This is a genomic window from Pseudomonas sp. 9Ag (assembly GCF_902506445.1).
GTDB lineage: Bacteria > Pseudomonadota > Gammaproteobacteria > Pseudomonadales > Pseudomonadaceae > Stutzerimonas > Stutzerimonas stutzeri_AB.
In genome coordinates, this window is record NZ_LR733836.1 from 4023139 (window position 1) to 4078799 (window position 55661).

The 55661-nt window shown below is 62.3% G+C and carries 58 protein-coding genes (2 of these 58 only partly in view); 30 read left to right on the top strand and 28 right to left on the bottom strand.

All coding sequences use genetic code 11. The features are described from left to right. Positions 1 to 677 carry the 5' end (the start) of a glycolate oxidase subunit GlcD gene (gene glcD / locus ALTERO38_RS18350; protein WP_148923944.1) on the bottom strand. The gene continues 823 nt to the left of window position 1, outside the view, so the window shows 677 of its 1500 coding nt (coding positions 1-677); its start codon is at positions 675 to 677; its stop codon lies off the left edge, out of view. Positions 678 to 913: 236 nt separating this feature from the next. On the opposite strand from glcD, the gene glcC reads away from it, so the two are divergent. The 8 genes from glcC (at position 914) to ALTERO38_RS18390 (ending at position 8466) form a co-directional block, all read left to right on the top strand. Further along, complete coding sequence (gene glcC, locus ALTERO38_RS18355; protein ID WP_102837768.1) at positions 914 to 1681, top strand: transcriptional regulator GlcC; 768 nt, start codon at positions 914 to 916, stop codon at positions 1679 to 1681. 266 nt (positions 1682 to 1947) lie between these two features. Continuing rightward, positions 1948 to 2169 (top strand): hypothetical protein, encoded by a 222-nt coding sequence (locus tag ALTERO38_RS18360; protein WP_102837769.1) that lies wholly within the window; start codon positions 1948 to 1950, stop codon positions 2167 to 2169. A gap of 150 nt (positions 2170 to 2319) precedes the next feature. Then, the gene (locus ALTERO38_RS18365) at positions 2320 to 3057 is read left to right on the top strand and encodes a hypothetical protein (protein ID WP_159969253.1); all 738 of its coding nucleotides are present in this window, start codon (positions 2320 to 2322) and stop codon (positions 3055 to 3057) included. 248 nt (positions 3058 to 3305) lie between these two features. After that, positions 3306 to 3845 (top strand): chorismate lyase, encoded by a 540-nt coding sequence (locus tag ALTERO38_RS18370; protein ID WP_159969254.1) that lies wholly within the window; start codon positions 3306 to 3308, stop codon positions 3843 to 3845. Positions 3846 to 3895: 50 nt separating this feature from the next. Next, positions 3896 to 4792, top strand: coding sequence for a 4-hydroxybenzoate octaprenyltransferase (gene ubiA, locus ALTERO38_RS18375; protein ID WP_159969255.1), 897 nt, complete (start codon positions 3896 to 3898; stop codon positions 4790 to 4792). Positions 4793 to 4952: 160 nt separating this feature from the next. Beyond that, positions 4953 to 5642 carry a phosphate regulon transcriptional regulator PhoB gene (gene phoB, locus ALTERO38_RS18380; protein ID WP_159969256.1) on the top strand — a complete coding sequence of 230 codons (690 nt, stop codon included), beginning with the start codon at positions 4953 to 4955 and terminating at the stop codon, positions 5640 to 5642. A gap of 80 nt (positions 5643 to 5722) precedes the next feature. Then, positions 5723 to 7024 (top strand): phosphate regulon sensor histidine kinase PhoR, encoded by a 1302-nt coding sequence (gene phoR, locus ALTERO38_RS18385; protein ID WP_159969257.1) that lies wholly within the window; start codon positions 5723 to 5725, stop codon positions 7022 to 7024. Between the two features lie 98 nt (positions 7025 to 7122). Further along, positions 7123 to 8466, top strand: a complete 1344-nt coding sequence (locus ALTERO38_RS18390; RefSeq protein WP_159969258.1) for a hemolysin family protein — start codon at positions 7123 to 7125, stop codon at positions 8464 to 8466. 81 nt (positions 8467 to 8547) lie between these two features. On the opposite strand, the gene ALTERO38_RS18395 is transcribed toward ALTERO38_RS18390, so the two are convergent. Together ALTERO38_RS18395 and ALTERO38_RS18400 are read right to left on the bottom strand one after the other, a co-directional pair. Next, complete coding sequence (locus ALTERO38_RS18395) at positions 8548 to 9444, bottom strand: peptidoglycan DD-metalloendopeptidase family protein (protein ID WP_102837776.1); 897 nt, start codon at positions 9442 to 9444, stop codon at positions 8548 to 8550. A 163-nt stretch (positions 9445 to 9607) separates the two neighbouring features. After that, complete coding sequence (locus tag ALTERO38_RS18400; protein WP_102837834.1) at positions 9608 to 10522, bottom strand: response regulator; 915 nt, start codon at positions 10520 to 10522, stop codon at positions 9608 to 9610. Between the two features lie 184 nt (positions 10523 to 10706). Here ALTERO38_RS18400 and ALTERO38_RS18405 point away from each other — a divergent pair, with 184 nt between their 5' ends. Continuing rightward, positions 10707 to 11501, top strand: coding sequence for a universal stress protein (locus ALTERO38_RS18405; protein ID WP_159969259.1), 795 nt, complete (start codon positions 10707 to 10709; stop codon positions 11499 to 11501). Between the two features lie 166 nt (positions 11502 to 11667). Here the strand turns inward: ALTERO38_RS18405 and ALTERO38_RS18410 are convergent, their stop codons facing one another. After that, positions 11668 to 12441, bottom strand: a complete 774-nt coding sequence (locus ALTERO38_RS18410; protein WP_159969260.1) for a ParA family protein — start codon at positions 12439 to 12441, stop codon at positions 11668 to 11670. 139 nt (positions 12442 to 12580) lie between these two features. Here ALTERO38_RS18410 and ALTERO38_RS18415 point away from each other — a divergent pair, with 139 nt between their 5' ends. After that, positions 12581 to 13645, top strand: coding sequence for a transporter substrate-binding domain-containing protein (locus tag ALTERO38_RS18415; RefSeq protein WP_256663918.1), 1065 nt, complete (start codon positions 12581 to 12583; stop codon positions 13643 to 13645). Positions 13646 to 13657: 12 nt separating this feature from the next. Here the strand turns inward: ALTERO38_RS18415 and ALTERO38_RS18420 are convergent, their stop codons facing one another. The 3 genes from ALTERO38_RS18420 to ALTERO38_RS18430 form a co-directional block, all read right to left on the bottom strand. After that, on the bottom strand, positions 13658 to 14452 hold the full coding sequence (locus ALTERO38_RS18420) for a thymidylate synthase (protein WP_159969261.1): 795 nt from the start codon (positions 14450 to 14452) through the stop codon (positions 13658 to 13660). A 108-nt stretch (positions 14453 to 14560) separates the two neighbouring features. Beyond that, entirely contained in the window at positions 14561 to 15361 is an 801-nt protein-coding gene (gene lgt, locus ALTERO38_RS18425) for a prolipoprotein diacylglyceryl transferase (protein ID WP_159969262.1), read from the bottom strand. A gap of 11 nt (positions 15362 to 15372) precedes the next feature. Beyond that, positions 15373 to 16155 (bottom strand): sulfite exporter TauE/SafE family protein, encoded by a 783-nt coding sequence (locus ALTERO38_RS18430; RefSeq protein WP_159969263.1) that lies wholly within the window; start codon positions 16153 to 16155, stop codon positions 15373 to 15375. 159 nt (positions 16156 to 16314) lie between these two features. Here ALTERO38_RS18430 and ALTERO38_RS18435 point away from each other — a divergent pair, with 159 nt between their 5' ends. Next, positions 16315 to 17094 (top strand): NRDE family protein, encoded by a 780-nt coding sequence (locus ALTERO38_RS18435; protein WP_159969264.1) that lies wholly within the window; start codon positions 16315 to 16317, stop codon positions 17092 to 17094. Here ALTERO38_RS18435 and ptsP read toward each other — a convergent pair. After that, complete coding sequence (gene ptsP, locus ALTERO38_RS18440) at positions 17091 to 19364, bottom strand: phosphoenolpyruvate--protein phosphotransferase (RefSeq protein WP_159969265.1); 2274 nt, start codon at positions 19362 to 19364, stop codon at positions 17091 to 17093. The two genes, ALTERO38_RS18435 and ptsP, sit on opposite strands and share 4 nt — an antisense overlap. Positions 19365 to 19383: 19 nt before the next feature. Next, on the bottom strand, positions 19384 to 19863 hold the full coding sequence (locus ALTERO38_RS18445; protein ID WP_102837835.1) for an RNA pyrophosphohydrolase: 480 nt from the start codon (positions 19861 to 19863) through the stop codon (positions 19384 to 19386). Positions 19864 to 20042: 179 nt separating this feature from the next. On the opposite strand from ALTERO38_RS18445, the gene ALTERO38_RS18450 reads away from it, so the two are divergent. Continuing rightward, positions 20043 to 20696 (top strand): HAD family phosphatase, encoded by a 654-nt coding sequence (locus tag ALTERO38_RS18450; protein ID WP_159969266.1) that lies wholly within the window; start codon positions 20043 to 20045, stop codon positions 20694 to 20696. Positions 20697 to 20704: 8 nt separating this feature from the next. On the opposite strand, the gene ALTERO38_RS18455 is transcribed toward ALTERO38_RS18450, so the two are convergent. After that, positions 20705 to 21145 (bottom strand): DUF2269 family protein, encoded by a 441-nt coding sequence (locus ALTERO38_RS18455; RefSeq protein WP_102837786.1) that lies wholly within the window; start codon positions 21143 to 21145, stop codon positions 20705 to 20707. 21 nt (positions 21146 to 21166) lie between these two features. Continuing rightward, complete coding sequence (gene ilvA, locus ALTERO38_RS18460; protein WP_148923958.1) at positions 21167 to 22681, bottom strand: threonine ammonia-lyase, biosynthetic; 1515 nt, start codon at positions 22679 to 22681, stop codon at positions 21167 to 21169. A 173-nt stretch (positions 22682 to 22854) separates the two neighbouring features. Between ilvA and rpiA the strand changes: the two genes are divergently transcribed. Beyond that, a complete protein-coding gene (rpiA, locus tag ALTERO38_RS18465; protein WP_159969267.1) occupies positions 22855 to 23526 on the top strand; it encodes a ribose-5-phosphate isomerase RpiA in 672 nt (223 codons plus the stop codon). A gap of 121 nt (positions 23527 to 23647) precedes the next feature. On the opposite strand, the gene ALTERO38_RS18470 is transcribed toward rpiA, so the two are convergent. The 3 genes from ALTERO38_RS18470 to ALTERO38_RS18480 form a co-directional block, all read right to left on the bottom strand. Continuing rightward, a complete protein-coding gene (locus ALTERO38_RS18470; RefSeq protein ID WP_159969268.1) occupies positions 23648 to 24559 on the bottom strand; it encodes an SdiA-regulated domain-containing protein in 912 nt (303 codons plus the stop codon). A 102-nt stretch (positions 24560 to 24661) separates the two neighbouring features. Next, positions 24662 to 25327 (bottom strand): fumarylacetoacetate hydrolase family protein, encoded by a 666-nt coding sequence (locus ALTERO38_RS18475; protein WP_159969269.1) that lies wholly within the window; start codon positions 25325 to 25327, stop codon positions 24662 to 24664. A gap of 17 nt (positions 25328 to 25344) precedes the next feature. Then, a complete protein-coding gene (locus ALTERO38_RS18480; protein WP_159969733.1) occupies positions 25345 to 26739 on the bottom strand; it encodes an FAD-binding oxidoreductase in 1395 nt (464 codons plus the stop codon). Positions 26740 to 26936: 197 nt separating this feature from the next. Here ALTERO38_RS18480 and serA point away from each other — a divergent pair, with 197 nt between their 5' ends. Beyond that, the gene (serA, locus tag ALTERO38_RS18485; RefSeq protein WP_102837837.1) at positions 26937 to 28166 is read left to right on the top strand and encodes a phosphoglycerate dehydrogenase; all 1230 of its coding nucleotides are present in this window, start codon (positions 26937 to 26939) and stop codon (positions 28164 to 28166) included. A gap of 85 nt (positions 28167 to 28251) precedes the next feature. On the opposite strand, the gene ALTERO38_RS18490 is transcribed toward serA, so the two are convergent. Together ALTERO38_RS18490 and ALTERO38_RS18495 are read right to left on the bottom strand one after the other, a co-directional pair. Further along, a complete protein-coding gene (locus ALTERO38_RS18490; protein ID WP_159969270.1) occupies positions 28252 to 28533 on the bottom strand; it encodes a hypothetical protein in 282 nt (93 codons plus the stop codon). Between the two features lie 114 nt (positions 28534 to 28647). After that, complete coding sequence (locus tag ALTERO38_RS18495; protein ID WP_159969271.1) at positions 28648 to 28977, bottom strand: hypothetical protein; 330 nt, start codon at positions 28975 to 28977, stop codon at positions 28648 to 28650. A gap of 731 nt (positions 28978 to 29708) precedes the next feature. On the opposite strand from ALTERO38_RS18495, the gene ALTERO38_RS18500 reads away from it, so the two are divergent. The 5 genes from ALTERO38_RS18500 (at position 29709) to csgH (ending at position 32683) form a co-directional block, all read left to right on the top strand. Beyond that, complete coding sequence (locus ALTERO38_RS18500) at positions 29709 to 30293, top strand: response regulator transcription factor (protein ID WP_102837838.1); 585 nt, start codon at positions 29709 to 29711, stop codon at positions 30291 to 30293. Next, positions 30281 to 30691: a CsgE family curli-type amyloid fiber assembly protein gene (locus ALTERO38_RS18505; RefSeq protein ID WP_102837793.1), complete on the top strand. Its 411-nt coding sequence runs from the start codon at positions 30281 to 30283 to the stop codon at positions 30689 to 30691. The genes ALTERO38_RS18500 and ALTERO38_RS18505 overlap by 13 nt, the downstream gene beginning before the upstream one ends. Before the next feature lie 116 nt (positions 30692 to 30807). Next, the gene (locus ALTERO38_RS18510) at positions 30808 to 31293 is read left to right on the top strand and encodes a curli production assembly protein CsgB (RefSeq protein WP_159969272.1); all 486 of its coding nucleotides are present in this window, start codon (positions 30808 to 30810) and stop codon (positions 31291 to 31293) included. Between the two features lie 15 nt (positions 31294 to 31308). Continuing rightward, on the top strand, positions 31309 to 32235 hold the full coding sequence (locus ALTERO38_RS18515) for a hypothetical protein (protein ID WP_159969273.1): 927 nt from the start codon (positions 31309 to 31311) through the stop codon (positions 32233 to 32235). Positions 32236 to 32257: 22 nt separating this feature from the next. Further along, positions 32258 to 32683: a curli-like amyloid fiber formation chaperone CsgH gene (gene csgH / locus ALTERO38_RS18520; RefSeq protein WP_178114607.1), complete on the top strand. Its 426-nt coding sequence runs from the start codon at positions 32258 to 32260 to the stop codon at positions 32681 to 32683. Here csgH and ALTERO38_RS18525 read toward each other — a convergent pair. Then, the gene (locus ALTERO38_RS18525; protein WP_159969274.1) at positions 32669 to 33820 is read right to left on the bottom strand and encodes an acyltransferase; all 1152 of its coding nucleotides are present in this window, start codon (positions 33818 to 33820) and stop codon (positions 32669 to 32671) included. The genes csgH and ALTERO38_RS18525 overlap by 15 nt on opposite strands. 340 nt (positions 33821 to 34160) lie before the next feature. Here ALTERO38_RS18525 and ALTERO38_RS18530 point away from each other — a divergent pair, with 340 nt between their 5' ends. The 8 genes from ALTERO38_RS18530 to ALTERO38_RS21875 all read left to right on the top strand — a co-directional run bounded on the left by ALTERO38_RS18530 (position 34161) and on the right by ALTERO38_RS21875 (position 41843). Further along, positions 34161 to 35171, top strand: coding sequence for an SDR family oxidoreductase (locus ALTERO38_RS18530; RefSeq protein ID WP_159969275.1), 1011 nt, complete (start codon positions 34161 to 34163; stop codon positions 35169 to 35171). 147 nt (positions 35172 to 35318) lie between these two features. Next, positions 35319 to 35924, top strand: a complete 606-nt coding sequence (locus ALTERO38_RS18535) for an outer membrane protein (RefSeq protein ID WP_159969276.1) — start codon at positions 35319 to 35321, stop codon at positions 35922 to 35924. 81 nt (positions 35925 to 36005) lie between these two features. Then, positions 36006 to 36683: a response regulator gene (locus tag ALTERO38_RS18540; RefSeq protein WP_102837799.1), complete on the top strand. Its 678-nt coding sequence runs from the start codon at positions 36006 to 36008 to the stop codon at positions 36681 to 36683. Beyond that, positions 36680 to 38077 carry an ATP-binding protein gene (locus ALTERO38_RS18545; RefSeq protein ID WP_159969277.1) on the top strand — a complete coding sequence of 466 codons (1398 nt, stop codon included), beginning with the start codon at positions 36680 to 36682 and terminating at the stop codon, positions 38075 to 38077. The genes ALTERO38_RS18540 and ALTERO38_RS18545 overlap by 4 nt, the downstream gene beginning before the upstream one ends. An 85-nt stretch (positions 38078 to 38162) precedes the next feature. Then, the gene (locus ALTERO38_RS18550; RefSeq protein WP_159969278.1) at positions 38163 to 38606 is read left to right on the top strand and encodes a ketosteroid isomerase-related protein; all 444 of its coding nucleotides are present in this window, start codon (positions 38163 to 38165) and stop codon (positions 38604 to 38606) included. 103 nt (positions 38607 to 38709) lie between these two features. Next, on the top strand, positions 38710 to 39363 hold the full coding sequence (locus tag ALTERO38_RS18555; RefSeq protein ID WP_148923969.1) for a DUF2238 domain-containing protein: 654 nt from the start codon (positions 38710 to 38712) through the stop codon (positions 39361 to 39363). 176 nt (positions 39364 to 39539) lie between these two features. Beyond that, positions 39540 to 39893 (top strand): hypothetical protein, encoded by a 354-nt coding sequence (locus ALTERO38_RS18560; RefSeq protein ID WP_159969279.1) that lies wholly within the window; start codon positions 39540 to 39542, stop codon positions 39891 to 39893. Between the two features lie 1245 nt (positions 39894 to 41138). Beyond that, the gene (locus tag ALTERO38_RS21875; protein WP_372239430.1) at positions 41139 to 41843 is read left to right on the top strand and encodes a methyl-accepting chemotaxis protein; all 705 of its coding nucleotides are present in this window, start codon (positions 41139 to 41141) and stop codon (positions 41841 to 41843) included. 97 nt (positions 41844 to 41940) lie between these two features. Here ALTERO38_RS21875 and ALTERO38_RS18570 read toward each other — a convergent pair whose 3' ends face one another. The 11 genes from ALTERO38_RS18570 to ALTERO38_RS18620 form a co-directional block, all read right to left on the bottom strand. Continuing rightward, a complete protein-coding gene (locus ALTERO38_RS18570; RefSeq protein WP_159969281.1) occupies positions 41941 to 43596 on the bottom strand; it encodes a complex I subunit 5 family protein in 1656 nt (551 codons plus the stop codon). Next, positions 43593 to 45089: a complex I subunit 5 family protein gene (locus tag ALTERO38_RS18575; protein WP_159969282.1), complete on the bottom strand. Its 1497-nt coding sequence runs from the start codon at positions 45087 to 45089 to the stop codon at positions 43593 to 43595. The genes ALTERO38_RS18570 and ALTERO38_RS18575 overlap by 4 nt, the downstream gene beginning before the upstream one ends. Then, positions 45086 to 46510: a complex I subunit 5 family protein gene (locus ALTERO38_RS18580; RefSeq protein WP_148923973.1), complete on the bottom strand. Its 1425-nt coding sequence runs from the start codon at positions 46508 to 46510 to the stop codon at positions 45086 to 45088. The genes ALTERO38_RS18575 and ALTERO38_RS18580 overlap by 4 nt, the downstream gene beginning before the upstream one ends. Next, a complete protein-coding gene (locus ALTERO38_RS18585; protein ID WP_148923974.1) occupies positions 46507 to 46812 on the bottom strand; it encodes an NADH-quinone oxidoreductase subunit K in 306 nt (101 codons plus the stop codon). The genes ALTERO38_RS18580 and ALTERO38_RS18585 overlap by 4 nt, the downstream gene beginning before the upstream one ends. Continuing rightward, positions 46809 to 47720 (bottom strand): hydrogenase subunit MbhD domain-containing protein, encoded by a 912-nt coding sequence (locus ALTERO38_RS18590; protein WP_159969283.1) that lies wholly within the window; start codon positions 47718 to 47720, stop codon positions 46809 to 46811. Before ALTERO38_RS18590 ends, ALTERO38_RS18585 begins: the two co-directional genes overlap by 4 nt. Then, positions 47713 to 48009 (bottom strand): monovalent cation/H(+) antiporter subunit G, encoded by a 297-nt coding sequence (locus ALTERO38_RS18595; protein ID WP_102837810.1) that lies wholly within the window; start codon positions 48007 to 48009, stop codon positions 47713 to 47715. Before ALTERO38_RS18595 ends, ALTERO38_RS18590 begins: the two co-directional genes overlap by 8 nt. Continuing rightward, the gene (locus ALTERO38_RS18600) at positions 48002 to 48253 is read right to left on the bottom strand and encodes a monovalent cation/H+ antiporter complex subunit F (protein ID WP_102837811.1); all 252 of its coding nucleotides are present in this window, start codon (positions 48251 to 48253) and stop codon (positions 48002 to 48004) included. The genes ALTERO38_RS18595 and ALTERO38_RS18600 overlap by 8 nt, the downstream gene beginning before the upstream one ends. Then, entirely contained in the window at positions 48253 to 48744 is a 492-nt protein-coding gene (locus ALTERO38_RS18605; RefSeq protein ID WP_159969284.1) for a Na+/H+ antiporter subunit E, read from the bottom strand. The genes ALTERO38_RS18600 and ALTERO38_RS18605 overlap by 1 nt, the downstream gene beginning before the upstream one ends. Positions 48745 to 48847: 103 nt before the next feature. Beyond that, entirely contained in the window at positions 48848 to 51247 is a 2400-nt protein-coding gene (locus tag ALTERO38_RS18610; protein WP_159969285.1) for a glycoside hydrolase family 65 protein, read from the bottom strand. Continuing rightward, positions 51240 to 52199: a PfkB family carbohydrate kinase gene (locus ALTERO38_RS18615; RefSeq protein ID WP_159969286.1), complete on the bottom strand. Its 960-nt coding sequence runs from the start codon at positions 52197 to 52199 to the stop codon at positions 51240 to 51242. Before ALTERO38_RS18615 ends, ALTERO38_RS18610 begins: the two co-directional genes overlap by 8 nt. Before the next feature lie 82 nt (positions 52200 to 52281). Next, the gene (locus ALTERO38_RS18620) at positions 52282 to 52428 is read right to left on the bottom strand and encodes a hypothetical protein (RefSeq protein ID WP_159969287.1); all 147 of its coding nucleotides are present in this window, start codon (positions 52426 to 52428) and stop codon (positions 52282 to 52284) included. A 260-nt stretch (positions 52429 to 52688) separates the two neighbouring features. On the opposite strand from ALTERO38_RS18620, the gene ALTERO38_RS18625 reads away from it, so the two are divergent. The 3 genes from ALTERO38_RS18625 to ALTERO38_RS18635 all read left to right on the top strand — a co-directional run. Further along, complete coding sequence (locus ALTERO38_RS18625) at positions 52689 to 53264, top strand: antibiotic biosynthesis monooxygenase (protein WP_159969288.1); 576 nt, start codon at positions 52689 to 52691, stop codon at positions 53262 to 53264. A 213-nt stretch (positions 53265 to 53477) separates the two neighbouring features. After that, a complete protein-coding gene (locus ALTERO38_RS18630) occupies positions 53478 to 54557 on the top strand; it encodes a PotD/PotF family extracellular solute-binding protein (RefSeq protein WP_372239431.1) in 1080 nt (359 codons plus the stop codon). Next, positions 54544 to 55661, top strand: partial view of a bifunctional diguanylate cyclase/phosphodiesterase gene (locus tag ALTERO38_RS18635; protein ID WP_159969290.1) — the 5' portion only. Its footprint extends 1255 nt past the window's final position; the window shows 1118 of its 2373 coding nt (coding positions 1-1118); the start codon lies at positions 54544 to 54546; the stop codon falls past the right edge of the window. The genes ALTERO38_RS18630 and ALTERO38_RS18635 overlap by 14 nt, the downstream gene beginning before the upstream one ends.

Here is a 55661-nt window from a genome sequence, read left to right on the forward strand (position 1 = left end):
TTGACCGTCACTTCAGTGACGATGCCAAGCATCCCTTCGGAGCCGGTGAACAGCGCCAGCAGGTCGAAGCCCGGCGAATCCAGCGCGTCGGAGCCGAGCACCATGCGCTCGCCCTCAACGGTGAGAATGTCCACCTTCAGCAGGTTATGCACGGTCAGGCCGTATTTCAGGCAGTGCACGCCGCCGGCGTTCTCCGCGACGTTGCCGCCAATGGAACAGGCAATCTGCGAAGACGGATCGGGGGCGTAATACAGCTCATAGGGCGCCGCTGCCTGGGAGATCGCCAGGTTGCGCACGCCGGGCTGGACGCGGGCGAAGCGACCGGCCGGGTCGACCTTGAGAATCTTGTTGAAGCGTGCCATGACCAGCAGGATGCCCTGCTCCAGCGGCAGCGCGCCGCCGGAAAGTCCAGTGCCGGCGCCACGCGCCACCACCGGCACGCCACGCTTGTGGGCAATCTTTAGCAGGGTTTCGACCTGCTCCACGCGCTCGGGCAGTACCACCAGCATCGGCGTGGTGCGGTAGGCCGACAGGCCATCGCACTCGTAGGGCTTGAGGTCTTCACCGCGATGGAGGATGTCCATGCCGGGCAGTTGCGCCTGCAGTTCGGCCAGCAGCGCCGCCTTGTCGACCTTGGGCAGCTCACCGTCGACACGTTCGTCGTAGAGGATATTCATGGCAGTCAGGCTCTTCTTTCGTTCACCGTCAGCACGGCCAGCTGCGGTGGTTTGACGCATCATTAGCCCGACAGCCCCTCATCGTCTATCTCGAAAACCACTGGTCCTACCAGTTTCTTTCAGAAACCTTTCAACCGAGACCGCCAGTAGCCCCGTATAACAAGGGCTGATGCATCTACCGGGCTCGGTGAGATAGACTCCCGCCAAACTGGTCCTACCAGTTACGGAGGCGAAACATGTTGATCGAGAATACGGAACGTCGCCAGCTGGCGGACGTGGTGGCCGAGCGTATCGAGCGGCTTATCGTCGACGGTGTGCTCAAGGTGGGCCAAACGCTGCCGTCGGAACGTCGCCTGTGCGAAAAACTCGGCATTTCGCGCTCGGCCCTGCGCGAAGGGCTGCGCGTACTGCGCGGTCGCGGCATTATCGAAACGTCCCAGGGGCGCGGCTCTCAGGTCGCCAAGCTGTCCGGCGAACAGGACGCCAGCCCGCTGATGCACCTGTTCAATTCGCAGCCGCGCACCCTGTACGATCTGCTCGAAGTCCGAGCCCTGCTCGAAGGCGAATCGGCGCGACTGGCCGCGCTGCGCGGCACCGATGCCGACTTCGTTCTGCTGCGTCGCCGCTATGAAGAGATGCTCGCCGCGCACACCGCCGAGGAGGCCGATCCGCGCGAGCATGCGCGCCTCGACCACGCCTTTCACCTGGCGGTCAGCGAGGCCTCGCATAACCCGGTCCTGGTGCACACCCTGCAGTCGTTGACCGACCTGATGCTCTCCACCGTGTTTGCCTCGGTGAACAACCTCTATCACCGGCCGATGCAGAAGCGGCAGATCGATCGCCAGCACTCTCGCCTGTTCCACGCCATCACCGAGCGCCTGCCCGATCAGGCCCAGCGCGCGGCGCGCGATCACATCCACAGCATTCGCGACAACCTCAAGGAGATCGAGCAGGAGGAGCAGCGGCTGGTGCGCGCGACCATGCGCCTGGAGGGATGGGCGTAATCGCTGCTCTCCAACAACGTAGAGGATCAGTACCCCTTCTCGATCCGTCTGGCATGGCTGTTTGCGTCATGCCTCGCCGCCTGACAGCCGGCAACCCAGATAGACCGCTCTGTCAGCCGGTCGAGCCAAACCGAACAATTCGCTGAACTGTAAAAGCCACACCCTGTCGACTTTAGTAAGCGCGGACGAACCGTTGCCACGGCGGCGCATAGGCGTTGCTGTCTTGGGGAACCCGCGTCATTGCTAGCCATTCGGAGGACGTTTGCATGAACAAATCAACCAAATTAGCCGTCGGCGGCAGTCTCTTGGCACTCATGCTGGGCGTAGGCGGTTGCACCATCGAAAAGGAAGAGTCCGGCCAGTTGCCCGACGTTGATGTTCAAGGCGGCAACATGCCCGAGTATGACGTCAAAGATGCGGACGTGGATGTCGGAATCAAGGAGCGGTCCGTGCCGCTTCCAAATGTCGACGTCGAAACCGAGCGCTAGCACCTGAAGCCCCGGGCTTAGCGCCCTTACAAAGGAGGAACAGTGCGAAACAGTCACTGCTTGTCTCGCCAGCCGCAGCAATCAGGCGCGCTGAGGGCCACACCGTGATTGCCCAGCAGAACCCCGACCACTACCTGTGAGGAACGAACAATGAACGCATTGAACAAGAAGCCACTAGCACTCGCCACTGCCCTGATGGCCGCCAGCCTGGCGCTGCCCGCCGCCGCTCAAGAGACGCAAAAGAGCATGCAGACTCAGCAGGCAGGCGCCTCCATTCGAGTTGGCCATAATGTCGTTGATGCCGTTGACGATGTGCGCGAAAACGTTGCCGACCTGATCGGTTCGCTGCGCCATTCCGGTGTCTCCATGGGCGTAGCCAACTGGCAGCAGAGCGATTCCCAGCTGGACAAGATGGAGCAAAAGCTCAATCAGCAGATGGAGCATCGCCTGGACGAGAAAGCCGAGCGTACTGACGACGATTGGTCGACCTGGATCACCGGCGATGACTACAAGGTCAGCGTGACCCAGCAGGTCAACGAGCTCGCCAGCAATCTCGATGAAGTGGCCAAAATGCTTGGCGGGGCGAAAAGCCAGAAAATGCAGGAAATCGACAGCGCCGACGTGGCGAATCAGGTCGATGACTTGCAGGAAACCGTCGAGGATCTTGTTCAGGCGCTGGAACGTATGGATGGCATGAGCGTCAACAAGCCTAACCTTCAGAAAGCTCAGCAGCGTCTGGACGTGATGGAGAAGGAACTGGATCGCCAGACCGAGATGGCTGAAGAAGAGTGGCGCCCATACGCCATGGGTGATCAGTTCACGCCAGGCGTTCAGAAAAACATCACCGAGCTTGCGCAAATACTGCGGAGCCTGTTCCAGCAGAGCTAACCCAGTCCCAAGGACTCGGTTCGCACCAGACCCCGCCTGCGGCACAGGCCGCAAGGCGGGGCTCGCGCCGCCCGTGAACTGCGACATGCGCTCAACCGCGACACTGCAAATAACAGCGTATTTTTTCGCTGCCCCCCTCATCTCACCGCGTTAAGCGCTGGCCGTCTCAAGGCAAACCCTACGCCTTGACGCCGCTTGACAGCCCCCATGCTAGACTCGCCGCTTCTCTCTGCTGCCCGTTATCGCCCGTGCCCGATTCTCAAGCCTGGCTGCCTGCCGACCATCTTTCCGCCCCGCCCGCCCCTGAGCTGCACGACTGGCTTTACGTCGACCGGGGATCGCTCACCCATCGCCTGACCGACCTCGCCAACGGTGCGTTCAGCGTCGAACCGCTGAATGAAGGTTGGCAGGTCATGCGCGCCGATGAGTGCGCCGCATTGGACGTGGCTGAGGGCAGTGAGGGCTGGGTGCGCGAGGTCTACCTGCGCGGCCACCACGAGCCCTGGGTATTCGCCCGCAGTGTCGCCGGCCGCCACGCGCTGGAACGATCCGGGCTGGACCTGCCACACCTGGGCAGCCGCTCACTCGGCGAACTGCTGTTCAGTGATCCGGCGTTCAGCCGCGGACCGCTGCAAGCCCGCCGCTATCCGACCGCCTGGTTGCCGCAGGATGTGCGCCAGTCCCAGCTGTGGGCGCGCCGGTCCTGTTTCAGTCAGGGCGATCTGCGTGTGCTGGTCGCTGAAGTGTTTCTGCCGGCCCTGTGGCAGGCCGCACGGATCGCGACCTGAACCCGGCACACACTGCCCCGCAACCGCCCTCACCGATCGGAGCCCAGCTGATGTATCAAAAGCTTCTGCAATCGAGCAATCGCCTTCATCCGCGCGCCTGGGACTTTATCCAGCTGATGCGACTGGATCGCCCGATTGGTACCTATCTGCTGCTGTGGCCCACGCTCTGGGCGCTGTGGATCGCTGGCGAGGGCTCGCCCAGCGCGAAGAACGTCGCGATCTTCGTACTCGGCGTCATCCTCATGCGCGCCGCCGGATGCGTGATCAATGACTTCGCCGACCGCAATCTGGACGGACACGTCAGCCGCACCAAGGGCCGTCCGCTGGCGACGGGCAGGGTCACCTCGAAGGAAGCCTGGATCCTGTTTGCCGTTCTCGTCGCACTGAGTTTCGGCCTGGTTCTGCTGACCAATACAGCGACCATCTTCCTGTCTTTCGGCGCGCTCGGTGTCGCGTCGCTCTACCCCTTCATGAAGCGCTACACCTACTACCCGCAGGTCGTGCTCGGCGCAGCCTTTTCCTGGGGCATGCTGATGGCCTTTACGGCTGAGCGAGGCGAGCTGCCGCCGGAAGCCTGGTTACTGTTCATCGCCAACGTGTTGTGGACAGTGGGCTACGACACCTACTACGCCATGGCCGACCGCGAGGACGACCTGAAGATCGGCATCAAATCCACCGCAATCCTCTTTGGCGAAGCTGATCGGGTCATCATTGCCACGCTGCAGGGCCTCGTCCTGTTCTGCCTGATCCTTGCCGGGCTACGCTTCGAGCTCGGGCAGTGGTTTCACCTCGGGCTGACCATCGCCGCGGCCTGTTTCGCCTGGGAGTTCTGGAAAACACGCTCGCGCAAGCCACAGGTCTGCTTCCAGGCTTTTCTGCACAACCATTGGGCGGGGCTGGCGATTCTTGTGGGGATCATGCTCGACTACGCGACGAGAGCGGCCTAGCCGCCGCAACACGCAGCCTGACCGAAGACCGCCCCCTCGAAACCATCTGCTAGAGCGGGTCGGGCACCAGCCCCTGTTGCAGCGAGTCACTTCCTGTCACATGGCTGCAACATTTCCGTTATCTAATGCCGAGCGACAATAAAACGGACCGAGAGCGGACATGAACGGCAAATGCATACTGATCGTCGATGACGAAGCGCCGATTCGGGAAATGATCGTGGTAGCGCTGGAGATGGCCGGCTACGAATGCCTTGAAGCGGAAAACGTCCAGCAGGCCCATGCGCTGATCATCGACCGCCAACCGGACCTGATCCTGCTCGACTGGATGCTGCCGGGTACCTCGGGCATCGAGCTGGCACGACGCCTCAAGCGCGACGAGATGACGGCCAACACACCGATCATCATGCTTACCGCCAAGGACGCCGAGGACAACAAGATCCAGGGCCTGGAAGTGGGCGCCGACGACTACATCACCAAGCCCTTTTCGCCACGTGAGCTGGTTGCGCGCCTTAAGGCCGTGCTGCGCCGCGCAGGCACCAGCGACAACGAAACGCCTATCGAGATCGGCGGTCTGCTGCTGGACCCCGTCAGCCACCGGGTAACCATCGACGGCACGCCCGCAGACATGGGCCCGACCGAGTACCGTCTGTTGCAGTTCTTCATGACCCACCAGGAACGTGCCTATACCCGCGGACAATTGCTCGACCAGGTCTGGGGCGGCAATGTGTACGTCGAGGAGCGCACCGTGGACGTGCATATCCGCCGCCTGCGCAAAGCATTGGGCGAGACCTATGAAAACCTGGTGCAAACCGTGCGTGGCACCGGATACCGTTTCTCCACCAAGAGCTGAACAAGCCGCAACCGCCGGGCATTCGCTGGCGTTGTAGATTCATTCTGGCCGGCCCCAAGCTGCCTCAAGGAGCGTTAGCGGTGAATCAAGACTGGCAAGGCGCCCTGGTGCGCCGCCTGCTGTTGATATTGGCTGGATGCCTGCTGGCGGGCCTGGTCACAGGCGAATATGCCTGGGCGCTGGTCATCGGCCTCACCGGCTACCTGGCCTGGACCCTGCGCCAGATCCGCCGTTTGCTGCTGTGGCTGAAGAGCGATCAGACCGACCAGCCGCCGCCAGACAGCCATGGCATCTGGGGCGAAATCTTCGACAACCTGTACCAGCTCCAGCGCCGCGACCTGCGTCTGCGCGCCCAGTTGCAGTCGGTGATCGACCGGGTACAGGGCTCAACCACTGCACTCAGGGATGCGGTGATCATGCTCGACAGCGACGGTAATCTGGAGTGGTGGAACCCTGCTGCCGAGCGCCTGCTGGGCCTGAAGAAGCCGCAGGATACCGGCCATCCGGTAACCAACCTGGTGCGCCACCCAAGCTTCAAGGAATACTTCGAAAAAGGACGCCACGAAGAGCCACTGGAGCTGTCCTCGCCCGTCAACGACAGGCTCTGGCTGCAGGTCACCATCACCCGCTACGGCAACAGCGAGCACCTGATGGTGGTGCGCGACATCACCCGGCTGCATCTGCTGGAACAAATGCGCAAGGACTTCGTGGCCAACGTATCCCACGAGCTGCGTACGCCGTTGACGGTGATCGCCGGCTATCTGGAAACGATGCTCGAACATACCGACGAAATGCCCGCCCGCTGGCCGCGTGCGCTGAACCAGATGAATCAGCAGGCCGGGCGCATGCAGCACCTGCTCAACGACCTGTTGCTGCTGGCCAAGCTGGAGGCAACCAATCCACCGACCAACTCACAGCCGGTAGCTGTCGCGACATTGCTGCAGTCGATCAAGGGCGACGCCCAGGCACTGTCGGCCGAGCGCAACCATCGAATATTGCTGGAAGCAGACCCAACCCTGCTGCTCAAAGGCAGCGAGAGCGAACTGCGCAGTGCCTTCTCCAACCTGGTGTTCAATGCCGTGAAATACACGCCAGACCATGGCGAAGTGCATATTCGCTGGTGGTGCAACGAACACGGCGCCCACCTGGCGGTGCAGGATTCCGGCATCGGCATCGAATCCAAGCATCTGCCGCGCCTGACCGAACGCTTCTACCGAGTCGATTCCAGTCGCGCCAGCAACACCGGCGGCACCGGCCTCGGCCTGGCGATCGTCAAGCACGTGTTGCTGCGCCATCAAGGCCGCCTGGACATCAACAGCACGCCCGGCAAGGGCAGCACCTTCACCTGCCACTTCCCGTTGAGCCAGGCCACGGTGCAGTGACCGCTGCGCGGCCGGCCGAAACCTGACGCCCAATGGCGCCTTGAAATAACCCCGGGCCGGCCCCATCCTTGGGCCGTCTTCGACTACCCGACACCCTAATGGACCCTTCCCCCGCTAGTTACGCCGCTTCATCCTATTTCGCCGACTTCGGCATGATTCTGTTTGCACTTTTCCTGGTCTTGCTCAATGGCTTCTTCGTGGCGGCCGAGTTCGCCATGGTCAAGCTGCGCGCGACCAAGGTCGAGGCCATCGCCAAGCAGCATGGCTGGCGCGGGCATATCCTGCGCAAAGTGCACAGTCAGCTGGATGCCTACCTCTCGGCCTGCCAGCTGGGAATTACCCTCGCCTCCCTGGGTCTCGGCTGGGTCGGTGAGCCGGCCTTTGCTCACTTGCTGGAGCCGGTCATGGCTGCCGTTGGCATCCAGTCCCCGGCGGTCGTGCATGGCATCGCCTTTTTCACGGCGTTTTTCATCATTTCCTATCTGCATATCGTCATCGGTGAGCTGGCGCCCAAGTCTTGGGCGATCCGCAAGCCCGAGCTGCTTTCGCTGTGGACGGCCGCACCGCTGTACTTGTTCTATTGGGCGATGTACCCCGCCATCTACCTGCTCAACGCCAGCGCCAACGCGATTCTTCGGGTAGCCGGCCAGGGTGAGCCCGGCAGTCATCATGAACACCACTACAGCCGCGAAGAGCTGAAGCTGATCCTGCATTCGAACCGTGCCCTGGACCCGGCCAACCAGGACATCAAAGTGCTCGCCTCGGCAGTCGAGATGAGTGAGTTGGAGGTGGCGGACTGGGCCAACTCCCGGGAGGACCTGGTTCAGCTGGAACACAGTGCCTCGCTGGCAGAAATCCTCGACGTGATCCGCCGCCATAAGTACAGCCGCTACCCTGTATATGACAGCGAGCAGGGTGACTACATCGGGCTGCTGCACATCAAGGACTTGCTGCTGGCGTTAGCCAGCGACGACCAGTTGGCCCAGCACTTCGTGCTCAGCGACATACTGCGACCCCTGGAACGGGTGCCGCGCTATCTGCCGCTCAACGTGCTGCTGGAACAATTCCGCCAAGGCGGAGCGCACTTCGTGCTGGTTGAAGAGGGCGACCATAAGGTAGTGGGCTTCCTGACCATGGAGGACGTGCTGGAAGTGCTGGTCGGCGACATTCAGGACGAGCATCGCAAGACCGAGCGCGGCATCCTCGCCTATCAGCCTGGCAAGTTGCTGGTGCGCGGCGACACGCCGCTGTTCAAGCTGGAGCGCCTTCTCGGTATCGACCTGGACCATATCGAGGCCGACACCTTGGCAGGGCTGATCTACGAAACCCTCAAGCGCGTCCCGGAAGAAAACGAGGAGTTGCTGGTCGACGATCTGCAGATCGTGGTCAAGAAGATGCGCGGCCCGAAGATCGTGTTGGCCAAGGTGTTGAAGCAGGAATAGGCCAGCTAGCTTTCAGCTGCGGTTCGAGCGCTAGCGTCGGGCTTTTGCTTTCGACCCATGACTAGGAGCTTGCAGCTACCCTTAGTCCCCACCAACCGCGAAATTCGGCAGGCTGTTGACTGGCTGGGCGAAATCGAAGGGGATCGACTCGACCGCCAGGCCGACGTTGCGCTGGACGACGAAATGCAGATGCGGGCCGGTGCTGTTGCCGGTATTGCCCGAGCGCGCCAGCAGGGAACCGGCTTCGATGCGCTGACCTTCGCCAACACTGACCGAGCCTTTCATCAGGTGCAGGTAGACGCCCATGGTGCCGTCATCATGCAGCACACGGACGAAGTTACCGGCCGGGTTGTTGCCTCGTCCGCTCTGGGCGTTCTCGATCTTGACCACCATTCCGCCCCGCGCCGCGATGATCGGCGTACCCTCGGGCATGGCGATGTCGGCGGCGTACCGACCTTTCGGGGTGAAGTGGCTGTACTTGCCGTTGGCGCCCTGAGTCAGGCGGAACGGGCCGCCGCGCCAGGGCAGCGGATACTTGTAGGGCTTGGGTAACAGGCGTGGATCGCCGAGCGCGTGGCGCAGCTTGGGGGTGTATTTCAGCGGCTTGGAAGGGTCGAGTGGGGCCAGGGTCGCCAGGCGGATCTGGCTGCGCGGCGGCAGCACCCAGCGGATTGGCTTGTCCGGTGCGCCGACGGCGTTCTGCACGCCCGTCAGTTTGAGCTCCACATCGACCGGGGCGAACAGGTCGTTGCGCACCACGAGGGTTTCGCCGCCGGCATGCTTGCGGGTTTCCAGCTTTACCTGGGTGTCGAGCTTCTCGACCATTCGATCACTGAAGGTGAACACGCGCGCACCCGGTGCAGCCTGGTCGCTGTAGGTGACCACGCCGTTGGCGTCGGTGTACTTGTAGATGGTGAGGGCCGAGGCAGGCATGGCCAGCCAGAACAACCCAAGAGCAAGAAAGGTGCGCCCCAACATAACGGCAGACTTCATGTGGTTATGTGTCAGAGGACGGCAGACTAACAGCGCAGCGGTGTAAGCGCGAGCCACCGACTGTCAGCCTGTGAAATGGTTCATCGCATCAATGGGTTTTTCGGACAGTCGGTCGCACTGCTCGCATTCTCAACCGCCTCGGCGGTCCTTAAGCGCCCGGCACGAAGTGACGCTGAGCGGTGCCCCGAGCGATCAGCCGGGACAGGTAATCGAGCTTTTGCGGATCGCGATCGACGAAGCGAAAGGTCAATTGCAGCCACTCACTGTCCGGCTTGGGTTCCAGCGCTGCGACCGCGTGCAGATAGCCATTGAGGCGCGCCACCTCCCCGCCTTCGCCCTGCTCCAGATCGAGCACTGCGCTCTCCAGCACCTGCGGTAGCGTCTCACCGCGCCTGACCACTAGCAGCCCCTCTTTAAGACTGAGGGCCTTGATGACGCACGCAAGCGTCCCGCTCGCCAGGCGCAGCTGGCCTTGGCCGCGACCGCCACTGGCTGCTGTTGGTTTGGCTGCGCCCGGCTGCACGAGCGGCGCGGCGAAACCGGGCGCCGGTGACACGGCCGCCGCAGCGGATGCCGGCTTGATGACTTCAGCCTTACCGCCCGTCAACGCAGCCAAGGAATCGTTAGCCATGCCGGTGTTGGTCGGCCGTGCTGGTGCGCTGGCAGCCAACGCACCGAGCTTGCCGGCCCTTCCAAGGGCCTTGCGGACCTTGGTGGTCAATTGTTCGTTGGAGAATGGCTTGCCGATGAAATCGGACACACCGGACTGGATCGCCTGCACCACGTTTTCCTTGTCGCCACGGCTGGTGACCATGATGAACGGGGTGGTTTTGAGCTTTTCCTGAGCGCGGCACCAGGTGAGCAGTTCAAGGCCGGACATTTCCGGCATTTCCCAATCGCAGAGGATCAGGTCGAAAGAATCGCGATCGAGCATCTGCTGGGCCTTACGCCCGTTCACAGCGTCCTCGATACGAATCCCCGGGAAGTGGCTACGCAACCCTTTCTTGATCAAATCCCGAATGAAGGGTGCGTCATCCACCACCAGCACACTGACCTTGCTCATCACTCGCTCCTGCATGAATGGCCGCCAGCATAGCGTCAGCAGCCCGATGAAAAAAGCGTTCCAGATCAAAGCGGCGGCCAGCCTCTTTTTTGTGCACACAAAGGACACCTGCTCCTGATCAGGACAACGCCTGGATCTGCCCGGCATACTGCAGCCATTTCGCTCAGCAAACCGCGAGGCCGCCATGGTTCAGCATATTCTTGTCGCCCACGATCTCAGCCCCGAGGCCGACCTAGCCTTGAGCCGCGCGGCGCAGTTGGCGCAGCAAACCGGAGCCCGACTGAGCGTGCTGCACGTTCTGACAGGCCAGCCGGACGCGAAGGAGCAGCAGCATGCACAGGTTTATCTGCACACAACGCTTGAACGCCACGGCCTTGCTCAGCTGCAGCCCTGGATCCGCGAGGGTCGCGCAGCCGAGGAAATTCTTACCCAAGCCGCTGGGCTGGAAATCGACTTGCTGATAATGGGCCGCCACCACCGGCAGTCGCCGCAAGGCTTCGCCGGCACCACGCTGGAGCAAGTCCTGCAGCGCTGCCCCGCGCCGCTACTGTTGGCGGTCACGCCGGCAGCCCCCTACTCACGCGCGCTGGCTGCGCTGGATTACTCCGGCTGCGCCAGTCGCGCACTGCAGTCGGCGTGGCAGCTGATGTCCGCCGGGAGTGCTCTCACCGCACTGAATATCTATGAGTCATCGGAAGTGCGCCCGCCGGAATCAGCCGAGCTGACGCTGCAGCACGAACTCTTCGATCAGCTTGTCGCGGATCTTCGCCGGAACTTGGCCGATACCGGTGCCCAGTTGCAGTCGAGCTTACGGTACGGTGAGCGCAACAATTGTCTAGACTCGGCCATTGCGGCGGTGCAACCACAACTCCTGGCACTGGGCAGCCACAGCCGTGGCACGATGAGCGAAGCGCTGCTCGGCAGCCTTACACGAGAGTATCTCGACCAGCCCCCCTGCGACGTGCTGATCGCTCACTGACGCCCGGGCGGGCCAATAGATTTTGCGAGCGGACAACTCTGACGGAACCGTCCCGCTGCGCGCTGCGGTTGCGCCTGCACAAAACCTTGCGACGTTTAGCGCTAAACAAGAGCGACGCGCCTTGGCCGCCGCATCGAGGCGCGAAAAAGCAGTCCGTGAATTTCGATCAGCCCGCGTTTTCCAGATATGCGTGCAACTCGACGAACTGCTGCGTCAGCTTGTGCCGTGGGTCGAGGTGGATCAGCGGCGTGCATACCTGATGCGACTCACGCATGCGCACCGAACTCATCAGGTGCACCGGTAGTACGGGTAGCCCCTCGGCCAGCAGTTCGTCGATCATCTGCTGCGGCAGGGCCGCGCGCGGCTGGAACTGGTTGACGACGATACCTTCGACTCGCAGCGCTTCATTGTGGTCTTCCTGCAGCTCCTCGATTTCCTCGAGCAGGCTGTACAGCGCCTGCCGGGAAAAGCTGTCGCAGTCGAACGGTATCAGGCAGCGGTCCGCAGCTATCAGGGCCGACAGGGTAAAGAAGTTCAGCGCCGGCGGCGTGTCCAGATAGATGCGCTCGTACTCTTCAGAGAGGCTTTCCAGCAGCTTTCGCAGCTTGTTGATCTTGTGCTTGGCTTCGAGCTTGGGCTGCAGATCGGCCAATTCGGCGGTGGCGGTAATCAGGTGCAGGTTTTCGAAGCGGGTTTCGGTGATCGGTGGGCGAGCCTTTTTCCCTGCGGGCCCTCCCGCCAGGATCTGCTTGAAGTAGTCGGCGATCCCCGTCGGCAATTCGTCGCCGGTCAGGCCGGTGAGGTAATGGCTGGAATTGGCCTGCGCGTCCAGGTCGATCAGCAGCGTGCGATAGCCTTGCGCTGCGCTGACTGCAGCCAGGTTGCAGGCAATGCTGGACTTGCCGACACCGCCCTTTTGATTGAATACGACCCGTCGCATGCTCCGTCCTCTGATCATGGTTTCACCGGAGTCTATACAACGCAGATGGCACTCTGGCGACTTTCCTGGACCGAAGGCGCCGCAGTGCTCCCGCCTAGCTTTGCTACCCTTGGCGCATAACGACAACGAGGAAAGTCATGTGCCGAGGTTTCTGATCGTTTTGCTGTTCGCCTTATTGAGTCAGCAGGCCACTGCCCAGTCACAAGGCGAGGTGTTGCGTGTGGGCATCACAGAGGTGCCGCCCTTCGTCATTCAGGAGGCCGATGGCCGCTGGAGCGGCATCAGTATCGATCTGTGGCAAGCCATCGCCGAGCAGGCCGGATATCGCTACGAATTGCAGCCCATGGCGTTCGATCAGCTGCTGCCAGGACTTCAGCAGGATCAGCTGGATGTGGTGGTCGGCGCGCTGACCATGACCGCCGAGCGCGAGGCGCTGGTGGATTTCACCCACCCGTTCTACCGCACGGGGCTGGCAATCGGCGTTCCGCCAGCCCAGCAGGGCAGTGGCTGGGGCGCCGTTCGAGCCCTGTTTTCCTGGCAATTCGCGAGCCTGGTGCTGGGCCTGGGCGCGTTACTGCTGCTGGTCGGCGCGCTGCTCTGGCTGTTCGAGCGCCGGCGCAACCGCGAGCAGTTCGGCGGCAGTTCGGTCGAGGGGCTAGGCAACAGCTTCTGGTGGGCAGCGGTCACCATGACCACCGTCGGCTATGGTGACAAGGCGCCGGTTACCCTCGGCGGTCGCCTGATCGCCATTGTCTGGATGTTCGCTGCATTGATCATGGTGTCGACCTTCACCGCGGCCGTGACCAGTACCTTGACGGTTGGCAGCCTGAAAAGCGGGCTGCAAGGGCCGGACGATCTGCGCGGCGCTCACGTAGCGACGGTAGACGGCACCGTCAGCTCCGACTATTTACAGCACCACCGCGTGCGCACCACCGCCTTTTCCGACCTCAGTCAGGCGATTCAAGCCGTGATCGATGGAGAGGCCGACGCTGTCGTCTACGACCAGCCGATCCTTCAGTACCGAAACACCGAGCGGCAGGGCGAGGACTTACGACTGCTGCCCGGCACCTTTGAAGATCAATCCTATGCCTTTGCCGTGCGCGCTGGCAGCCCGTACCGGGAGCGGCTGAGCCAGGCGATTCTGGATATCACCAACAGCCCCCGCTGGCCGGACATGCAGGCACGCTACCTGGGCGGGCAATAGAGCAAGGGCGTCTCAGACGGCAACCGGGGCCTTGATGTGTGGATGGGCTTCGTAGCCGACCAGTTCGAAGTCCTCGAAGCGGAAGGCGAACAGATCCTTTACCTCGGGGTTGAGCTTCATGGTCGGCAGCGGCAGCGGCTCGCGGGTCAACTGCAGGTCGGCCTGCTCCAGGTGATTGGCATAGAGGTGGCAATCACCGCCGCTCCAGATGAATTCACCGGGCTGCAGGTCGCACACCTGCGCCACCATCAGCGTCAGCAATGCGTAGCTGGCGATGTTGAAGGGCACTCCGAGGAAGATGTCAGCCGAGCGCTGGTAGAGCTGGCAGCTGAGCTTGCCGTCCGCCACATAGAACTGGAACAGCGCATGGCATGGCGGCAGCGCCATCTGATCGACCAGCGCCGGGTTCCAGGCTGACACCATCAGGCGCCGCGAATCCGGGTTTTTCTTGATCATCTCCACCAGCTTGCTGATCTGGTCGACCGACTCGCCGTTGGGCGCCGGCCAATTGCGCCACTGGTAGCCGTAGACCGGGCCGAGCTCACCGTTCTCGTCGGCCCACTCGTCCCAGATCCGCACCCCATTGTCCTGCAGGTACTTGATATTGGTATCGCCCTGCAGGAACCACAGCAGTTCGTGAATGATAGATTTCAGGTGGCACTTCTTGGTCGTCACCAGCGGGAAACCGTCCGCCAGGTCGAAGCGCATCTGATGACCAAATACGCTATAGGTGCCAGTGCCGGTGCGATCGCTCTTGAAGGTGCCGTGCTCGCGCACATGGCGCATCAGGTCGAGATACTGTTTCATCGATGGGCTCGAAGCGGGCGCCGGGGCGCGGTGAGAGAAATGCTGCAAATAGTAAAAGCCGACGTCCGGCTTGTCGCGCTCATGGCGACGAAGCCGGACGGTGTGCGATCAGGCGGCCGCCTTTACCGGCTCGTGACGGTAGCCCCAGGCAATCATGCCAAGACCGATTAGGATCATGGGGATGCACAGCACCTGCCCCATGGTCAGCCAGCCAAACGCCAGGTAACCGAGCTGGGCGTCGGGTACGCGAACGAATTCGACAATGAAGCGGAAGATGCCGTAGCACACGGCGAACAGGCCGGACACCGCCATGGTCGGCCGCGGTTTGCTCGAGTAGAGCCAGAGAATGACGAACAGGGCCACGCCTTCCAGGGCGAACTGGTAGAGCTGCGACGGGTGCCGCGCCAGCTGTTGCGGATCGGTCGGGAAGACCATCGCCCAAGGCACATCGGTCGCCTTGCCCCAGAGTTCGGCATTGATGAAATTACCGATGCGCCCGGCGCCCAGCCCAATGGGGACAAAGGGGGCAATGAAGTCCATCAGCTCGAAGAATTTCTTGCCGTTGCGCCGGGCGAATATCCAGGTGCACAGCAGTACGCCCAGCAGACCACCATGAAACGACATGCCACCCTTCCAGACCTGGAAGATCAGCGTCGGATCGCTGATATAGGACGCCAGATCGTAGAACAGTACGTAGCCCAGCCGACCGCCGACGATCACGCCCATGGCCACCCAGAACACCAGGTCGGAAAGCTTGTCCTTGTCCCAGGTGGGATCGAAACGGTGCAACCGACGCGATGCCAGCAGCCAGGCACCGCCGATGCCGAACAGGTACATCAGGCCATACCAGTGGATTTGCAGCGGGCCAAGCGACACGGCCACAGGGTCTATCTGCGGATAAGGCAGCATCCGGGTTTTCCTCAGATCAAGAAATTGATACCTACGCCCAACAACAGCAGCGCGAACAGGCGCCGCAGCATTGATGCGGACAATCGATGCGCCAGATTAGCGCCGACACGGGCAAAGAACATGCTGGTGATGGCGACGCCGACCAGCGCTGGCAAATAGACGTAGCCGACGCTCCAGTCAGGCAGATGCGCATCGTGCCAGCCAACAACCGCGAAGCTCAATGCACCGGCGATGGCAATCGGCAAACCGCAAGCTGCCGAGGTGCCCACTGCCTGCTGCATCGGTACGCTGCGCCAGCTGAGGAAGGGCACGGTCAACGAACCGCCGCCGATCCCGAAGATGGCCGATGCCCACCCTATTACTGCGCCTGCAGCGGCCAGCACTGGCCGGCCCGGTACACCGGCACTGGCCTTTGGCTGCAGTGAAAAACCCATCTGCACCGCCATGGCGATGGCGAACAAACCGATGATCTTCTGCAGCAGCGGGCCTTGAATCGACGCCGCCGTCAGGCTTCCCAGCGCCGCGCCGAACAGAATGCCAAGCGTCAGCCAGAGCACCACGGGCCACTGCACGGCGCCCTTGCGATGGTGCGTCAGAATCGAGTTCATCGAGGTAAAGACGATGGTTGCCAGCGAGGTGCCGACTGCCAGATGGGTAAGGATCTGTGGGTCGAAGCCCTGCGCTGTAAAGCTGAACACCAGCACCGGAACGATGATCAGGCCACCACCGACACCGAACAGCCCTGCCAGTACACCAGCGAATCCGCCCAGAAGCAGATAAAGCGCGAACTCCATCGAGCCACCTTGAAAAACAAAGCGGCATGTTAGCGGAAAAACGCTAGCGGGGCGGAACGCGGCAATCCTCTGAAACGTAACCAGCGTCCTGCCGATGTGGCGTGGGCGCTGCGTTTTCGTCTAGCCTCGACGCGTCCTTGCTACTGAGTCCGGTTTCTCATGTGCTTGATCGTATTCGCCTGGCGCCCCGGCCATGCACAGCCGTTGATCGTCGCCGCCAACCGTGACGAATTTCATGCGCGCCCCAGTCTGCCGCTGGGGCATTGGAACGACGCGCCGCAGGTCGTAGCCGGTCGCGACCTGCAGGCAGGCGGCACCTGGATGGGTGTAACCACGGATGGACGCTTCGCTGCGCTGACCAATATTCGTGCGCCCGGCGCCCCTCTTGGCGAGCGCTCGCGAGGCGAGCTGCCCGAAAGCTTCCTGCGGGGCGCGCAATCGCCGGCGCACTATCTGCAGGAGCTGACCCGCCGTCTCGGTCAGTATTCCGGCTTCAACCTACTGGTCGGGAATCTCACCGAGCTCTGGTATCTCAATTCAAAGGAAGCAACGCCCCGCGCTCTATCGCCAGGCGTGTACGGTCTGTCCAATGCCGCCCTGGATACGCCCTGGCCAAAGCTGCTGAGCACTCGATCGGCGATAGAGGCCTGCCTCGGTGCGCCGAAACGCGACCGGTTGCTTGAGATCATGAGCGACTCACGGCCCGCCGAGGATGCCGAACTGCCCACTACCGGCATCTCGCATGAGATGGAGAAGCTGCTGTCGAGCGCGTTCATTGCCAGTCCGGACTACGGCACCCGTGCCATCACCCTATTGGTCCGCCGCGCGGACGGTTCCATGAGCATGACCGAGCGCCGTTTCGACGCGAAGGGTGTGAGCGGTGAAACAGAGATAGACCTGCCGCCGACGACAACTGAGCCCGCAAAGGTGTCGGGTTAGATCGCGGCAGATGGATTAACCATGCGATCAAGACCGAGATTGCGCAGCGTCAGCTGCACGGTGGCGTGGATGACCTGCGGGCTGTCCATCTTCATCACCTTGGCCAACAGCTCATTTGCCGTAACCGAACTGATCTGACGCAGCATCCACTTCACCTTTGGTAGGTTGGTGGCGTTCATCGACAGGCTGTCGAAGCCCATCGCCAGCAGCAGGATGGCGGCACCGGGGTCGCCGGCCATCTCACCACAAATGCTGACCGGCTTGCCTTCCTCGTGGGCCTCGCGAACCACCCGTTGCAGCGCTTCGAGCACAGCCGGGTGCAGGTAATCGTACAGGTCAGCGACGCGCGGATTATTGCGGTCCACCGCCAGCAGATACTGAGTCAGGTCGTTGGAGCCTACCGAGAGGAAGTCGACCTGACGCGCCAGCTCGCGGGTCAGGTAGACAGCCGCTGGCACCTCGATCATGACGCCCACCGGCGGCATTTCGACGTCGGTGCCCTCATCGCGTACCTCGCCCCAGGCACGATGGATCAGGTGCAGTGCCTCTTCCAGCTCGCGGGTGCCAGAGATCATGGGCAGCAGAATGCGCAGGTTGTTCAGCCCGGCGCTGGCCTTGAGCATGGCGCGGGTCTGCAGCAGAAAGATTTCCGGATGATCAAGGGTGACGCGAATCCCGCGCCATCCAAGGAAGGGGTTTTCTTCCTTGATCGGGAAGTACGGCAGGCTTTTGTCGCCGCCAACGTCGAGGCTGCGCATGGTCACTGGCAGCGGGTGGAAGGCCTGCAGCTGTTCGCGGTAGATCGCCATCTGCTCCTTCTCGCTGGGGAAGCGCTCCTTGATCATGAAGGGCACTTCGGTGCGATACAGGCCCACGCCTTCGGCGCCGCGCTCCTGCGCGCGCACCACATCGGCGAGCAGACCGGTATTCACCCACAACGGGATGCGCAAACCATCGGTGGTCTCGCATGGCAGCTCGCGCAGCACGTCGAGCCCTTCGGACAGCTGCCGCTCCTGCTCGGCCAGAACCAGGTATTGCTCGCGCAGGACCTTGGCCGGGTTGGTGATGATCTCGCCACGGGTGCCGTCGATGATCAGCTCGATGCCATCGACCTTCGAATATGGCAGGTCAACCGCCCCCATCACCGTGGGAATTCCCATGGCCCGCGCCAGGATCGCCACGTGTGAGTTGCTAGAGCCGAGGACCGAAACCATGCCCATCAACTTGCCTTCAGGCACCTCGCCGAGCATCGCCGGGGACAGCTCCTCGCTGACCAGAATGGTGTTGTCCGGGTAGGTCAGGGTCTGCTGGCGGGCCTGCTGCAGGTAGCCGAGCAAACGTCGGCCGATGTCCTTGACGTCCGAGGCGCGCTCGCGCAGGTAGGCATCGTCCATCATTTCGAAACGGCCGACGTGGTCGCTGACGACCTGACGCAGCGCGCCTTGGGCCCATTGGCCCGTGCGGATAACCTTGGACACCTCGCCGCCGAGTGCGGAGTCATCCAGCATCATCAGATAGACGTCGAACAGCGCACGCTCTTCCTTGCGCATCTGGGTCGCTAGCTTTTCGGACAGCGCACGCATATCGGCTCGCACTGCTTCGAGCGCAGCCTCGAACAGCACCAGTTCAGCCGGGATGTCCTCAATCGTCTTGTCCGGCACCACATCGAGGTCAGCGGGTGGCAGAACGACGACAGCGGTACCCACTGCCGCGCCAGGCGCGCCGGGAATACCGATAAAGCGGGTTTCCTGGATGCCCTTGCCCTGCCGGCCGAGGCCGCGGATCGACCCGGTCGCCTCGGCATGAGCGATAACACCGGCGAGCTGTGCACTCATTGTTACGAGGAAGGCTTCTTCACCCTCGTCGAACAGGCGTTGTTCTCTCTGCTGGATGACCAGAACACCCATCACCCGCCGGTGGTGGATGATCGGTGCGCCGAGAAAGGAGGCGTAGCGTTCTTCGCCGGTTTCAGCGAAATAGCGATAGCGCGGATGCTCACACGCATGCTCCAGGTTGAGCGGTTCCTCGCGCGTGCCAACCAAACCGACCAGACCCTCATTCGGCGCCATGCTGACTTTGCCGATGGCCTTCTTGTTCAGGCCTTCGGTGGCCATCAGGACAAAACGCCCGGATTCGGGATCGAGCAGGTAGACCGAGCAGACGTGGCTGGCCATGGCCGCCCGAACTCTCAGCACGATAATGCCCAAGGCCGCCTTGAGGTCCTTGGCAGCGTTTACTTCCTGGACGATCTTGCGCAGCGTGCCGAGCATGCTCAGGGGCTTTCTCCCGTCAGTCCCGCGCCAGGAGGCGCGGAGCGAGTTCTTTTAAGGCGCGACGGTAAACCTCGCGCTTGAAGGTGACCACCTGCCCCAACGGGTACCAGTAACTGACCCAGCGCCAGCCGTCGAACTCGGGCTTGCCGGTCAGATCCATACGAACCCGGTCTTCGGCACCGGTAAGGCGCAGCAAGAACCATTTCTGCTTCTGACCGATACACAGCGGCTGACTATGAGTACGCACCAGCCGCTGAGGCAAGCGATAGCGCAGCCAGCCACGGGTGCAGGCGAGAATCTTGACGTCCTGCTCTTCCAGGCCGACCTCTTCGTTCAACTCGCGAAAGAGCGCCTCCTCCGGCGTCTCGCGCGGGTTGATTCCGCCTTGCGGAAACTGCCAGGCATCCTGATTAATCCGCCGGGCCCACAGCACTTGCCCGACATCATTGGTCAGGATGATGCCGACATTGGGGCGAAAACCATCGGAGTCGATCACGGCATACAACCTCGCAAACGCATATCGCGGCATTGTTCCACAAAAACGTGAAAAGCAGAAAGCGCGCATGGAAGCCATTGATCTACCGGCTCCGATCCTCGATCCGAACGCTCGCCGGCTGCCATCTATCGAGCGATACCGCTATGCTTCACCCCCCTTTATCCCCCGAGGAACGCAGCGTGCGCCTGGCTCTTTTCGATCTTGATAACACCCTCCTGGCCGGTGACAGCGACCACGCCTGGGGCGAGTTTCTCTGCCAGCGCGGGCTGGTCGACGCCGAGGCGTATCGCGCCCGCAACGATGCCTTTTATCAGGACTATCTAGCCGGCGCGCTGGATGTTCAGGAGTATCAGAATTTCTGCCAGGAGCTGCTGGGCCGCAGCGAGATGCCGCAGCTGCAGCAGTGGCACGCCGAGTTCATGCGCGACCACATCGAGCCCATCGTCCTGGCCAAGGGTGAGGCACTGGTGCGTCGGCATCATGAAGCCGGCGACCGGGTGGTGATCATCACTGCCACCAACCGCTTCATTACCGGGCCAATCGCCAAGCGCCTGGGCGTCGATACGTTGCTGGCCACCGAGTGTGAGATGCAAGAGGGACACTACACCGGTCGATTGACCGACGTGCCCTGTTTTCAGGAGGGCAAGGTGACGCGCATTGAACGCTGGCTCATGGAAAATGACCAGAGCCTGGATGACAGCTATTTCTACAGCGACTCGCGCAACGATCTGCCGCTACTGGAGCGCGTCAGCCATCCGGTAGCGGTCGATCCGGACCCGACCTTGAAGGGCATCGCCGAGCAACGCGGCTGGCGCATCATCAGCCTGCGCTGACCTCAGCCTTAGACCGGCTTGGCGCCCATCAAACCCATGATGGCGACCAAAATCAGCAGGATCAGACCCGCATAAACCAGCGCAAAGCGCGGCAGGCGCGCCGGCGCTGGGGCATCGCCCAGCGCTTGCCAGGCACGCAGGCGGCCGCTGAGCAGCAGGCCTAGTGGCACCAGAACCAAGAACAGCACCGAGCTGGCCAGCAACCATAGCTGACCGAGCGGAAAACCTGCCAGGTGCGCCAGCCACCAGCCGGTCACCGGAAGCAACAAGGCAAACACCGCCAGCAATGGCAGCGACATCAACCGGGTGCGGCGCAGCTTGTTCTGCAGCACCACCGGATCGGCCCGCCGCCAGGCTTTCCACAGCATGATGATGTGGGCAATCAGCCCCAGCGTGAGGAGAATCGCCAGAGCGGCGTGCGTCATGTTCAGCAGTTGGTAATGTTCCATCGATCCCCGCGGTACGGCTGGTCAGCCGAGAAAAAGTTGGTAGGCCGGATTGTCTGTTTCGTCCCAGTAGCGATAGCCGATCTTGTCCAGTGCGGCCGGCAACAGGTGACGGTCTTCGGCAGGTACCTGCAGGCCGGCAACCACCCGCCCGTCAGCCGCGCCGTGATTGCGGTAGTGGAACATCGAAATATTCCAGCGCCCGCCGAGATTGTTGAGGAAGTTGAACAGCGCGCCCGGACGCTCCGGGAATTCGAACCGATAGACCACTTCATCACTGACGCCAGAGGCGTGCCCCCCGACCATGTGCCGGGTGTGCAGCTTGGCCAGTTCGTTGTCAGTGAGATCAAGCACGGGGAAACCCTTCGCCCGCAACCCATCCACCAAGGCCATCCGCGGATCGTTTTCCGGATGGGTCTGCACACCGACAAAGATGTGCGCCTCACGGTCTTCGTGGTAGCGGTAATTGAATTCGGTAATCTGGCGCTTGCCGATGGCCTCGCAGAATGCCTTGAAGCTGCCAGGCTCCTCGGGAATGGTCACCGCGATGATCGCCTCGCGCTTCTCGCCAAGCTCAGCGCGCTCCGCCACATGACGCAGCCTATCGAAATTCACGTTGGCGCCGGAATCGATGCCGACCAGCACCTGATGCTCAATGCCCTCGCGCTCCACATAGCGCTTGATACCGGCCACTGCCAGCGCACCTGCTGGTTCGGTGATTGAGCGGGTATCGTCGTAGATGTCCTTGATCGCCGCGCAGATCTCATCGGTGCTGACCGTGATCACCTCATCGACGTAGTGCTGGCAGATGTCGAAGGTGTACTGACCGATCTGCGCCACCGCCACCCCATCGGCGAACAAACCCACCTGCGGCAGCACCACACGCTCGCCCGCAGCCATCGCCTGCTGCAGGCAATTGGAATCGTCCGGCTCGACGCCAATGACCTTGATGTCTGGCTTGAGGTATTTGATGTACGCAGCGACGCCAGCAATCAAGCCGCCCCCACCGACCGGCACGAAGACCGCATCAAGCTGACCCTGATGCTGGCGAAGGATCTCCATCGCCACGGTGCCTTGCCCGGCAATCACGTGCGGGTCGTCGTAGGGGTGGATATAGACGTAACCCTTTTCCTCGACCAACTTCAGTGAGTAGGCCAACGCCTCGGGAAAGGCATCCCCGTGAAGCACCACCTTGCCTCCACGTGCACGCACGCCCTGCACCTTCAGTTCCGGCGTGGTGCGCGGCATGACGATGGTCGCCTTGATGCCCAGCTCACGGGCCGCCAGGGCCAAGCCCTGCGCATGGTTACCGGCCGACGCAGTAACCACGCCGCGCGCCAGCTCCTCGGGTGACAGCTGTGCCAGCTTGTTATAGGCACCGCGAATCTTGAAGGAGAACACCGGCTGCAGATCTTCGCGCTTCAGCAAAATCTGATTACCCAGCCGTTCAGAAAGCTGGCGGGCAGGCTGCAACGGGGTTTCCACCGCAACGTCATAGACGCGCGAGGTGAGGATCTTCTTGACATACTGTTCGAGCATCGTGAGCTATCTTGGCGGGCCTTGCGGGGCAGACGAGTCTACTCTGCGAAAAACGCCGCGACCACCGGCAATCCGCGCACAAAACAGCCGTACAGTCTCGCAGGCAAGACCCGCTGACGAGCCCCCGCTATACTCTCGCCCCACGACTTACTTACCGACCGGACCTTTACGCCATGACCCAGGATCAACTCAAGCAGGCCGTCGCCCAGGCCGCTGTCGACCTCATCGTGCCGCAGCTCACCGACCGCAGCATCGTCGGCGTCGGCACTGGCTCCACCGCCAACTTCTTCATCGATCTGCTGGCCAAACACAAAGGATTCTTCGACGGCGCCGTAGCCAGTTCCGATGCCACCGCCGAGCGCCTGAAAGGCCATGGCATTCCGGTCTACGACCTGAACTCCGTAGCGGATTTGGAGTTTTACGTCGACGGTGCCGACGAGACCAACAGCCATCTGGAGCTGATCAAGGGCGGCGGCGCAGCCCTGACCCGCGAGAAGATCGTCGCTGCAGTGGCCCGCACCTTCATCTGTATCGCCGATGGCAGCAAGCTGGTCGAACGCCTCGGCGAATTTCCCCTGCCGGTGGAAGTAATTCCGATGGCCCGCAGCCACGTCGCGCGCGAACTGGTCAAGCTGGGCGGCGACCCCGTCTACCGTGAGGGTGTGGTGACCGACAACGGCAACGTCATCCTTGACGTGCACAATCTCATGATCGGCTTCGCCCCGGATGTCGAAGCGCAGATAAACAACATCGTGGGCGTGGTCAGCAACGGGCTGTTCGCCGCCCGCCCGGCCGACGTCCTGCTGCTGGGCACAACGGACGGGGTTCAGACGCTCAAGCGCTGACCTCTCGCGGCAGGCTCCATCAGCCCGGTGCGCGCCCCCACGGCCGCATCCGGCGCCGCAAGTGGTCATCGCTGATCACCTTTGATGGTAGTAGTTATGCTTCGGCGATCTGAATCGGAGGTCAGCGTCGCCGACTGAACACATAGAAGCGGTTCGGCTCCGCTACGACGTAGATGTTGCCTTGCCCGTCCATGGCTACACCTTCAGCCTGGTCGATGCCCTCCACCAGACCATTGAGACCGCCGAGCAGCCTGATGAAGCTGCGTGGCCGCCCCTGCAAGTCAAGCTCGACCAGCAGACGCGACTCGTCGGAAAGCATCAGGGTATGCCCGGTACGCGGGTCGATGGCTACCGACGAGATATCGCGTACCAGCAGCGGCTGGTCAGGGAGCGACTCAAGGGCGCCGGCAGCGCCGTCTTCTCCAGGGAAGGGCAGTTCGAACAAGCCCTGCGGATCGCGCTCCTTGGCCAGCAGCATGCGCTGGGTGCGCGGATTCCAGGCCAGTCCTTCGAAGCCTTTGTTTCCGGCGCCGTCGAAACCCAGGTCATAGGTGGCGAGATCCTCGAGATCGAGGCTCTCCACCCCAGGCGCCAACCGGAACACTGCAACCAGTCGGCGCCGCTCATCGACGATACCGAGCTGTCCGTTATCCAGAGCTTCGACCGCCTCAGGATCCGAGAATCCGGTCAGGGTGATGCGCCGCAGCACCACGCCGCCGGGGGAGAATTCCACGAGCTGGGGGTTTTGTCCGGTGACGGTGAACAGCGTCCCGGTCTCTGCGTTCCAGGTCAGGCCTGAGGTTTCGTCTTCCTCGAGGCCGGACAAAGTGGTCTCCAGCGCCAGTTCATAGTCCGGCAACCAGATGCTCGCCGCGCGGGCGCTGGCATCGACAGTTTGCTCCTGCCAATAGAGCTTCAATTGGTCATTCCAATGCAGCATCCAGCCGGCCAGCAAGGCCATTGCAATGGTAAGAAACAGCGAAGTGTAGAGGAACAGGCGTAGGCGGGAACGTCGGACGGCAGACTCAGGCATGTAGGCAAACCCAGGGAGAGCGTGCGATTACAGCATGACCGTCACAGGGAGGATAGAGCGCTGCGGGCCGGATACGTCAGGCGTACCCGGCTCATATGCACGTTAAAGCACGCGGCTCTCGAAGCGCGACAGCCCGACCAGCTCCACTACCAGGTCGTCGCCCTGATTGAGAGGACCGACCCCCGCCGGCGTGCCGGTCAGCACGACGTCGCCAGGCTGCAGGCTGAAGTGCCCGGCAATGTGCTGCAAAAGCGGCAGAATGGCATTGAGCATCTGGCTGCTGTTGCCGTCCTGACGGACTTCACCGTTGATGGTCAGGCGGATACCGATGTCGCCGAGGTCATCCACCGCATCGCCCGGCACGAAGGGTGCCAGCACACAGGCGCCGTCAAAGCTCTTGGCGATCTCCCACGGGTGGCCCTTTTCCTTCAGCTTGGCCTGCACGTCGCGCAGGGTCAGGTCCAGAGCGGGAGCGAAACCGGAGATCGCATCGCGAACCTCCTCTTCGTTCGGCTTGCGCGACAGCGGCTTGCCGATCAACACGGCAATTTCCGCCTCGTAGTGCACGGAACCACGGTCCGCTGGAATGCTGAAACCACTGTCCAGCGGCACGGTGCAGCTGCCGGCCTTGATGAACAGCAATGGCTCGGTCGGCACCGGGTTGTTCAGCTCTTTAGCGTGCTCGGCGTAGTTTCGGCCGATGCAGACGACCTTGCCCAGCGGGTAGTGGATGGTCGTGCCGTCGGTGTACTGGTGCTTGTAGGTCATGGAGGGTTCCTGTCTGTTCAAACAGCGAAGATCTTGCCCGGATTCATGATGCCGTTCGGATCGAAGGCAGCCTTGACCGCCTTCATGTACTCGATTTCCACCGGCGAGCGGCTGTACTCGAGGTAGTCGCGCTTGGTCATGCCCACGCCGTGCTCGGCGGAGATCGAACCGTTGTACTTCTGTACGGTTTCGAACACCCACTTGTTGACGGTGGCGCACTTGCCGAAGAACTCGTCCTTGTCCATCGCATCCGGCTTGAGGATGTTCAGGTGCAGGTTGCCGTCACCAATGTGCCCGAACCAGACGATCTCGAAATCCGGGTAATGCTCACCGACGATGGCGTCGATTTCCTCGAGGAAAGCCGGCACCTTGGCGATGGTCACCGAGATATCGTTCTTGTACGGCGTCCAGTGGCTGATGGTCTCGGAAATGTACTCGCGCAGTTTCCATAGGTTCTGCAGCTGCTGCTCGCTCTGGCTCATCACGCCGTCGAGCACCCAACCTTCGTTGACACAGTGCTCAAAGGTCGCCAGCGCCTGATCGGCGCGCTCGTCGGTGGTGGCTTCGAATTCCAGCAGCGCGTAGAACGGGCAATCGGTTTCGAACGGTGCCGGCACGTCGCCACGGCCGAGCACCTTGGCCAGTGCCTTGTCGGAGAAAAACTCGAAGGCGGTCAGGTCCAGCTTGTCCTGGAAAGCGTGCAGCACCGGCATGATCGACTCGAAGTCCGGCGTGCCCAGCACCAGCGCTGTCAGGTTGGTCGGCTGACGCTCCAGGCGCATGGTCGCCTCGACGACGAAGCCCAGCGTGCCCTCGGCGCCGATGAACAGCTGGCGCAGGTCATAGCCGGTGGCGTTCTTGATCAGGTCCTTGTTCAGCTCGAGCAGATCGCCTTTACCAGTGACGACCTTCAGCCCCGCCACCCAGTTACGGGTCATGCCGTAGCGAATCACCTTGATGCCGCCAGCGTTGGTGCCAATGTTGCCGCCGATCTGGCTGGAGCCGGCCGAGGCAAAATCCACTGGGTAGTAGAGCCCCTTGTCTTCGGCAAACTGCTGCAGCTGTGCGGTGACCACCCCCGGCTGGCAGACAGCTGTGCGATCCATCTCGTTGAATTCGAGAATCTGGTTCATGTAGTCGAACGAGACCACCACCTCACCATTAGCGGCGACCGCGGCAGCAGAGAGACCGGTCCGGCCGCCAGATGGCACCAGCGCGACCTTGCGCTCATTGGCCCAGCGCACGATCGCCTGCACTTGCTCGATGCTCTTCGGGAACACGATGGCCGAGGGTGCCGGGGCGTATTGCTTGGTCCAGTCCTTGCCGTAGGTATTCAGCGAATCGGCATCGGTCAGCACCTTGCCAGGCTCGACCAGGGTCTTCAGCTCGTCGATCAGGGCGAGATCGGTCATCATGGGAACTCTCATTCGATTCATGGTCACCCTGAGCACGCTTCAGCTCAGGACAGGGGGTGTTTCGAGGGGCCTGTATGCTAGCATACGCACCCTTTTGAAACGTGCCTCGGCAGCTCCCGACACCGCTGATACCGGGTCGGCCAGCCTTCGCTGGACACTTCGTCCTTCACTCCGGCCTTAAGGTTTTAATGCAGATGAGCCAGACCTCTCTCGACAAGAGCAAGATCAAGTTCCTTCTTCTCGAAGGCGTGCACCAGAACGCTGTCGACACCCTCAAGGCCGCCGGTTACTCCAACATCGAGTACCTCAAGACCGCGCTGACCGATGCGGAACTGAAGGAGAAGATCGCCGACGCCCATTTCATCGGCATCCGTTCGCGCACCCAGCTCACCGAAGAAGTCTTCGACGCGGCGCAGAAACTGATCGCCGTCGGCTGCTTCTGCATTGGCACCAACCAGGTCGACCTCAATGCCGCCCGTGAACGCGGAATCGCGGTGTTCAACGCGCCCTACTCCAACACCCGCTCGGTGGCCGAACTGGTGCTGGCCGAAGCCATCCTGCTGCTACGTGGCATCCCCGAGAAGAACGCCTCCTGCCACCGCGGCGGCTGGATTAAGTCTGCGGCCAATTCTTTCGAGATCCGCGGCAAGAAGCTGGGCATCATCGGTTACGGCTCCATCGGCACGCAGCTGTCGGTGCTCGCCGAGAGTCTTGGCATGCAGGTCTTCTTCTATGACGTGGTGACCAAGCTGCCGCTGGGCAACGCCACTCAGATCGGCTCGCTGTACGAACTGCTGGGCATGTGCGACATCGTCTCCCTGCATGTTCCCGAACTGCCGTCCACTCAGTGGATGATCGGTGAAAAGGAAATCCGCGCCATGAAGCAAGGCGCCATTCTGATCAACGCCGCGCGTGGCACCGTTGTAGAACTGGATCACCTGGCCGCCGCGATCAAGGATGAGCACCTGATCGGCGCCGCCATCGATGTATTCCCGGTCGAGCCCAAGTCCAACGACGACGAATTCGAGAGCCCCTTGCGTGGTCTTGACCGCGTGATCCTGACCCCGCACATCGGCGGCTCCACTGCCGAAGCCCAGGCCAACATCGGCCTGGAAGTCGCGGAGAAGCTGGTCAAGTACAGCGACAACGGTACCTCGGTGTCCTCCGTCAACTTCCCTGAAGTCGCCCTGCCCTCGCATCCGGGCAAGCACCGCCTGCTGCATATCCACGAGAACATCCCGGGCGTGATGAGCGAGATCAACAAGGTGTTCGCCGACAACGGCATCAACATCTGCGGTCAGTTCCTGCAGACCAACGAAAAGGTCGGCTACGTGGTAATCGACGTGGACAAGGAATATTCCGACCTGGCGCTGGAAAAGCTCCAGCACGTCAACGGCACGATCCGCAGCCGCGTACTGTTCTAAACACAGCACTGGCGGCACCGAACGGGAGGCTCAGGCCTCCCGTTTTCGTTTGCCGCTTGGGCTGAAACAGATCCGCCTCGTTTGATCAGTTAGAGGCTGGGTCCCGATTCTCGCTCGAGCGGGCGTCTGGCCGAACAGGTTGCGACGGGTTCTCGACCGGGATTACCGGCGGCGCCTCAGGCAGCGACTCCAGCGTTGGTGGTCGTGGCTGGCCGTGACTTTCACCCTCGATCACGCCCTGGCGTGGCTCACGTGAGTCCAACGGATGCTCGCGAGCCTTTTCCGGGTGCGTCGGGCCGGTTCCGGCGGCGATCGCCAGCGGCGCTGTTATCAGTATCGATGCGCATAACCAGATGCGTGTGACCATGATCTTCTCCCCATCATCAGCCCTCTACGGCCAGCCGCGACGGCGGGCGCTGACGGCTGCGCAAGAAAAAAGCCCCAGCAGGGCCGGGGCTTTTCATCTAGCTGCGACGGCAAGTCAGTTGCCAGTGGCACTGTTCCCCGTAGCGGTGGTATTGCCGACACTGGTACCTGTCTCAGCACCGGGGCCTGCCGTCTCACCGTCAACTGTGGTGCCTGCTCCGGTTGTCAATCCAGTGCGGTCGGTGTCGTCGGTGGTTTTGCCATCCATCATGGTGTCGTCATGAGCGCCATCCATCTTGCCGTCATGAGTGCCGCTTTTCATTGCACTGCTTTTCGAATCGTAGGCGTCCTTGTCGTGCATGGCGCCGTTATCAGTAGTGCCAGCAAAAGCAGAAGCAGACATCAGGCCGGCCAGTGTCAGCGCGGCGAGCTTGGTCGTTTGCATGATCGCTCTCCAGTTCAAGGGGTTCACCTAATACGGCAATGGTGGTGGAAATAAATTTCACCTTGCTGCATGACAGGATCTTTCAGAACCGATGAAGGCCTTATGCGGCGGGCCTCACGGGCATATCGCCATTGGTCGCCAAGCCAGGGCAAAACCGTTCGTCGGCTGTTGACCAGCGGTTTGTTATGGCGCGTGTGGCTGGGGACTAATCGCTGACGGTCGATGAGGCCACAGACGAGACAGTAGGCTGGTGGACATCCCTTTCATGCAGCGTTGTCAGGCTATCTAGCCCCCGTAACAGACCACGCCAGTCGGCGAAGCCGATAGATCGACAGGTTTAACGACCAGCCGGCATTCACCTCACAGGAGATGCTTGAAGGCTTCAACACAAGACCAAGCAGCAGACCGATGAGTGAAGTGCGCACTAGCAGTTCGTGCGAGGGGTATAGATGCAGGCTCCATCGAACGGGTGATTGACTCGACATGGATCGTTTGGTCCGCCAAGCCGCTTATTTAACCGTCTGTCGGGTTGTCATCCTCAGCGCGCAGATGCCGGCCTAATCCCAGCTGGAACGCTGAACTTCGTCATTTCTAGCCGGTCGTTTAGTAACTTTTCTATGCAGCATAACGGCACCCCAGACCAAGGATTGAACATGGACGAAGCGGATTTCACCCACCGGGAACGTAACCGGCCTACTGTCACCCTGCTGACCGGCAATGAGCTACTGGGACTGTTCTTCAAGCACTTTCTTGGTGAGCAGGCTCAGCTAGAGGTAGCCCTGGCGCGGCTCGAGAAAATCGTTCCGGGCAGCACCGATCTCTATCTACTCGACTCTGGAAACAGCCAGACCGAGCAACTGTCGACGCTGCTTGATCAGCTTGATGAGCAGACGCCCGTTGCGCTGGTCAATATCGCGCCGGAACAGGCCGAGCAGCTGGTCGACAAGCATCCCACCATTCGTGGCGTGTTTTACAGTCATGCCACGCGCGAGCATCTGCTCGACGGCATTCAGGTCCTACTGGACGGCGGCGACTGGCTTCCTCGGGTTCTGACCGAACGGCTGCTCAGCCAATGGCGACGCATGCGCCAACTCGCCGGCAGCAAGCCGTCACTGACGTTGCGCGAGCGCGAAATTCTCAGCCTGGCCGGCAAAGGCCTGTCGAATGCCGAGATCGCCGAACAGCTGTGCCTGAGCCCGCACACCATCAAGAGCCACATCCATAACCTGTTACGCAAGATTGGCGCCTCCAATCGGGCCGAGGCGGCCTTTCTGCTTCGCGGCCGGCTGGATTGGTCCGAGTCGTGCCACGCCTGACGCTGTGCCTGTTGCTGCTGAGCCTGGCTGGCCCCCTCCAGGCCGAGGAGCCGCTCAGCCAGGCGCAGGGCGAGGCCGAGCTGAGTGGGCTGATCATCGACAACACCATCACCCGCTTCGGCCATGATTTTCACCGCTACCTCAGCTTCCAGCTGCAGGACGCCAGCGCTCTAGAAGGCGATCTGGTGGTGCGCGAACGCCCTTCGGCGCGCTGGGGCAGCCTGGTCTGGGTGGAGTACGGACAGCTCACCGTCTACCGGCGGTTTCTGCAGCCCAACGTCGCGGAGATAGAGGAAATCGCCACCCAAGCCGCGCAGTTGATATTGGAAGAGGTCAACCGAAGCAAGCTGCAGAACTTGCTTCAGGACACTTTCGACATGGACCGGGGCGAATTGTGAGCAACCGAGGAGTTAATCCCTCCCGTTCATCACGTAGCGCTTGTTTTGCACCGTTCGATGGATGTTCAGCACCCGGCCCGCAGACAAGAATCCGAGCACTACTTCGAGGTGCCTGCATGGATCGTCTAGCCCTACTGCGCCGCGGCTTTCTCGCCGCCCTTCTGCTCACCGGTCACGCGGTTCATGCGGCCGATCTGATGGACAACGGGGATCTTGCAGACGGCTCGCTGAGCCTTGCCAGTCCGGCGGGGGCCGCATGGCAGCTGCCCGACATGCAGGTCGCACGGGTGCTGCAAACAGGCAGTGACAACCTGGCCGACGTAAGCCAGACCGGCACAGCTCAGCTGGCGAACATCGTGCAACAGGGCAGCGACCAGCAGGCCTTCATTCTTCAGCAGGGCGAAAACCAGATCGCAACCATTCTGCAGATCGGCGAGGGCAACCTGGCGGATATCAGCCAGATCGGCAGCGACAACCAGGCCGCCATCGCTCAGATCGGCTCAGACAATGCTGCCAGCATCGAACAGTTCGGCAGCGGCTTGAGCAGCAGTGTCACCCAATACGGCAGCGGCCAAAGCGTCCAGATCGTCCAGCATCGCTAATAAGAAGGTAACCCTATGCGCAGTCTGCATCTCCTCGCGTCAGCCGCTTTGCTGTCCGTCGCCATTGGCGCCCATGCCGACAACAACGCCAAACTTGTACAGACCGGCAGTGATAACGACGCCACGATTGATCAGACGGGCGTGCTGAACGAGGCGACAATCCGGCAGAACGGTACGGCTAACAGCGGTTCGATCTACCAGGGCGTAATTGCTGAGCAGAATGTGGCCAGCATCGTCCAAATCGGCAGCAATAACGCCTCTGTCTACCAAGGTGATGAAACTTACTTTTCCAGCGCCAGCGTCTATCAGCAGGGCACCGGCAATCGCGCCGAGGTCGAGCAGACCTGGTATGCCAATGACCTGCGCCTCAGTAGCATTCGCGACAACAACGTCATTACCGCAACCCAGCAGGGGTTTGCCCAGGCCGAGGCGTATCAGATTGGCAACGACAATTCGCTGGTAATGACCCAAGACGGCTTTTACCACGGCACCACGCTGGCGGTTTACCAGGTCGGCGATGAGAACCAGGTGACCATCGGGCAGGGCGATGGCGGCAATATCAAGCTGGCCCAGAACGGCAATCTGAACACCGCGACGATCTCGCAGTACAACCTGTTTGGGGAGGTCGAGTTCAATCAGGCAGGCGACGACAACCTGCTGACAGCTGAACAGAGCGGGCGTAGCAATTCGTTTAGAGGGTCCTCAACCGGAAACAGCAACAGTGTCGAGTTGGTGCAACGGTTCGACGGCAACCAAGCCAGCGTCGTGCAGTCCGGCGATGACAACATCGCCGCCATCAACCAGCTAGCCGGATACAACGAAGCCCGAATCAACCAGGTCGGCATGGCAAACCAGGCCTCGATCACCCAGAACGCTGAGCTCATGAACGCAGTCATCTCGCAGACGGGGACCGGCAACATGGCCACCGTTACCCAAAAGTGACCCCCTCCCTTGGCCTTCGCTTATGCTCACTGCGACCCTCGCCGCCATGCTGTTAGCCTCTGCCGCCGGCCCGGTTGACGCTCGCCTGGAGCTAGTGCCTGAAGCCGACCGATTGAATCTGCGGTTGTGCTTCAGCAGTGCCAAAGTCCATAAGCTCAGCTATCAGCTGGAAGTGCGCGCTCAAGGCCGAGCCGGCACCAGTCGCAGCCGCCAATCAGGCGAGCTGACCAGCGCCCCCCAACCCCAATGCCCGCTGAACAACTGGCTGGGCGTGGCGCCCGATAGCCATATCGAGGCAACCGTCACCTGGACCATCGACGGTGAAGAGCAAACACCTTTGCACCAGAGCTACCCGTCCACCGAACCCGCGGGTGCTCCGAAGCCGGCTCCTCGCCAGTCGCCGGCAGCGGAGAGCATGGTCGCCAGGTCCGCTTCAAATCTGCGATAGCTGTCGCGGCTGGTGACGTGAGAGCCGGCGCCCCAGCTCAATGCCCTTCAGCTCCACGTAGTGGTACGTCAGGCTCGATATCGCCAGCACCATTCCCAGCTCGAGCAGGGTGAGCAGATCGTCGACCACGACGCTGCCACTGCTGATGTAACGCATGATCTGCTCGCTTCCTGGCTGCTGCAGAATCGTGGTGTATTCGGTGCCGGAAAGCTTCGACAGCACCACCGCCGCACTGGTGAAGGCAAAGATGACCGCTGCATGGGTCAGGTAGATTGAGAAGGACAGTTCCCCCAGGCGGGCGAAGCCGCGGCGCTGCAACAGCTGCGAAACCGCACCGCGCTCGCTGGCGAAAACCAGCACCACCCCACAGAACAGCAGGCTGGCGATGATGCCCTGATGCGGCGATTCGTGAGTCAGTGTGCGGTACACCAGCAACAGGCAAAGCAGCTCGAGCACACTGAAGAACAGCCGGTCTTCAAAGCGGCTGATGGCTGGCTCCAGCTTCTGGTAGAGCAGATAGGTCAGCGCCCCGGCAAAGAAGCAGGAAGCGCCGCGCCAGATGAAGGGCTTGATCACGTCCAGCTCGACATACAGCGCCGCGAAGGACACCAGCGTTGCCAGTGCCAGGATCTGTGCGCAGTACCGCGGCATTGCCAGCAGCACCATTCCCAGCACCATGTATAGGTAGTACTCGATGCTGATGCTCCAGGCCGGCGTGTTGAACGACAGGCTGTTGAAGTCGCCAATCCAGCTCTGCAGCAACAGGGCGTTGGGCAGGATTTCGCCAGGTGCCGTCTTGCCAGTGAAAGCCGCATCATTGAAGGAGAAGCCGTGGTGCTCTGCCCAGAGTTTGCCGAACTCCAGGCCGATGAAGACCAGCAGCATCAGCAGGTGCAACGGATACAACCGAAAGGTGCGGCTGATAACGAAACGCCTAAGCACAACGGGGCCGAACTCGCGCCCGCCGTAGGCGTGAAACATCACAAAACCGCTAAGCACGAAAAAGAACTCGACGAACAAGTCGGCGTGCCGGAAGAAACTCAGTTCGGAAAAACTCAACATGATCTGGGTATGGAACAGCACCACCGCAATCGCACAGATACCGCGAAAACTATCCAGCACAACAAAGCGTTTCATTCCTGCACCTAGCTCGATATCGAGGCATACCACGGCAAGAGACTAATGCCGGCGTCTTGATCAAATGGGGGATGCGGGAGGAGTCTCCCAAGCGAAATTGAGAGCAATTGGCCATCAAAAGAGTTCCGAAGAATCTGAAACATTTGTACATATTTCCTCCGGACTCTCGCCGATCAAAGAGGCCGGGAGCAATCGAGTAGCCGCCCTGCTCTTGCTAGCCCCCACATCGACGACCTGCCTCCAGCCAAACCAGCGCTGCCATCCATCGCCTGCCCGGAACCGGAAGCGGGGCCGCGGCTTCTACCGAGCCCACCCCATCGCCGCTATTCGAGGAGACCCGATGCGCATTTCTCTCAAACCCTTGCATGAGCAGGTCATCGTCATTACCGGCGCTTCGAGCGGTATCGGCCTGGCCACGGCCCGCCTCGCCATCGAAAAGGGCGCACGCGTGGTGCTGGTGGCGCGCAACGAAGAAGCGCTGTTCGAAATCGAGCGAGAGCTTAATGCGGGGAATCGCGTCCTTCACGTCATGGCCGATGTGGGCGAGCGTGCGCAGCTGGAACGCGTCGCCAGCGAGACGATCTCGCGCTTCGGTGGCTTTGATACCTGGATCAACAATGCCGGCAGCTCGGTCTGGGGCCGCTTCGACGAGGTCAGCGATGAAGACCACCAACAAGTCATGCAGACCAACTTCTGGGGCACGCACTACGGCTCGTCCATCGCGGTGAAGCATTTGCGTGATAAAGGCGGTGCGCTGATCAACATCGGCAGTGTCGAGTCGGCCAATGCCCTGCCCTTCCACAGCAGCTACAGCGCCAGCAAGCATGCGATCAAGGCGATGACCGATGTGTTGCGCGTCGAGCTGCAGAAGTCGCGCACACCAGTATCGGTGACCCTGGTACGCCCCTCGTCGACCGACACCCAGTTCATGGACCACTCCAAGAACTACCTGCCCAGTGCTCCGGTGTTTCCGCCGCCCGTCTACGCGCCGGAAGTCGTCGCCCGCGCGATTCTGCATGCTGCCGAGCATCCGCAGCGCGACGTCTATATCGGCAATGCCAAGCTGCTCTCGCGGCTCGCGCAAAACGCACCGCGCCTGGCTGACTGGGTGAACCGCACCTTCGTTTACGACACCATCAAAAGTGGCCGCCCGGATCGACACCCGCACGGCGCCCTCCATGCCAGCGATGTCGGCCGTGCAGGCGACGGCAGCGCCAGCGGTAACTATCCCGGCAGAGTGCTGACACGCAGCCTCTACACCCGCGCCACGCAGCATCCGGTCGCGACCACCGCCGCTGTAGCCGTGGGTGCGGCAGCACTGGTCGCGCTCTTGGGCCGTCGCGGGCGTTAGCGAATGGCCGGCGCAGCTCAGGCTACGCCGGCTGCATGGTCGTTCAGCTCAGGTTCAGCCAGGGTTCAGGCGCCGTTCAGCGGTGCCTAGGCAGGATGGAGACGTGAATTTCCACGCCTGCATTCCACGCCTGCAAAGGAGCGACAGATGATAAAGCTGCATACCCTGGCCATCGCTACTACCCTGAGTGTCTTCAGCCTCGGCGCCCAAGCCGCCGACAACTTTGCCGGTCTTACCTGGGGCAAGAGCACCGTCAACATCGACCGCTCCAGCACCCTGAAGCAGAACATGCCGGGCGCGAATCGCTTCGATGACACCATAAAGAACAGCGGCACCAGGGGCATCCGCGCCGGACAGATGACCGACGAGGCGCGCTACTATGCCACCTACGAAAACGTCTCCGACGACTACGGCAGCTCACTCAAGCTGCGCCAGCAGAACCTGATCGGCAGCTACGACCTGTTCTTGCCAGTTGGAGATACCACCCGCTTGTTCGGTGGTGCCAGTGCCGGTCTGACCAAACTCGAGAACGAGTCCAGCGGTTACCGCCGCGACAGCGATATCGGCTATCTGGTTGGCCTGCAAGCCGGAGTGTTGCAGGACGTCGGCCACAACACCTCGATCGAAGCGGGTTACCGTTACCTGCGCAGCAATGCCGGCACCGAAGTCGCCGAGCGAGGCGTAGGCAAGGTGGGTTCCATCGACCTGCATAGCACCAAGCAGGCCTACCTGGGCGTGAACTACAAGTTCTGAGCCAGCGGCGCCAGGTCGCAAGTTGCATCAACAGGAACACGGCCGGGATTGTCCCGGCCGTTTGCATGACAGGAGCCGGAAATGAAAGTGCTGGTGGTGGAAGACGAGGCGCTGCTGCGCCACCACCTACTGACTCGCCTGAGCGAAAGTGGGCACGTGGTCGATGCGGTAGCCGATGCCGAAGAGGCGCTGTACCAGACCCGCGAGTTCAATCACGACCTGGCGGTGGTCGATCTTGGGCTGCCAGGCATCTCCGGCCTGGATCTGATACGCCAGCTGCGCAGCAATGGCGAGCGTTTCCCCATCCTCATCCTCACCGCGCGCGGTAATTGGCAGGACAAGGTCGAAGGACTGGCCGCCGGCGCCGACGACTATGTCGTCAAACCCTTCCAGTTCGAGGAGCTGGAGGCGCGGCTCAACGCGTTGCTGCGGCGCTCGTCCGGCTTTACCCAGGCAAGTATCGAGGCCGGCCCACTCAAGCTCGACCTCAACCGCAAGCAGGCGCTGGTCGATGACGAGCCGCTGCCTCTGACTGCGTTCGAATATCGCATCCTGGAATACCTGATGCGTCACCAGCAGCAGGTTGTGGCCAAGGAACGCCTGATGGAGCAGCTCTACCCGGACGACAACGAGCGCGACGCCAACGTCATCGAAGTCCTGGTCGGACGTTTAAGGCGCAAGCTGGAGGCGCACGGCGGGCTGAAACCCATCGATACCGTTCGCGGCCTGGGTTATCTGTTCACCGAGCGCTGCCGATGAGTCTTCGTTGGCGACGCTGGCGCGTAATGGCTCGGACCGCCCGCAATGGCAACCTGTCACTGCGCCTGCGCCTGATGCTGGGTGCCACCTGTCTTGCCATCTTGTTCATGCTTGCCCTGCTGCCGGTGCTGCAGGCTGCGTTCAGCCTCGCCTTCGAAAGGGTCATCGAAGAGCGGTTGGCTGCCGATGCCAATACGTTGATCACCGCATCGCGTATCCAAGCTGGCCAGCTGCTGATGCCGGAGCGTCTGCCCGACGAAGAATTCGACCTGCCCGATGCCAGGCTGCTGGGCTACATCTACGACCCGCAAGGCAAACGGCTCTGGCAGTCGCGCTCGGCTGAAGATGAGTCCATCGACTACCAGCCGCGCCTGCGGGGCGATGTCACCGAATTCCTGCGCGTTCGCGATGCTGAAGGCGCCGAATATTTCGTCTACGACGTCGAGCTGCGGCTGAACAATGACCAGCGCCAAGCGTTCAGCTTCGTCACCATGCAACCCACCAGTGAATACCGCAGCCTGTTCGAGGAATTTCGCAGGCAGCTCTATCTCTGGCTTGGCGGCGGCCTGCTGGTGTTGCTGACGCTGCTCTGGCTGGGCCTGACCTGGGGCTTTCGCTCGCTCAAGCGCCTGAGCCACGAGCTTGATCAGGTTGAGGCCGGTAGGCTGGACCGCCTCAGCGACCAGCACCCACGAGAACTGCTGCGCCTGACCCGCTCACTGAACCGATTGCTCGATGGCGAGCGGCGACAGCGTGAGCAATACCGCAACTCGCTCGGGGATCTGGCGCACAGCCTGAAAACACCCCTGACGGTGCTGCAGAGCGTTGGCGAAGTCATCAGTAGCCAACCCCACAACCGCGACCAGTCCCGAGTCATGCGGGACCAGATCGAGCGCATGAGCCAGCAGATCGGTTATCAGCTGCAACGCGCCAGCCTGGGCCAGAGCGGCCTCATTCGCCACCGGGCTGCGCTGCAACCTTTGCTGGTGCGCTTGTGCAGTACGCTGGACAAGGTCTATCAGGACAAGCGCGTGCAGGTCGAGCTGCAACTTCCGGCCAACGCCACCTTGCCGCTGGAACAGGGCGCACTGATGGAATTGCTCGGCAACCTGCTGGAAAACGCCTACCGGCTCTGCCTCCATCAGGTGCGCATCAGCCTGCAGCAGGTCGACGAACAGCTGATCCTGAGTGTCGAGGACGACGGGCCTGGTGTACCGGCTGACCAGCGTGCACGTATCTTGCGTCGCGGTGAGCGGCTGGACGCCCAGCATCCTGGCCAGGGCATCGGCCTGGCGGTGGTGAAGGACATCATCGACAGCTACGGCGGAGAACTCAGGCTGGATGATTCCGATCTGGGCGGCGCGGCGTTCCGGCTACACCTGCCGCTCGACTGACCCGACGAAGGGCTCTGAGGATGGATGCCAGCGGCGGGTACTGGCTGCTACAGTTTCAGGCCAAGTCACCTACCGGATGCGACAGATGTCACTGGACGACAACAAACGGCTGGTCCGTCAGCACATCGACCTGAGCTGGAACCGCGGACACCTGGCCCTCGCCGAGAAGCTGCACAGCAAGGATTTTCTCTACAAGAGCTCCTTCGTTGGCCACGCGATGGCCAGCCCCGCCTTTGCCGCGATGGTCACACAGATCCGCATTGCCATGCCTGACCTTGAGGTGGTCGTCGAAGACTGCGTTGCCGAAGGCGACAAGGTGGTTACCTGGAGCACCCTGATTGGCACCATCGAAACACCCGCGCTCGGCTATCCGCCCAGCGACAAGGTCTTGAGCATTTCGGCCATGGCGTTCTGGACCCTGACGCCCGGACAGCAGATCCGCGAAATCTGCACCATGTTCGACATGGAAAGCTTCCGCGCCCAGCTTGGGCTGGCGACCCGCACCTACGCTGAGAAAGCCCTGCCCTGACGGCAACTACCTGCCAGGAGGGGACCGTTCAGTTATTCGCAGCAGTCATCGCCCCGGTTTCGCGGTCCATTGCACAGGCCCCGATTCTGAAAAGGCAGGTTGAATGCACCGCCCGCTGTTGCTCAAAACCCTGGTTTGTCTCGTTGTACTGGCGTTGATGGTCTCCGCGATCGATCCGCATGACCGCACCACCTGGCTGCTGGAAGTCTTACCGGTGGCCATCTTGCTGCCGGCGCTGGTCTACAACCACCATCGATTTCCGCTTTCGTCCCTGCTGTATCTGTTACTGGCTGTCCAGGCGCTGGGGCTGGTTGCGGGCGGGCATTACACTTTCGCCCGCGTGCCGGTGGGCTTCTGGCTACAGGACTGGCTGGACCTCAGCCGCAACCACTACGACCGTATTGGGCATTTCTTCCAGGGCGTTGTGCCTGCGCTGATCGCTCGGGAACTGCTGGTGCGCAAGGACCGGGTTCATGGCAAACACCTGTTGCCGTTTGTTTGCGTGAGCATGGCCATGATGCTCAGCGCGGTTTACGAACTGGTCGAATGGGCGGCGGCCCTTGCGCTTGGTCAGGGGGCCAAAGCCTTTCTCGGCATGCAGGGTGATCAATGGGACACCCAGGCGGACATGTTCTGCGCATTGCTCGGCAGCCTCACCGCCATGACGCTGCTGGTGCGTTTACACGACCGCAGCATGGCCGCCATCGGCAGGCCTCAACCGGTACGCTCAGCCATCCAGGGCGAAACCGCGAGATAAATGACGGCCACTCGCTATCGATCTAATTGAATAAAAGAACTGGCTGAGTGAATCAGTAAAACGCTGTTTTCCGGGTTATCACATACGTCGATTTGTACTATTGATACGCTCACGTTTGTCCCGTTCGTCCTCGCTCGTAGCATAGGCCCCGTACCCCTACTACCGAGGACACTCTCATGAAAAAGCTACTTGCAAGTGTGATTCTGGCCAGCGTCGCGTCCACTGCCTTGGCAATCCCGCCAAGCCATCCTCAACCTATCCTGGGCGAAGCGCAGGGCGCCGAAACCGTGCAGAAGCACGTCATCACCGATCGCAGCGTTTCAGAAAACGGCTTTGATCGCACCCCGCTTAGCGAACAGTTTGCAGAAGACGGCTTCGACTTCACGCCACAAGCGGAGCAGCTCGCCGAAGATGGCTTTGATCACACACCGATCAGTGAGCAGGTTGCCGATGATGGTTTCGACCGTACTCCACTCGGGCAGCTGGTTGCCGAAGACGGCAGCGACCGCACCGGACTCGGTACGGTCTGAAGTTAAGGCTTCAAATCAAGGCGCCGTTGGCGCCTTTGTTATAGCCCGACACAACGCCAACGCTTTTTTACGTATATCAGGCCAGATGCCTTATTGCCCTCTGTACCCTTTACGCAACTGAAGCGCAATCCGCACTGTGATAGCACGATCAGTCGGAAAGCCGATCACCCTGAAAGACGACGCCGAGCCAGCCTGTACGAGACCTGTACACCCCGCTACCAAAGTACAGTGTTGGTAATATCTAAACGCCACCATACTGCCCGCACAGTCAGTTCATGGACGAGCCTCACACTATGCGAGCACGTCATGAACCTAACCGTAAAACTAAAGCTCGGCCTGAGCTTTGCAGCGCTTACCCTTATCGTCCTGCTGGTCTCCGCCCTGGCCATCGTTGAGCTGGCGAAATTCAACCGCGCGTTTTCCGACTACGTCGAGGGCGTCAATGCTCGCGAGGAGCTGGCCTCCGCGCTGCTCATTGCGGCTCAGCGCCGCGCTGTCGCGGCCCGTAACCTGGTGCTGGTCACCTCTGAAGCAGACCTGAAGCTCGAACATGCGGCCGTGCTAGATGCACACCGTGATGTTCAGACCCATCTCGGTGACCTCAAAACGGCCGTAGCTCGATCAACGAGCGCCGACGCCAACGAAGAAAAACAGCTGTTTGCAGAGATTGCTCGCGTAGAAAGCCTCTACGGTCCAGTGGCGCTGGATATTGTTGAGCGCGCCGTAGCCGGGCAGCGTGAAGAAGCCATCGTGCGGATCAACCAGGATTGCATACCCCTGCTCCGTCAGCTGCTTGCAGCAGGTGAAGCCTATATGCATCACAGCCGTGAGGCGGCAAACGCCGAAGTGGAGGCCGAGCGCGCGACGTATGAAACCCAGCGCAACCAGATGATCGGCGTCTGCGTGATTGCCGTATTGCTCGCGCTGGGTCTGGGCATCGGCATCGTGCGGAGCCTGCTGCGCACCCTCGGTGCCGAGCCACTTGACCTTTCCGCCGCAGCCCGCCGAGTAGCATCTGGCGACATGCGCAACATGCCGGGTATAGAGCAGGCGCCTGCTGGCAGCGTCATGGCATCCCTTGGCGAGATGCAGCGCAGTCTTGGTGAGCTGATCGGACAGGTACGTCGCTCTGCTGAAACCATATCATCCGCCGCAGAGGAGCTGTCTCAGTCAACTGAGCAAGCGAGCGCAGGCGTGATATCGCAAAAGCTAGAAGTCGATCAGGTGGCCACCGCGATTCACCAGATGGCTGCAACGGTGCTTGAGGTCGCGCGTAATTCCGAGGAAGCCGCGAGCGCCGCAATTTCGGCCGATCAACAGGCTCAGACCGGCGAAGCCACCGCGCGCCAGGCGGTCGTGCAGATCAAGCAGCTTGCCGATGAGGTGGATAAATCATCGGCGGCGATGGCACGCCTGAAAAACGAAAGCGAGCGGATCGGCGGCGTGCTGGATGTCATCAAGTCGGTGGCCGACCAGACCAACTTGCTCGCCCTGAACGCCGCTATCGAGGCGGCTCGCGCGGGTGATGCCGGACGAGGCTTCGCTGTGGTCGCCGACGAGGTGCGTACGCTGGCACGCCGCACCCAGGATGCGACGGTCGAAATTCAGTCACTGATCGAGGGGCTGCAGCGGATTGCCGAGGAATCCGCCAATACCATGCAGGGCTGCAGCGAGCTGACAGCGCGCACGGTGGCCGGGGTCAACGACACAGGCACTGCAGTGGCGGACATAACCCTCATGATCGCCGCCATCCAGCAGATGATGCAGCAGATCGCAACGGCCGCCGAAGAGCAGAGCGCCGTGGCTGAAGAAATCAGCCGCAGCGTGACCCGAGTACGTGATATCGCTGACGAGTCCGCCACCTCAACCGAGCAGACGGCCGCTTCCAGCGTGGAGCTCGCGCGGCTCGGCAGCACGCTAAGCCAGCAAGTTCGGCGCTTCGAGGTCTGACCCAAAGCTTGATCAAATCAACTACTGCAGCTGTGAGGCCGGAGCAATTCGGCCCTTACTTAGGCTGGGTTGCAGGGTAAGGCGCCACGGCAGCCTGTCACCACAACCACCCCAACCACAGCAAAGCGGTTAGCAGCCAGGCGCTCATGGTCAGTGCGCTGGTGTTCCAGAAGCGGTTCCAGCGGCGCTCCCGTTGGCGCCAGCGCGGGGCATCGGGCTGGACGGTTGGTACGGGCATTGGCGGCCGTAGGGTCAGACGTCGCAGTCGCAGCGACAGCGTCAGCGCCGGGTTGGGCAAATTGGCCAGGCGTGTCGGAACCGTCCAGCCACGCTTGAGCGCCACGCCAGCCAAGCCCAGCGCCAGCAGCAGCGGCCACAGCGCCGCCCAGATGCCACCGGGATAGAGGCCATGCAACATAGGCTCGCGCAAGGCGGGCCAAAGCCAAGGCAAGATCAACGAGCAACCGCTAAGCAGCGCCCAGGGCAGTAGTTGGGTTAACGGCGGGCGGTTCGCCGGGGCGTCGCGAGCATCCCGACGTAACAGCGATAGCGCGCGGATCAGCAGCAGGGAGGTAGTTAGGCTGCTGAGGCTCAGCCAGATCAGCCAGCCGTCGAATTCACCAGCATGCCAGACGTCTTTCAAAGCCGTTTTGACTGCCCCGCCGCTGGTCAGCGGCAGCCCCACAATCGCCAGTGCCGGCAGCGCCAGCAGCACCCAGCCGATACGAGAGAGACGACCGGCGTGAATCAACCCTGCGGCTAGAAACAGGGCCCCCTTGGCCAGGCCATGATGGACGCCGTAGAGCATCAGCACGACGGTCATTGCCGTCAATTGCTCGGGATGCCGCCAGGCGAGCGCCAGCAGCATTACCAGATAACCCATCTGACTGACCGACGAATAGGCCAGCACTGCTTTGGCCTCTCTCGCAACGAGCCCGAGCAGGGCCGGATAGACGGCACCAAAGATCCCCATGGCAAGTAACACGTCCGCCCAGCTCGACAGCAGCGGATCACTTTCGGGCAGGCAGCGCCAGATGCCCAGCAGCCCGGCTTTGAGCATTGCGCCGGACAACACCGCACTTGCCGGTGCTGGTGCGGCCGGGTGCGCCAGGGGCAACCAGACATGCAGCGGCCAGAACCCTGCTTTCAAGCCCAGACCGATCAGCAACAAGATCAGCGTCAGGCCGTCCATGGGCAGCGCTTGCCAGGAGGCGAACGAGAAATCGCCGTCTGCCGCATGGCTGCGCAACATCAGCCCGGCCAACAAAGCCATCTCGCCAGTGATTGCCAGTTGCAGATACAACCGCCCGGCACGCCGCGGTCTGGGCCCGCCCTGATGGACGATCAACCCGTAGGCGGCGAGGCTCATGGCACTGAATCCGAGATAGAAGCTCAAGGCGTCAGTAGCGATGATCAACAACAGATTGCCAGCCAGGGCCAACAGCCAGAACGTCCAGAAGCGCAGCCGCTTCGGGTCGTCTTTCTGGCTGCTGCTAGCGAAGATGCCTGCGCAGCCCCAGAGCACGGCGGTGAACCCCAGCCAGGCGCGGCTGAGGTCGTCACTTGCGCCCCAGCGCACGCCCTCCCATAACATCGGCAGATCTAGCAGCGCCACTGGCTGGACGACCATCGCAAGCGCCGGCACGCAGGCCAGCCACAGCCAGCCGATGGCGCGCTCGCGCCAGATCGCCAGGCTGGCCGCAGCCAAGAGCGGCGCCAGCGGCACCAGTAACCAGAGCCAGGCGCCACTCATAGCGCGAACTCTCGGTTGACGATCAGTTGTGCCCAACCCAGCGGGCTCAAAGCCGTACCCGCCAACATCCCCACCAGCACCGACAGCATGGCCGTGAACAGCGCAGGCAAGAGCAGCATCCAGTGCGTTTCCCAGCGTTCCTCACGCCAGTTGTCATCGTGCCAGTCGGCGGGCGGAGAGAACCAGCCACGCCACAGCAATGGCAGAAAATAGCCGGCGTTGAGCAGTGCCGAGCCCATCAGCACCAGCAGCACCCAGTCCTGGCCGACCTCCAGCGCGCCCATGCCCAACGCCCACTTGCTGACGAAGCCGGCAATCGGCGGGATGCCGATCATGCCTAGCGCACCGATGCTGAATGCGGTCATGGTCAGCGGCATACGTCGGCCGACACCGTCCATTTCACGGATGCGATGAATGCCCAGGGTTTCGGCGAAGTTGCCGGCGCAATAGAACAAGGTGACCTTCATCAGGCCCTGATGAACGAGGTGGGCCAGCCCGCCAACCGCCGCAATGGGGCCGAGTAACGCAACGCCCAAGGTGACATACGACACCTGACTGATGGTCGAGTAGGCCAAGCGTTTTTTCAGCTCTTGTTGCTGCAAGGCGCGCACCGAGCCGTAAAGGATGGTTGCCGCGGCCAGCCAGAGCAGCGGTCCGGCCATGTCCAGTTGATCCATGGCCTCGGCGCCATAGACGTCATAGACCACCCGGATGATCCCGAACGCACCGGCCTTGACCACCGCCACCGCATGCAACAGCGCACTCACCGGCGCCGGCGCCACCATCGCTTTCGGCAGCCAGCCGTGCAGGGGTATCAACGCGGCCTTTACGCCAAGCCCCGCCACCAGCAGGACGAAGGCGACCCGCAAGGCCAGGTCGTGCTCGCCCACCGCTGGCAGCAGGTAGCCGCCCGGCTGGAAGTCCTGCCCGCCGGCCAAGCCATGCAGCAATGCCACCCCCATCAACACCAACGCCCCACCGCCGACGGTATAGGCCAGGTAGACGCGCCCGGCGCGCAGCGCTTCGGCCGTACCGCGATGCACCACCAGCGGGAAGGTGGCCAGGGTCAGCATTTCATAGAACAACAGAAAGCTGACCAGATTGCCCGCCAGCGCGAGACCTACGGTGGCACTCACGCACAGGCTGAAATAGCCAAAGAAGCGCGATTGCAGCGGGGAGTGTTCCAGGTAGCCAATCGCATAGATGGTCGTGGCCAGCCACAGCACCGAAGACAGTGCGACGAACAGCAGTGACAGCGCATCGCCCTGCAGCACCAGCGGCGCACCGGGCAGGAACGGCAGACTGAAGCGAAACTCCAGTCCGCGGCTGACGCCGTAGATCATTGCCGATACCAGCAACAGTTTGACTACCACCCCTGCGAGGTTGAGCGTGACCCGCAAGCGACGCTGCTCTTCGTGCAGGGTGAATATCAGAAGGCCCGGCACCAGCGAGCTGAGCACGATGGCCAGCGGCAACCAATGGGTCCAGTTCATCGCGCCACCCCGCCAATCCAGAGCAGCAGCGGTTCGCTGATCAGCGCCAAGCCGAGCACCAGCAGCGCTGGCAGCATCGCCAGCCATTGCGCGACCGAATCAGGTTTGATGCTGGGCGGATTGGGCCGCGCACGGTCGAACCCCAGCGCGACCACACGGAATACATAGGCCGCCGACATCAGCGTGCCGAGCAGCACACCGAAGGCCCACGGCCAGTGCTGCGGCTGCTCGAACAGCGGCTGCAGCAGCAACCACTTGGCGAGAAAGCCTCCGCTGGGCGGCAGACCGATCAGGCTGCCGCCCGCGACAGCAAAGGTCGCCATGGCCACCGGCATGTTCTGGCTGGCGCCTTTCAGCGCCCGCACCCGCCGCGTACCCAGAACCCGCTGCAGCTCGCCGGCGGCGAGGAACATCGACACCTTGGCCAAGCCGTGAGCAAGGATGAACAGCCACAGCGCCGCTTCCATTCGCGGTTCCTGCCAGTGCAGCAACAGGCCGAGCGCCAGCAGCGCATAGCCCAGCTGGGCAACTGTCGAATAGGCCACCAGCACCTTCAGCCGCGGCGCGCGCAGCGCCGACCAGCCCCCGGATATCAGCGCGAGAATGCCGGCTCCGGCGAACAGAAACCCCGCCTGGCGGCCCAGCTCCGGTGGCGCGATCTCGCTCCAGATAAGCCAGAGGATGTAGATCGGCCCCTTGACCACCAACGCCGAAAGCAAGGCGCTGACCGCTGTCGGGGCGCCCGAGTGTGCCGGAGGCAACCACAGATGAAGTGGCCACAATGCGGCCTTGAGCATCAGCCCGACACTCATCAGTAGCAGCGCCAGCCGGGTCGTCTTGTCGGCCTCGGCCAACTCGGCCAGCACCAGAACGTCCAGCACGCCGTAGCGGCCATAGAACAATGCGACACCAAACAGATAGGCGAGCGAACCGGCCAGCGACAGCATCAGGTAATTGAAGGCCGGTCGATAAGCCTTGCGCCCGGCTAGCGCCACCAATGCCACGGCACTGAGGCTGAGCAACTCGAGCGTCACATACAGGTTGAACAAGTCCCCCGACAGCCACAGCGCCGCCAGCGAGGCATGCAGCAGACAGGACAGGGGCCAGTAATCCTCGCTGCCGGTGGCGTGGGGGCTGCGTGCCGCGTACAAAGCCACCAGTAGATGCAGCCCTGCGGTGAATACCATCAGCAATGCAGTCAGCGGGGTCAGCTGGAAACGGATCGCCAGTGGCGTTTCCCAGCCGCCGATCTGCAACAGTTGTGGCCCGAGCTGCATCGTCTGCTGCAAGGCAAACGCTGCGGCGATCAGGCTGGCAGCACTCATCCCGATCACGCAGAGGCCACTGCGACCGGGCCGCAGCAACACCAGCAGCAGGCCCGCCACCAGCGGTAATGACAGGCTCAGCAATGCCGCATTCATTGCCGCGGCTCCTGCTGGTGTTCCTGCGATTGAGGCTGGCTGCCATGCGCCACACTGGCCAACCGCAGCGCCAGGGCAGTCGCACTGATCGCCACCACCAGCCCGGTTACCACCAGCGCGACCAGCAGCGGATCACTCGGCTGGCTGCGCGTGGCCAGGGCGATCATCACCAGGAACACACCGCTGCCCATCAGGTTGAAGGCGATAATCCTGCGCAGCGCCTGGCGCAGGGTCAGCAGCCCGTGCAGCCCAAGCAACCACAGCGCGGCTCCGATGATCATCCAGAACAGGCTGCTGCTCATGAGGAGACTTCCTCCCCTTCGCCCACGACCAGCAGACTGAGGCTTGCCGCGATCGACAGCGTCGCGACCGTCTCGATCATCAGGATGATCTGTTTGGCCGCCCCGCCCGGGTACGCCAGCCAACCCTCACCCAGCCAGGCCGTCGCCACTGCAACACCGACGAACACCAGCAGGCCACCCAGGACCAGCAAGCGCAACGGCATGAACGACCAGCGCAAGCGGGGCAACAGACCCGATAACCGCAGCAGCACCACACCTGACGCCAACAGCGCACCGGCCTGAAAGGCGCCACCCGGCGCACTGGCGCCCCGCCAGAGAATGTAGCCGGCGGCCAGCACCAGCAGCGGCGCCAGCACCCGCGCCCAGGCCCGCAGCAGCGGCCAGGGTTCGGCCAGATCCAGCGGTCGCGGCCCGAGTTGCCGGGCGCCGAGCAGCGCCAGCAACAGGACGGCCAGTTCGAGCAAGGTGTCCCAGGCGCGGTAGTTCAGCAGCACCGCCGTCACCGGATGGCTGACGCCAGTTTCGTCCAGATGTCGAGTGATCAATGCTGGCAGACGCGGCTCGACCTCACTCAGCGGCGCGAGCCCTTGCACCAGCAGGATCAGCATCGGCAGCACCACAGCCGCCGCGCCGAGGCGCAATCGCGTGCCGGTGGCCTCCGGCAGATCTGCAGGCCCAGGCTGGCGCGACAGTGCGGTGAACAACAGAACGCCAGTAAGCCCCGCGCCGATGGCTGCTTCGGCCAACGCCAGGTCTGCCGCGCCGAGACGCGCCCAAATCAACGCAAGCGCCAAGCCGAAAGCAATGAACAGCAACACGCTGGCGTAGAGATTGCGGCCATGCAGCGCGCCGAAGGCAAGGCCGAGCACCAGCAAGCCGAGTACCCCGTCGAACAGCCACTCAGTCATCGCGTGGCTCCTCGCCAGCCTGCCGCGCCAGCAATTGGCACGCCGTGGCGCTGGAGGCCAGCAACAACAGCCAGATCAGCAGCATCTGCCCGACCTCCCAGAGGCTGTCGGCACGAAGCGAGAGGCCGGCGATGACCAGCCCGAGGCCCAGGGTGTCGGCCTTGGTCAGGGCATGCAGGCGGCTGACCGTATCGGGAAAGCGCAGCAGACCGATGCTGCCTGCCACGAAGAACAGCAGGCCACCGATCAGCAGCAGCCAGCTGAGGCCATTCAACAACGGCTCAGTCATGCCGACTCCTGCGCAGCAACTGCACCAGCGCGGCGCTCGCGACTGCGGCGAGCAACCCCAGCAGCAGCGCCACATCACGCAACGCCGGCTGCTCTTGCCATTGCGCCAGCACCAGCAGCAAAGCCGTGCCGGTGGTGCCGAACAGTTGAATGGCCAGCAGCCGGTCTACCCGTGCCGGCCCCAGCACCACGCGCCCGAGCCCAATCATGATGGTCAGCAGCAACAAGGCGGAATACAGCGCCATCAAGGCCTGTCTCCAGGCGCAAGCAATCGCTCCAGTCGCCGTTCGAGGCTGTGCACGGTGGCCTCCCAGGGCTGTCGCTCATCGAGCACGTGCACGCGCATCCGGTCACCCTCTACCTGCGAGGCCAGAGTGCCCGGCAGCAGGCCCACCAGCGCCGAAAGCACCAGCCTTACCTGCGATGAAGAAGACGTGAGGGAGTAATCAAGCCAGGCCGGCTGCAGCGGCCGATTGGGATGCAGCGCGCGCAATGCCACATCCCAGGCGCCTGCGGCCATCTTGCCAAGAAAGAACCCGAGAAAACCCGGCAGCGCAGCCAGCGACGGATGCCAGGGCCGCTGACCCAGCCAGAGCGACAGCCCGGCAGCGAGCAGGATGCTCGGTACGCCCAAGATCCAGCCGGCCCCTTCGGTGAACAACGCCCAGACCAACGCATACAGCGCCACCCAGCCCAGCCCGTCGAGCCAGCGGCGCTGCCCTCCGAGTTCGCCCATCGCTGTATCTCCTTGTTTGACCACGTTCTGTATTGAACGTGGCCGGCGCTGCGGCGTTCCGCTGTCCCGACGCTCAGGCTTGTTTCAATGCGTTGCCAACAGCTCAGCTCGTCGACTGGCAACGGATTTCAAGCGATTCGCCCGGCGCGAGCTCGCGCTTTCCTTCAGCGTAGTGCAACGGCACCGGGGCGACGTTGGCGGAATCGGCCCGTACCACCAGCGCGCCATTGGCCAGTTGCAGATGCAGGCGCGTCTGCCGAAACAGCAGCGACAGCGAGACCGGCGGCAGCGAAGCCGGCGGCGACGGGAACAGGTGCAGCCCATCGAGTTCCAGCCGAACGCCCAGGTAGTGACGCTGCAACACGTCCAGCGAACCGCTCATGGCGCCGAGATGCACGCCCTCTTGGGTGCCGCGATTGCCTGGCGATCCCAGGTCGGTGGCCAGCGCCTGCTGGTAGTAAGCCCAGGACGCCTCAAGGTCGATGTCGGCGAGCGCACCGGCACACACCACTTTGGAAAGACTCGACTCGTGGGTGATGCGCGCCAAGTGGTAGGCCAGGGTGCGCCGCGCGCTGGCGGCGTCATGGGGATAACCAAGACGCTGGAGGATCCCCTGCAGGGTCTGTTGAGGCACCAGGTAGTAGGCCATCAGCACATCGGCCTGCTTGGTCAGCTGGTAACGGTCGCAGCTGTCATGTCGCGCTTCGAGCATCCAGTCCAGCCGCGGACGATCGCCGTGCAACCATTCCTGCGGCGGTGGTTCCAGCCGGTCGAATCCCTCGAACTGACTGAGCAGCTGGTCATCGACAAACGGCAGGTAGAGGCCCTCGGCAACCGTCTGCCAATGCTCAGGCTCGTCCGGCTCCATCACCAGACGCTCCCGCAGAGCATCCGCATCCGCCTCGCTGAGCAAGGCCAGCACCTGCCGCGCACGGTCCAGCGTCCAGGCGGCCATCAGATTGGTGTAGGTGTTGTTGTTCAGGCCGGGCTCAGCCGCGTCCGGGTAGCCGTTGTGATACTCGTCCGGGCCGATCACGCCGCAAATCAGGTAGCGCTGTCGCGACGCATCGAACTGCGCAATGCTGGCCCAGAACCGCGCCACTTCGATGATCAGCTCGCCAACGGGGCCGGCCAACAGCGCCTCGTCAGCGGTTGCCAGGTAGAGTTGCCAGGCATCGTAGGCCACGGCGGACCCGATGTGCCGCTGCAGACGTGTGTGGTCGGCCATCCAGCGCCCCGACATCGGGTTGCACTGCCAGGGCGGCGTCTCCTCCTCGCCGGATTGGGCGCTGCGCCAGGGAAACATGGCGCCACGCAAACCGGCTCGGTGCGCCCGTTCGCGCGCCTTTTTGAGCCGAGCATAGCGGTAATCCAGCAGGCTTCTGGCCAGCTCCGGCCAATGGGTCGCGAGCACCGGAAAAGCGAACAGCTCATCCCAGAACACCTGACCGTAATAGCCTTCCATCCAGCCTCTCGGCGGAAAGCCAAGGTCGCGGCCGACACTGTGTGGCGAAACTGTTTGCAGCAGGTGGAAAGCATGAAAGTGCAAGGTTCGCTGCAACTCTGGATCGTCCGAGGCGAGTGCGTGCCCCCGCCACAGGGTTCTCCAAGCCTCGGCGCTCGCCTGTTCCAGCTGCTCATACTCGCCGCCAGGCAACTGTCGCCATGCCTCGCTACGGGCATCCTTATCGGTAACCGGGCACTCCTCGTCAATCAGCACCACCACCCGCTTTTCCATGATCAACCGACCGTCGTCCGGCACCACGCAGCGGGCGTCCTGAATCAGTCGCTGTTCGTAGGTGGTGCTACGCCATTGGAGCTGTCGCCCAGGCGTCCGGAGCTGCATCGCCATCGCCAGGCGCTGGCGATGATCATGCAATCGGGCGCTGAGGGTGGTAGTGCCGTTGTCGTCATGGTCGAACGCCAGGTGCTGCAGACGGCGCCCTTCATAGGCGCGGTTGCGCTCCACCCCGGCGTTAACTACGCCACCGTCGAGCACTGAGCGCAGGCGCACTTCGAGACCTGGCGGCAACTGCAACTCCCAGCGCAACACGGCGAGATTGGGCGTTGCCATGCTGACCAGACGACGCTCCAGCAGCTCTACCCGATGCCCCGCCAGCTCGAAGCTGAGTTGCCGCTCGAGCGCGCCATCGTTCAGATTCAGCGCTTGCCGATAACGCTGCAAATCGACCCCATCGAAACTGAACCAGTCGCCATCCCCCAGCGCAAAGCTGAGACCGAACGGATCGGGCAAGTTGACCAGCGCCGCCATGTGCACCGTATCGCCATTGACCTCGCGCGGCGCCTGGTCATACCAGCCGGCGCGGTAGAAGCCGGCGTAGTGCTTGCTGTCGTCCGCATCGGACATTGCCGCAGCTTCCGGCGCACTGGCCCGCCACGACAAGACGCCGTTGCCCAAGGCCAGCAAGGCTTCGCGACGACGCTCGTCATCGCGGTCGTAATGTTCGAAGACGATCTGGGACGCCGTGTTCGATTCAGCCATCGAGGACCCTCGCCTTGTCGAGCAGCGTCCGCGCCAGCTCGACCACCTGCTGCCGATCAGGATACGCAGGCTGCGAGCCGTAACCGGTGACCGCCAGATTCGCGGCGGCCACGCCCCACGCAGCGGCCTCGCGCGGCTCAAGGCCTTCGAGCAAGGCCACGGCGAACACGCCGGTAAAAGCATCGCCCGCGCCAGTCGTATCGACCGGCTCCACTTCACTCGGCGGGATGTGCAGGGTCTGGTCAGTTGTCGCCAATACGCAACCGCCGTCGCCCAGCTTGATACATACGATCCCCGGCCCGTCGCGTTGCAGCTGGCGAGCGGCATCGGCGAGTTTGTCCATAGAGTCGAGCGAGTGGCCGACCAACCCCTCGGCTTCCGAGACGTTTGGTGTGATTGCATGCAGCTTGGGCAACAGCCCCTTGTCGACCCGGTCAGGGAAGGATGGATCGAGCACCGCCGGAATGTCCTTTCGATCCGCTGCCTCCAGCGCCTTGTTTACCACTCGCGCCGGCACTTCATAGTCGAGCACCAAGCAGGCGGGCGTTTCGCAGCCGTCGATCACGGCAATCATGGCGTCGATGGCAGCCTCGTCCCAACAATCGTTGGCATTCGTCGCCAGGACGATGTTCTTCTTCGCGTCTGGCGGCACCATGATCATCGACACGCCAGTGGACTGGCCGGCTGCGCGCCCGACGTGACAGACCTCGACGCCGACCTGGCGCAGCGGGGCAAGCGCTTGTTCGGCCAGCTCATCGTCGCCGACGCGTCCAAGCAACAGGCTGCGATGACCGAAACGAGCACCGATAAAAGCCGTATTGCTGGCCTTGCCGCCAGACAGGCGACACAGGTCATGGGCCAGCTGGGTCTCGCGGCTGCCAGCAGGTTCGTCGACCCGCACCTGGAAATCGGCGTTAATGCTGCCAAGCGACAGCAGGGTGAGGCGTTGCATAGGCATGCTCCGACGGCTCAGGCTCGTTCTTCAACGGACCTGAACCGTCGGCGAGGGTTCGCGTTTCGCTGAGTGCAAGGATTCAGCCGAGCCGGAACCGCGCGATGTTCTGCGCCAGGCGGCGCGCGCCTTCAGCAAGCCGATTAGCCACACCGTCTCCGGCCTGTGCGCCGTCCAACAGGTGCAGCGCGGCTTGATTGAGCGCCTCGACGAGACCCGACACGCTCATTCTCTGCGCACCCAATACAGGCAATGCCCCATCCTGGCGCAAGTCATTGGCACCGCGCTGCGTTGCGGCGGATTGAATGGCGCCTTTTTCATACCTTTGCTCGTTGCCCCGCTCAACGGTTAGCCCGCAGCGCGAAGTAATGCTGGAGCTTCTCTGCAAACGGAATAGAATTCGCATCCCCCAAGGCGCAGCCCACCATCCCGGCGCTGCGTTTGCCGAATGCCCTACCCGGGTGGCCGGCCTGATGCTGGAGATACACGATGTCTACCGAACCCGTCACCCTGATGGTGGCCCGCCGCGTGCGCGATGGCCGTTATCACGATCTTCTCGCCTGGCTGCACGAAGGCGAACAGCTGGCCGCGGACTTTCCCGGCTACCTCGGCTCCGGCGTATTGGCCCCCCCGCCTGGCGACGATGAGTTTCAGATCGTCTTTCGCTTCGCCGACGAGCAGACCCTCGACTCCTGGGAGCATTCGGCTTCGCGTCGGGCTTGGCTGCAGCGTGGCAGTGAACTCTTTGGCCAGCCGCACGAGCAGCGCGCGCGTGGCATCGACGCCTGGTTTGGCGGTACTGACAGCCCGCCGCCGCCACGTTGGAAGCAGAGCATTGCGATTTGGCTGGCGTTCTTCCCGGTCTCGCTGCTGTTCAACCTGATGTTTGGCGGCGTGCTCGCCGAGCTGAGCCTGGTGATGCGGATATTGCTCAGCACCCTGGCGCTGACGCCGCTGATGACCTACCTGTTCATCCCGCTCTCCACGAGGCTGTTGGCACCCTGGCTGCAAAGCTCGCCACGGCCACGGGTAGTGTCCGCTAAACACCCGATCACTGCCCGCTGATCGGAACGATGGCGGCAACATGACAAACCTGTTGCCGTCATTCATCTGACGCCATTAAAGTGCCATCACTGCCTGTCGACAATATGACTGGGCGGTCGCGCCTGAGTGCGCCCGCCCGGCGCACCGCAGAGCACGAAATCCAGTCGAGGCGACCCGCAACAATAAGCGGTGCCACGACGGTTCGATAAGGACATGCCGCAGTGGATGGACAGCCTGATGAACAACCTGAAACCACTATTCCGAGCCCCGGCCGCCCTGCTGGCCCTGGCCTGCGTTCTGTTTCCGTCGACCGCCCCGCAAGCGGCTCAGACCCTGAACTTGCTCAATTGGGAGGAATATCTCAGCGAAGCGGTAATCGAACGCTGGGAAGCCGAAACCGGCGTGAAGATCGAACAGGTGTATTTCGACAGCGGTGACAAACGCGACGAAGTCCTGGCTAAACCAGACCATCTGATCGACATTGCCCTGACCGAGCGGATCAGCGCCTCGCGGTTCGGCCAGCGCGGGCTGCTTGATCGGGTCGATGAACAAGCGCTGCCCAATCTCAAGCACATTCCTAAGCGTTGGCGCGACAGCTGCGGCATGCACGGTATTCCCTACCTCTGGGGAACCCTGGGCATCGCCTACCGAGCTGACCGCCTGCCTGAGGCACCACAATCCTGGGCGGACCTGCTCGAGCCGGCCAACCGCAACGAGCCGCACATCATCATGATGGAGGATCACGAAGACATCCTCGCCGGTCCGCTGCTCTATCAACAGCGCTCCATCAACACCTCAGACACCGACGAACTGAAGGCAGCCTTCAGGTTGCTGCAGGCGCAATCGCCTGCGGTGCTGACCTACGAATACGTGATCACCTCGTTGCGCAGCCAGCGGTACCTCAACAAGGCCGACATGGCGCTGGCCTATAGCGGTGACCAGCAAGTGCTCAACGCCGTGGAAGGCATCGACGGCGAACCCTGGCAGTACATGGTGCCCAAGGAAGGCACGCTGCTATGGGTGGATTGCCTGTCCGTTCCGGCCAAGGGCGCGCAGAAAGCATTGGCCTATCGCTTCCTGAATTTTCTTAATAACCCGAAAGTTGCGGCGCTGAACAGCGCTGAGCTCGGCGTCGCCACCACCAACGCCGCCGCCAAGGCGCTGCTGCCTGAGGCGACACGCCAGGACCCGACCATCTACCCACCCGAAGCGGTGCTGCAGAACAGCCAGGTGTACGAGACGCGGCCGCTGAAAGCGACGCAGACCCGGCGCCGCATCATCAGCGCTCTGATCAACGCTCATGACGCTCGGTAAGCGCGCACTGCTGGTGATCTTTCCGGTCATCCTGATCGTCCAGCTGCTGGCCGCCACGACCGCCTATATGACCCAGCGCGCATCGCTGCTGGGTCTCGAACAGGCACGCCTGGCGCAACGGCTGTCGGCCCTGAAATCGGCTTATCTGGATTACCAAGCGTTCAATCGCAGCGCGCTTTACTCGATCACCGATAGCGAAGCGCTGCTGGCATTCCTGCGGGAATCGAACATCGCCTACCGCAACGAAACCCTCGGCCTGCGCATTCAACAGAGCATCCGCTCACTATCCAGTGCGCGCCTGTCGTTCGTCTCCTTTGCCATCGTCGAGCCGGATGGCGACGTCGCCTATTACTTCGAAAGCAGCCTGTCGCCGTTCGCCAGCATGAATGCCACCCAGCAGCGGATCGTGAGCGAGGCCAAGCAGGCCGCCAACACCGACGAAATGGTTTATGTAGAGAACGCTGAAGGCGGACCGCTGCTGCTGGCCACCGATTTCATCCTGCCGGCCTCGGCCACCCGCCCCTTGCCCAGCCAGCGCGAGGAGGCGTTCACCCTGCAACTGGCCGTGCGGCCGGAGCAGTTCATCGCTCTGAAGAACCAGCTCGAGGCCGACTACGATGCCGCGGTCGAGATCGCCCCGACGCTGGACGCTACGTCGTCACGCCTGTCCGCGGACGTCGAGCTGTCGGCATCGGTGCAGGCACGCCTGACGCCTCCGCCGCACTACCTCGCCGAGCGGCTGCGCAAGCTCAGCCTCGCCTTTCTCATCGGCGGTTCGCTGATCTGCCTGATCACCAGCGGGTTGTTGTTGCTGCTGATCCGCCGCTACGTCACCGACCCCATCAGCCACTTGGACAAACAGCTCACCGACCTGCTGCTGTGCAAGCGGACAGCGCTCGACGACCCCACCGACGGCGGAGAAATCGGCCGTCTGACGCTGAACATGAAGACGCTCCACGAGCGCAACACAGAAGCACTGCAGCGCATCCAGGAAATCTCCTGGACCGACAGCCTGACCCACATCAGCAACCGCGCCCACTTCGGCATCTTGGCTGCGGCCATGCATGCGAAGTGCGAGCAAGGCGGACAGCATCTGGCTCTGCT

Coding starts and splice junctions, on each gene's coding strand:
- glcC (WP_102837768.1), top strand. CDS start 914: ATGTTGATCGAGAATACGGAACGTCGCCAGCTGGCGGACGTGGTGGCC.
- ALTERO38_RS18360 (WP_102837769.1), top strand. CDS start 1,948: ATGAACAAATCAACCAAATTAGCCGTCGGCGGCAGTCTCTTGGCACTC.
- ALTERO38_RS18365 (WP_159969253.1), top strand. CDS start 2,320: ATGAACGCATTGAACAAGAAGCCACTAGCACTCGCCACTGCCCTGATG.
- ubiA (WP_159969255.1), top strand. CDS start 3,896: ATGTATCAAAAGCTTCTGCAATCGAGCAATCGCCTTCATCCGCGCGCC.
- phoB (WP_159969256.1), top strand. CDS start 4,953: ATGAACGGCAAATGCATACTGATCGTCGATGACGAAGCGCCGATTCGG.
- ALTERO38_RS18390 (WP_159969258.1), top strand. CDS start 7,123: ATGGACCCTTCCCCCGCTAGTTACGCCGCTTCATCCTATTTCGCCGAC.
- ALTERO38_RS18395 (WP_102837776.1), bottom strand. CDS start 9,444: ATGTTGGGGCGCACCTTTCTTGCTCTTGGGTTGTTCTGGCTGGCCATG.
- ALTERO38_RS18400 (WP_102837834.1), bottom strand. CDS start 10,522: ATGAGCAAGGTCAGTGTGCTGGTGGTGGATGACGCACCCTTCATTCGG.
- ALTERO38_RS18405 (WP_159969259.1), top strand. CDS start 10,707: ATGGTTCAGCATATTCTTGTCGCCCACGATCTCAGCCCCGAGGCCGAC.
- ALTERO38_RS18410 (WP_159969260.1), bottom strand. CDS start 12,441: ATGCGACGGGTCGTATTCAATCAAAAGGGCGGTGTCGGCAAGTCCAGC.
- ALTERO38_RS18420 (WP_159969261.1), bottom strand. CDS start 14,452: ATGAAACAGTATCTCGACCTGATGCGCCATGTGCGCGAGCACGGCACC.
- lgt (WP_159969262.1), bottom strand. CDS start 15,361: ATGCTGCCTTATCCGCAGATAGACCCTGTGGCCGTGTCGCTTGGCCCG.
- ALTERO38_RS18430 (WP_159969263.1), bottom strand. CDS start 16,155: ATGGAGTTCGCGCTTTATCTGCTTCTGGGCGGATTCGCTGGTGTACTG.
- ALTERO38_RS18435 (WP_159969264.1), top strand. CDS start 16,315: ATGTGCTTGATCGTATTCGCCTGGCGCCCCGGCCATGCACAGCCGTTG.
- ptsP (WP_159969265.1), bottom strand. CDS start 19,364: ATGCTCGGCACGCTGCGCAAGATCGTCCAGGAAGTAAACGCTGCCAAG.
- ALTERO38_RS18455 (WP_102837786.1), bottom strand. CDS start 21,145: ATGGAACATTACCAACTGCTGAACATGACGCACGCCGCTCTGGCGATT.
- ilvA (WP_148923958.1), bottom strand. CDS start 22,681: ATGCTCGAACAGTATGTCAAGAAGATCCTCACCTCGCGCGTCTATGAC.
- rpiA (WP_159969267.1), top strand. CDS start 22,855: ATGACCCAGGATCAACTCAAGCAGGCCGTCGCCCAGGCCGCTGTCGAC.
- ALTERO38_RS18470 (WP_159969268.1), bottom strand. CDS start 24,559: ATGCCTGAGTCTGCCGTCCGACGTTCCCGCCTACGCCTGTTCCTCTAC.
- ALTERO38_RS18475 (WP_159969269.1), bottom strand. CDS start 25,327: ATGACCTACAAGCACCAGTACACCGACGGCACGACCATCCACTACCCG.
- ALTERO38_RS18480 (WP_159969733.1), bottom strand. CDS start 26,739: ATGACCGATCTCGCCCTGATCGACGAGCTGAAGACCCTGGTCGAGCCT.
- serA (WP_102837837.1), top strand. CDS start 26,937: ATGAGCCAGACCTCTCTCGACAAGAGCAAGATCAAGTTCCTTCTTCTC.
- ALTERO38_RS18490 (WP_159969270.1), bottom strand. CDS start 28,533: ATGGTCACACGCATCTGGTTATGCGCATCGATACTGATAACAGCGCCG.
- ALTERO38_RS18495 (WP_159969271.1), bottom strand. CDS start 28,977: ATGCAAACGACCAAGCTCGCCGCGCTGACACTGGCCGGCCTGATGTCT.
- ALTERO38_RS18510 (WP_159969272.1), top strand. CDS start 30,808: ATGGATCGTCTAGCCCTACTGCGCCGCGGCTTTCTCGCCGCCCTTCTG.
- ALTERO38_RS18515 (WP_159969273.1), top strand. CDS start 31,309: ATGCGCAGTCTGCATCTCCTCGCGTCAGCCGCTTTGCTGTCCGTCGCC.
- csgH (WP_178114607.1), top strand. CDS start 32,258: ATGCTCACTGCGACCCTCGCCGCCATGCTGTTAGCCTCTGCCGCCGGC.
- ALTERO38_RS18525 (WP_159969274.1), bottom strand. CDS start 33,820: ATGAAACGCTTTGTTGTGCTGGATAGTTTTCGCGGTATCTGTGCGATT.
- ALTERO38_RS18530 (WP_159969275.1), top strand. CDS start 34,161: ATGCGCATTTCTCTCAAACCCTTGCATGAGCAGGTCATCGTCATTACC.
- ALTERO38_RS18535 (WP_159969276.1), top strand. CDS start 35,319: ATGATAAAGCTGCATACCCTGGCCATCGCTACTACCCTGAGTGTCTTC.
- ALTERO38_RS18540 (WP_102837799.1), top strand. CDS start 36,006: ATGAAAGTGCTGGTGGTGGAAGACGAGGCGCTGCTGCGCCACCACCTA.
- ALTERO38_RS18545 (WP_159969277.1), top strand. CDS start 36,680: ATGAGTCTTCGTTGGCGACGCTGGCGCGTAATGGCTCGGACCGCCCGC.
- ALTERO38_RS18550 (WP_159969278.1), top strand. CDS start 38,163: ATGTCACTGGACGACAACAAACGGCTGGTCCGTCAGCACATCGACCTG.
- ALTERO38_RS18555 (WP_148923969.1), top strand. CDS start 38,710: ATGCACCGCCCGCTGTTGCTCAAAACCCTGGTTTGTCTCGTTGTACTG.
- ALTERO38_RS18560 (WP_159969279.1), top strand. CDS start 39,540: ATGAAAAAGCTACTTGCAAGTGTGATTCTGGCCAGCGTCGCGTCCACT.
- ALTERO38_RS21875 (WP_372239430.1), top strand. CDS start 41,139: ATGGCTGCAACGGTGCTTGAGGTCGCGCGTAATTCCGAGGAAGCCGCG.
- ALTERO38_RS18570 (WP_159969281.1), bottom strand. CDS start 43,596: ATGAGTGGCGCCTGGCTCTGGTTACTGGTGCCGCTGGCGCCGCTCTTG.
- ALTERO38_RS18575 (WP_159969282.1), bottom strand. CDS start 45,089: ATGAACTGGACCCATTGGTTGCCGCTGGCCATCGTGCTCAGCTCGCTG.
- ALTERO38_RS18580 (WP_148923973.1), bottom strand. CDS start 46,510: ATGAATGCGGCATTGCTGAGCCTGTCATTACCGCTGGTGGCGGGCCTG.
- ALTERO38_RS18585 (WP_148923974.1), bottom strand. CDS start 46,812: ATGAGCAGCAGCCTGTTCTGGATGATCATCGGAGCCGCGCTGTGGTTG.
- ALTERO38_RS18590 (WP_159969283.1), bottom strand. CDS start 47,720: ATGACTGAGTGGCTGTTCGACGGGGTACTCGGCTTGCTGGTGCTCGGC.
- ALTERO38_RS18595 (WP_102837810.1), bottom strand. CDS start 48,009: ATGACTGAGCCGTTGTTGAATGGCCTCAGCTGGCTGCTGCTGATCGGT.
- ALTERO38_RS18600 (WP_102837811.1), bottom strand. CDS start 48,253: ATGGCGCTGTATTCCGCCTTGTTGCTGCTGACCATCATGATTGGGCTC.
- ALTERO38_RS18605 (WP_159969284.1), bottom strand. CDS start 48,744: ATGGGCGAACTCGGAGGGCAGCGCCGCTGGCTCGACGGGCTGGGCTGG.
- ALTERO38_RS18610 (WP_159969285.1), bottom strand. CDS start 51,247: ATGGCTGAATCGAACACGGCGTCCCAGATCGTCTTCGAACATTACGAC.
- ALTERO38_RS18615 (WP_159969286.1), bottom strand. CDS start 52,199: ATGCAACGCCTCACCCTGCTGTCGCTTGGCAGCATTAACGCCGATTTC.
- ALTERO38_RS18620 (WP_159969287.1), bottom strand. CDS start 52,428: ATGAGCGTGTCGGGTCTCGTCGAGGCGCTCAATCAAGCCGCGCTGCAC.
- ALTERO38_RS18625 (WP_159969288.1), top strand. CDS start 52,689: ATGTCTACCGAACCCGTCACCCTGATGGTGGCCCGCCGCGTGCGCGAT.